The following is a 57,671-nucleotide window of genomic DNA, read 5'->3' as shown; positions in this document are numbered from 1 at the left end:
GGCCTGGTGCAGCCAGGTCACGGCATCCGCCTGTGCATAGGCCTGCTGCGCCAGAGTGGCGGCCTGCTTTTGGATGAACGAACTATTCAACAAATACAGTGCCTGCGTGGGCACGGTGGTCAGCGGGCGGTCACCTGCCGTCATCTCCGGATTCGCCGCATCAAAGATCTCCAGGTCAGGCGCGAGGTTGTTGCGCGCCACAGGCAGGTAGACACTGCGATGCATGAGCTTGTCGAGCTTCATGAGGTCATCGAGGTCCTCGCCATAGGTCAGGGCGGTGGCGGCGGCTTGCTCCGTGTTCAGTTCACCAGTGAGTTGCAGCAGGCTGTCGCGGATTTCCTCCGCCGCGAGGCGACGATACGAATGACGTGCGAAGAGCTTGTTCTCTGGATCAGCCTTCACTCGCTCAGATTTGCCTTCAGCGGCGAGTTGATAGGTGCGGCTCAGCACCATCTCGCGGATCAGCGTTTTGATGGAACCATTGCTGGCGCGGAATGTCAGCGCCAGATGATCCAGCAGCGCGGGATGCGTGGGCTTCTCTCCCTGCACGCCAAAGTTGTCCACGGTGCTCACGATGCCTCTGCCGAAAAGCTTGGCCCACAGACGGTTCACGATCACACGATCCAGCAGCGTGTTCTCGGCGCTCACCATCCATTCGGCGAGCTGCAGACGCCCGCTGGAGCCTGCGGCAATCTCCGGCGCTGAGCCGCGATGCAGCACGCTGAGGAAATTGCGTGGAACCTTGGGACCGAGCTGGTTCACCTCGCCGCGCACACGCAGGTTCACATCGCCCGCATCCGCGAAATCACGCGGCGTCATGGCCAGATCCGCATCCTTGAGCGCATCGATCTGCTTGTTCAGCTCTTTGGAGAGGGCGGCGCTGCTCATGGTGAGCAGCGGATCACCATGAGCACTGCCGTTTGCCATCGCCAGAGCCATGGACTCGCGCTCGATGTCCTTCTCCGAGATGAACTGCACGGCATCCACGATAACATAACCCTTCGTGCCGCCGGTGTTGACGATCACATTCACGCGTCCGCCTTTTTCAAAGTGGAAACGGCCGATGGGCTCGAACAAGCCGCCCACGCTGGGCTTCTTCGTCTGATCAAAGATCACCTGATGCACATCATCAAAGGCCTCGACTGTGATGGGCACCTGCGTGTCACAGTTCCCCTTCGCCGGATAGGCGATGCGCACCTCATAGATGCCAGTCTCTGGCAGGGCGCCGCGGAAGACGGCCTTCTTCACGCCTTTGTCCTTCTTGTCATCATGGATGTAGAAGTCACCGAAGCGGTTTTTGGAGAGCTTGGATTCCTTCCAGTTCCCCACCAGTTCGGCGCTGGCCTCATCATAGATCACACCGGCCAGCGGCAGCTTCGTCAGCGCCTTTGAGCCAGCGACGGTCTCCATGAAATCACGCTCCACCTTCAGCCGCATGGCGAGTTCCAGGCGCTCCACCTTCTGCTTCAGCTCGGCAAACTCGGGTCCCGACTTCGGCAGAGCCTGCTCCACCCAGCTGGCCACGTTCACGCAGCCATTGCGCGTGCCCATGACGATCTCCGTGCTGCGCAGAAAGCCTGCGAGCGCGTAGTAGTCCCGCTGGGAGATGGGATCAAACTTGTGGTCGTGACAACGCGCGCAGCCGATGGAGAGTCCGAGCATCGACTTGCCGATGGTATCCAGCTGCTCGTCCACGGTATCGAGATGCAGCTTCTCCTTGTCACGCTCCGTCAGCATTTTTGGGCCTAACGAAAGATAGGTGGCGGCAATCATGCGTTCGCGACGCTGCGCATCATCTTTCGCAGGCATGAGATCACCGGCGATCTGCTCGCGGATGAAGTCATAGTAGGACAGGTCGCGATTAAAGCTGTCGATGACGTAGTTCCGGTAGCGCCAGGCCTGATAAAAAGTGTAGTTGCGATCTCCGCCGTTCGAGTCCGCATACCTTGCGAGGTCCAGCCAGTGCCGTCCCCATTTTTCACCGAAGGCCGGGCTCTGCAAAAGCCGGTCCACATAGGCCTCATAGGTTAGGTCCGAGGCTTCAGCATCATTCGGTGGCAGTCCGGTGAGGTCATAGCTCAAACGACGCTTCAGCGTGCGCAGATCCGCATCTGCGGCAGGCTTCAGCTTGTTGGCCTCGATCTCCGCCAGAACCAGCGTGTCGATGTCATTGCGCGGCCAGGCCTTGTCCTTCACCGCAGGCAGCGGTGCTTGCTGCAAAGCTCGATAGGCCCAGGTCTGCCTTGCTGCTTCGATATCGAGCGTCTTCTTCGGCTGCGCCGCCGCGAGCGACTCCACACGCGGGTCTGGCGCACCCATGGCGATCCACTCTTCGAGCACCTTGATTTCCTCCGGGGCCATCTTGGACTTCGGCGGCATCTGCAGGTCCTCGTCCTCATAGCGCACGCTGTGGATGAGCAGGCTTTTTGCGGGCTGCCCCACGATCAGCGCAGGTCCGGCATCTCCACCTTTCTCCCAGCCCTCCTTGCGGTCCAGCAAGAGGCCGCCTTTCTGCTTCCCGGCCTCCTGCGAGTGACACTCATAGCAGTGCTTCACCAGCAGCGGCCGAACCTTCCCTTCAAAAAACGCCCATCCGTCCGCCGCTGACGAATCAGCCGCCGCAAGCGCGAGGAGGAGCGGGATGGAGGAAAAACAGCGCACGGAGACAAAAGATCAAAACCGGCTCATCTTGGACATGAAAAGAATCGCCCCACGGTGCCCGAGTCTTTCCAGCCAGAGGCAGGAAGCCATTTGCCAGGAGAGGTGGCGCGATCCCACCATCCACCAAAAGAAAACCCCGCAGTGACGGACTGCGGGGTTTTGAATGCCTAGGGCCTGGGTTTGGGAGGCAGGCCCGGGGGGCGCTTTTCGGCAAAGGATGTTACGGGGCCAGATCTCCACGCTGGAGGAACTCGACACCGAATTCGCCAGCAGGGATCCAGAGGTCCTGCGCGGGGGTGATGGCGCTGCGGTCCACCCGCAGCCAGAGATTCGTGGGAGTGTCAAAGGACGCCACGGGCTTCAGCACACCGGTGCTGGCCGTGATGGTGGCCACCTCCAGGTTACCGGCACTGCTGGCCAGCAGATGACCGGGGATGACATGCAGCGTGGTCGGTGTCTCGGCGGTGGGCCAGTTGTTGATCTGGGAAAGGCGGCCGGTGAGGGCATTGTAACCCACTCCCACGACTCCGATGATGCCGACCTCCCGGCCGAGATAGAGGCGGAGGCCGTCCGTGGCCGTGGCGCTGTGGTAAGGCGTGGAGGTGATGTAGCTGTCGAGCTGCCAGGCGCTCACACCATCATAGGCGCAGGCCTGGATCACACGTGTGGCGGCGGCGGTCTTGGAGATCTGCTGGTCACTGTTCGTCAGGACCACCGCACCCTGTGCATCCGCCTGGGCCACGCTCAGCAGCGGCCCCGGGATGGACACGGGATCACGCAGCACGGGCGCATTGCCATTCCAGTCGATCACCTGCAGCCAGGAGGCCAGCCGCACTTCCTGCGGGCGCAAGGGCACGGCGATCTTCGTCAGCACCGGTCCACGGGTGAAGCTGGCGGCGCTCGTTGTCGCGGTGGTTGCATTGGAGGAGGACTTCTCCACCGCGGTGTCATAGCTGAAGAAGATGAAGCCGCCTTGTGTGAAGGCCCGGCTGGTGTGGCGCAGGTTACCCTTCACACGCACCACCTGGGCTGTTTCCGCCGTGATGGTCCCTGCGGTATCGATGCTCACCGGGCAGAGAACGGCAGCAGGCACGCCGGGAGGCGGCCCGGGCGCGGGCTCTGCCGGCGGAGGAGGAGCCCCGGTGAGGACGGCACCATTGAGGGTGGCGTTGACGTTGGTGATCAATCTGCCCGGGCCAATGATGCCGATATCTATGACCGGCTGGCCGATCAGGATCGGCAGCGTCAACACGGGCAGACGGAAGATGGGTCCGCCAATGATGATCGGGCCAGGAATGAGCCTGAGACCCTGATTGAGCGGGACATACCAAACCAACTTTTGATCATTGATCCAGAGTGGCTGGACCTCGTCGATGGTTGGGTCGGGCACGTTCAGCGCGCCGAGATCATGGACGACGCTCCCCACCTGGGTGACCACGGGTGTCTTGCTGGAGAGGTCCAGTGCCAGCGTGCGCAGAGAGGGTGCAACATCACGGGCGAGAGTGGTGGTGGTGAACTGCATCTGCTGCGCCAGATAGAGGCGGCTGTCACGCTGTGTGATGCCCACGATGCGGCCGCAGCCGATGTTGACGACCTGCTCCAGCGCATCCGGATCGGTGGTGGAGGTGATGCGCAGCTTCGCGTATTCGCCAGGGGCGGGGGTAAAGTAGCGGTTGAAGTTCTGCCCGTCCTCAATCTGCACCAGATGCTCACCCACTGGCACCACGCGGTCTGCGCGCCAGGCCAACGGCAGAGAAACGACGGGCTCATCAGTCGCTTCAGTGTCCGTGCCATGCACCAGCAACTCATGACCGGAGATGCTGACGTAATGACCGCTGATGAAGCTGCCGCGCCGGGGATCAAAGTCATGCCCGATCGTCGGTCCGGCGGTGAGCTCGTCTGCGCCCACGTTCACCACCTGCACCGCTTTATCACCGCCTGAGGGAGTCCCGCCTTGGAAGGGCACCATGAGGATGCCTTCCTCAGGGAGATACTCGATGGCCTTCTCATCCGTGTTGGCCTCGCTATTGCTCCCGTAGGTTCCACCTAACTTCAAACGTGACAAAAGAGAGGGCGCGGTGACATCCGCGACATCAAAGAGGGACACGGTGGTGTAACCGCCCTCGATACCCACGGCGAGCAAGCGGTCTCCCAAGGGCTCCAGGTAGGTGCTCCAGCCCGGCACCTCCAGCACACCGGAAAGCACCGGCGCGGCGGGGTTTGCCAGGTCCACGATGAAGAGCGGATCGATCTGGCGGAAGGTCACGACGTAGAGCCGGTCACCGTCAAAGCGCGTGGCATGCAGGGTCTCTCCGCGAGCGCGTTCCAGCTCCAGCGCGGACTGAGCAGTCACGTCACTGCCGGCGATGGGAAAGGTCTCCACCCAGGTTTTGCGGTCGGTCCATGAGCCCTCGATCGAGACGGTGACCACGCTGCCGTTCACGATGCCGAGCTTGAACTTGTCCTGAATGAGGCCGCGTGGAGTGAAAGTCTTCACCAGACGCGGTGCCTTGGAGACATCCACAAGATGCACAGCCCGGTTGGCATAAAGATTCGTGCCCGCATAGTAGGTGGTGGCCACCAGCGCGCAGCCTTCGGATATCTGCAGGGCGGCACTTTCAGCGGGAAAGGTCAGCCTGCCCAGCTTCTTCGGTGCGTCGAGATTGCTGAGGTCGATGCTCGTCAGCACCGCCGTGCCATGCATATCGTGGGTGCTGCTGTTGGCGGTGAGCTCAGGGCTGACTTTGCTCAGCACATGCAGCGTGGTGCCGACGAGGCGGCTGTCCAGCATGACACCTTCCAGCGGCACCTCGGAGGCCATCGCTGGAATGCCATCCGCCACGCGGATCAGCCACACCGTGGTCTTGCCCACATTTTTGTGGTCAGTGGAGGTGCCCAGCAGCGCCACTTGAGTTCCGGCCTCATCCATCACGATCATTTGCTCACCGCTGGCGGGCAGCCTCACACTGCCGGTGCGCACGGGCAGCGTGGGGGCGGCCAGGTCCAGGATCTGCAGGCCGCGGTAGTGGTTGAAGAAATACATCTGGTTGCCCACGATCTGCCAGATGTCGGACTCGAGCACCGTGTCCGTCACCGGAGTCGGCGGCAGATCGGCCAGCGCACGTGAGATTGCGGTGGTGGCCCCCATCAGCGTGTTAGCGGAAGCCAGCGCGGTGCTGGTGAAGGCGATCGTTGGCATGATGCTCATGTTGGGGATGCTGACATTGCCAGACAGCGTGAGCGTGTCTGAGGTCAGGTCCTTGCGGTCAAAGCTGCGTTTGCCATACAAGAAGCGCGCGGGGAACTTGGGCGTACGGTAGCCCTGCACGCGCAGGTTCGCTGCATCCGTGGCAGCGGGCATCTTGAAGGTCACGCGTCCCGTGCGTGAAGTTGAGTAGGCCACGGCCAGCGGCTTCCAGCCGTCTCCGCTTTTCTGCTCCAGCACAGCCTGATAAACGCCACGCTCCAGAGCCGCTGTGACGACGGCCCCGTTCATCGTGAAGCGCAGGTTCACCGCTGCAGCGGCGGGAGCAGCTGGTGGCGGAAGGGCGGAGAGCGGGGAGCCGCCGAGGACTGCCATCCATGCTGTCAGGCAGATGAGAAGACGTGGGATCATAGAGAGAGGTTGGTAGGCTGATGCGAAGAAGGCCGGGAGGGCCGCCGAGAAGCGGCTCAGGGCGGGGAGGTGTTCCCTGGACTGATGACCTGGGTGGAACTCACCTTGGTGGGAAGCATGACGAGAGTGCCTGTGATGTTATTTACAGCACCGGTGGTGCCGGCGGTGAATCCAGAGGCCTGGGCATTGCTGGCCAGGGTGATGTTACGCCCTGTCAGCACCAGTCCGGCGGGAGACTCCTGCGAGGCGATGGGCATGGTCTGGGAGACTCCCGGTGCATTTGCCGCAGAGTAGGTCACCTCGTCACCATGCACGGTGGCAGCAATCAGCGGCCGCGTATTTTCCGGCGGATTCAGGTCCGGCATGATCACCGCCACTGGCTGGATGCCCTGATCGATGAGGCTCTGCCGGAGCTGCTCTGTCTGCTCCGGGGTCAACACGCCGGACTGGGGCAGCTGACCATCCGGCACCACATAAACGGCGAAGCCGGCCAGCTCCACGTCATCCTTTTGGTTACGCGAAGCCGCCATGAGGGTCAGCGCCTCCATCTGGCCGCGCGAGACCTGGGCCGTGCCGTCCTGGGCCACCGCGATGCCGAGCCGAGCCGCGTCATTCCACAGGGCGGTCAGGCTGGCCGCATCACTGGCCATCGGGGTGCCGTCTGCCAGCACAGCGCCAGCCAGCACGTCCGCGAGCACGCGCTTCTCGGCCACCTGAGGGAAGGTCCCCGGCATGAGCTGGAGCGTGATGCTGAGATCCGCCAGCTCCACCTCACAGCCAGCCAGAGCGGCCACGGCGCTCACGGCCTTCAGATACGGGATGCTGTCACTGTGAAACGTCACGCGGCGGCTCAGCGCTCCGGCGGGCACGGCCACCTGGAGTTGATCCAGCGGCAGGCTCTTGCGGTAGTCCGCCTCCACCAGAAGCTGGCGCAGCACGGACATGGCCTGACCCAGAGGCACGTTGTCCAGCGTCACTCCGCGAAGCCAGAAGCCATCCAGCCGGGTGGTCAGCGGCACCTCCACAAACTCCGGCCCTCCCGCCTGCCGAGGTTCCTGTGCAGCCATGCTGACCGGAGAAACCGGTACGGAGACGGCGTCAGGAGCCTGGCTGGTCGACGCGGGGGGGGCGGTGAGCATGTCCGCCGGCTTCACCGGCGCAGTGGCATTGGGAGCCGTCTTGGAAACCTTCGGTGTGTCCACCGCATCCGGCCAGAGCATGGCTGTGACCAGGCCGAGCAGAATGACCGCCGCCGCCATGGCAAAGGCGCGCACGGGCAGTTGCTGCTGGCCCGCCACCTGGCGTGCGGCGCTACGGGACGTCAGCGGCTGCGAGTGAGAGGTGGTGATGGGGTCGGAGCCAGGGCGCCGTGCCGGCACTGACAGCACCCGGCGGGCTTCTGCCTCCACATCCAGCGCCTTCACGGTGTCTGCCAGCAGGCCTTCAAACCTGGCCGCCGCACCAAAAGCCACCGCGCACTCCCGGCTCTCCGTGACACAGCGCCAGAAAAGCTCCGCTTCCTCGGTCGTGGCGGTGTCATTCAGCCAGCGGTCGAGGAGATCGGCAAATTCGGCACTGTCGGCCTTGAGTGGCATGCGGTGAGGTAAAAGAAAAGTTAGGATTCGAGGATCAGGCCGAGCCGGCGCTCCACGCAGTCGCGCAACTGACGGCGCAGGCGGCTCAGGGTCTGGTAGATGGCATCCGCGCTCAGACCCTGTTCAGTGGACATGCGCTCGATGCTGTGATTCTGGTGGTAGCGCTCGCGGATCAGACGTGCGCTACGCTCCGGCAACTGCTCCAGGCAGCGGTGCAGCGCCTTTTCGCGGTCTTTCCAGGGGGCCTCGGCCTCATCGGCATCAAAGCCATGGGCCAGCGCCTCCAGCGTCTCCGCCGTGCAGGACTGCGGCAGCTTTTCCCGCAGGCGGCGGTCCTCCATGATCTTGCGGATCGCGATGCCCCGTGCCCAGGCACCGAAAGGCCGGGCCGGGTCATAGAGCTCGAATTTTTTCCACAGGATCATGGCGACTTCTTGAAACACGTCCTCCCGGGTCACCACGTCTCTCACGGCAGCGCCAATAAAGGCCCGGAGATCCGCCTGCACAGCGAGAAAACGGGGCAAAAACTGGTCATGGCTCGGGTCGGACATGGAGTGGAGTCACCTCACTTTGCCAGACCTGACCTTTTTCTGACAGAAAATCTTCAACAGAACCTGCGAATCAGGATTCAGGAGCCTTCCTGACCCATAACCACTTCATCGCGATCACTCCGATCCACGGTGCCAATCCCGCGATCACCAGCCCCTGGTCATACGAGTGCGTGGTGTCTGCGATCCAGCCAAAGAGCTTGTGCAGCGGCGAGGTCACCGCCCAGACCCACATGCTCAGCAGGCCCGTCAGACGTCCCACATGATGCGCGCTCAGCTCCTGCACAAAACTGTAGTAGCACGGAAACAGCGCCAGTGCCCCTGCCCCGATGATCAGCAGCACCCCGAGCAGTGCCTGTCCTTTTTCCAAGGCCGGAATCAGCACACTGAGAGATGTCAGCAGACAAGCTCCGGCATACACCCAGCGGCGTGAATCATGCGCGCTGAAGCTCTTCTTCCTCACCAGCCAGAGGGAGACCACCCCGGCCATGAAACAGCCGACATCGGTGGAGATATAATAGGCCGACTGGAAGTCCAGCGCGGCCGCCTCCGTGTAGCCACGACCTGTCTGCAGGAACTTCATCATCCACACGCGGTAGATGTGCCACACGGTCTGTGTGCCCGTGATCAGCAGTGCGAGCGCCCAGAAGCTGCGGCTTAACAAAATATCACACAACGGAGCCTTCAGTGTGTCCTGAGCCTGCCTCGGCGCATCATCCAGCCCGCTGCCGCGCATCATGATGAGCCACACGGCCACCCAGGCCAGGCCGAAGACGCCCACGACCACAAACGCGGACCTCCAGGAGCCCAGCTCCTCCGTCATCAGCATCTTCATCACCTGCGGCGTGATGATCGCGCCAACGCTGGCGCCGCTTTGCAGCACGCTGTTCCCCATCGTGCGGTCTTTTTCATTCAGCACGGCAAAGGTGGTCTTCAGCGCGCAGGGCCAGTGACCGGCCTCGAAGAAGCCCAGCAGAGTCCGGCACACGAGCAACTGCTCGTAGTCCTTCGTCCATCCGGAGATCATCCCCATCACCGACCAGCCTGCGAGCACGCAAGGATACAGCCAGTAGATGCGCAGCCGGTCCGCCAGGAATCCAAACACCAGAGATCCCGCCGCAAAAGCCCAGCCAAACCACAGCTCAAGACTCCCGTAGTTCTGCTCGGTCAGCCCAAACTCCTTCGTCACGCGGACGGAAGCATTCGCCAGCGTCACGCGGTCCATGTAGTTGATCGTCGTCGCCAGCAGCAGCAGACCTGTGATCCACCATTTCCAGGATGAAGAGCGTGTAGAAGCCATGATGAAATGACGAAGACCTAAATACCCAATGACGAAGGAATGACGAAACACGAAATCCGAATGCCAAAGAGGAGATGAGGACTGGCGGGCTGATTGGATTTCGTCATGGGTTCTTCTTTCGTCATTCGGATTTACTCATTCGTCATTTCATCTCATCTCTTCCCAGATTTCATGGCTCGATCACAGTCGTATCAGAGCCATCCCCCGGATCATAGACCCATTCGTTCTTGGCGGAGTAGAAATACAAGCCAGGGTCCCAACCAAGTTTGATATGAATCTGATACCCATCACTGTCGCTGCCACTAAAGCTCAGTCGCGGGACATAATCTGATCCCGTTACTTCTTCCAGAAAGTGTTTCTCTTTCAGCTTCGGGGCCAGCTCATCGAAATGCTCAGGATAAACACGAGAATGCTGCCGGTGCTCTTCCATTGCCACCTGTAGCGGCTTGATGCTGTAGATGATCCTTCTCAGGTCACCGAGATCCCTGGGCTTGGATGGATCATAGCGCCTGCCGCCGATCCGCTCGAACTGCATTGAAAGAAAAAACACTGCGGCGATCACATTCGCCACAAGGCTGCCGATGAAGACGAACTGGCGAATTATCATCTCAGCGGCGCGCCTCCCTGCGTAAGCGCATTCGCCAGAATGCCATCCTCGGCCCTTGTTCTAACGAACGAGCCTGCCTCAAGAAAGTCATCCTTTGTCATGGGTGCTTCTTTCGTCATTCGGATTTACTCATTCGTCATTCCCTAGCCTTCCCAGCTAGCACCATCCCACGCGATCACTCTTTTCAGCATGGCCACGGTGCCGGAGGTAAACGCCTGAAACAACGCCTCGCCCTTCTCGGCGCTCGCAGTGGTGGGATCACCCACGTGACCTAGCTCGCTGCGATCATTCATGATCCAGCCGCGCGAGGCGGGCTCGAAAGCATTGCCAAATGGCACATTGCCGACCGTCTCGTGGCCCTTCACCAAGTGCGGGGCCAGGCGCAGCACCATGGAGGTCTCCCACTCGCAGGCGTGGCCCATCACCTGCTGCTGCAGGTCTGGATGCGCCTTCGCTGGTTCCACCACCAGATTCCAGTAGGTGGCAAAGAGCAGCAGCAGATCATTCCGCGCGCGATGCTTCTGCCTTAGCTCAAACACGGCCTGCTTTCCGGGCACGTCATTGCCGCCGTGACCATTGAGAATAATCAGCCGGCGGAAACCATGCGAGATGAAATTTTCCATCAGTCCGCACAGCAGATCAAGATACACTCTTGGTTCGGCGGACATCGTCCCCGGAAAATCCATGTGGTGGTGGGAGTTCCCCAGCCACTGCAGCGGGGCAAAGAGCACCTCCCTCTTCAATTCCAGCTCCGCCCGGCGGGCGATCTCGCCCATCAGCATCGAGTCCGTGAACACCGGCATGTGGCGCCCGTGCTGCTCCAGCGCCGCCACCGGAAACACCACCGGTGTGTCTTTACTTAAAGAGGCAATGTCAGGCCAGGTCAGTTCAGCGAGGAGCATGGGAGATGAGAGAGCATTACGCCATCAATCACCCGACCTTCACAATGAAATGATGGAGTTGATCGCAGGCGCCGAAGTCGCGGAGCGTCCTGGAGTGCGCCGGTCCTCCGGCGCTTTCGTCGGAGTGAGTGATCCACGAACCTCGGGAGAGCGAAATGCCCCGGCAGACTTGGTGAACAGCTTGTGTAAAGATTCTCATGCGGCCTTCAAGAGCGCCGGAGGACCGGCGCACTCCAGGACGCTGCCGCGCCTTCAACATCAAATCTCGACTCTCCCCCTTCAGTCCTTCGGCTTCACCGCGAAATCGCTGTCGTCCAAAGACCTCAGCACCAGCTCACGCGGCACGCAGAAGTCGTCCATCTCCACGCACCGCAGGATGCCGTCGGCGATGTGCTCGGGCTTCAGGAAGAGCTGCTTCGGGGCCTGGCGCTCGGAGGCGGCATCCCAGAAGGCGGTGTCCACACCACCGGGTAGCAGAGCGGTGACACGGATGCGATGCGCGGCGGCTTCTTCGGCAAGGCCTTGCGTGAAGCCACGAACGCCCCACTTCGCGGCGCAATACACGGTCTCGCTCGGGATGCCGCGCAGGCTGGCAGTGGAGATGACATTGATGATGTGCCCGCGCTTCTGCGGGATCATGGCCTTCAACGCAGATTGTGAACCGAGGATGGTGCCTTTCAAATTCACCGCGAGCATGAGATCAATCTCCGCCTCGCTGTAATCCTGGATCCAGCGATGCCGGGCAAGGCCGGCATTGTTCACCCAGATGGCGACAGGGCCGAGCTGCTGCGTCACCTTTGTGGTCGCAGCTTCCACCTCCGCACTGCGGGTCACATCACACTTCAAGGAAAGCACCTCGCCGAGCGGGCAGTCTTCGAGATCGAGCGAGGCCACCTTCGCGCCACGGGCGAGCAGCAGTTTCGCGGTGGCGAGGCCGATGCCCTTGGCACCGCCGGTGATGATGCAGACTTGGTCTTGGAGAGTCATGAGCCGCTCATTTGAGCCGGTGCCTCCTTCAACACAAGACCGAAGAAAGGACAAGCCCCCCGGATGCTTACTTTCGACATGACCGTGATCGAAAAAGAAAACTCCCTCCCAGGCTCAAGCGACTGGCAGCTCACCCGCATGCGCCTGGACAAGAGCGCGTATCGATCACCCTTCATTGAGGGTTACTGCTCCCGCCAGTCGGTGAAGGCTGGCGAGGTGCTGGACATCTTCGTCAGCACGAATCCCGCAGCGCGCTTCAAGATCGAGATCTTCCGCACCGGCTACTATGGCGGCAAGGGCGCGCGGCTCATGACAGAGCTCGGCCCGTTTGAGGGCACGGCGCAGCCTACTCCAGAGGTCGGTGAAAAGCGTCTGCGCGAATGCCGCTGGCAGAAGACCACCTCCATCACGATTCCGCAGGACTGGCTGAGCGGTGTCTATCTCGGCCGGCTCACTAATCTGCCTAACAACAAACAGGGAACTGAGAACCCTGAACCCTACTGGCAGAGCTACATTGTCTTCATCGTCACGGATGACCGCAAGGCAGACATCCTGCTGCAGTGCAGCGACAACACCTGGCAGGCGTATAACAAATGGCCGGACGACTACTCCCTGTACACCGACCCGAAGGGCAACCAGGGTTCCTCGGCGGACGTGAGTTTCGACCGCCCATATGCGAAGTATGCGCAGATCTACGACAATCCGCAGTCCGTGGGCAGCGGCGAGTGGCTCTGCTTTGAGTTCCCCATGGCCTACTGGCTGGAGCAGCATGGTTATGATGTCAGCTACTGCTCCAACAGCGACATGATCACGCCTGATCGTGGCTTGAAGTGCAAGGCCTTCATCAGCATCGGCCATGATGAGTACTGGGACATCCGCCAGCATGACAGCGTGGCCAAGATGCGAGATGAAGGTGTGAACCTGCTCTTCCTCTCGGGCAATTCCGTGTGCTGGGTGACGCCCTTTTCAGCGAATGCCGAGGGCGCGCCGAACCGCCGCATCTTCCGCGGCGGTCCCTATGGGGGTGACTACACTTATGCGGTGAATCGTGAGAAGAGATATGGGCCGTATCCGCATCGCGGACCGGATGAAGGCTACCTCATGGGTGTGCGCAACATCTCCCCCGTGAATGGTGGTGGCGACTGGATCTGCCAGAAGCCGGAGCACTGGGTCTTTGACGGCACCGGCATGAAAAAGGGTGACTCCGTCCCTGGTCTCATCGGCTGGGAGTATCATGGTGATGCACCGTCCGATCTGCCCGGGCTCGAGATCCTCGCCGGTGGCACCTGCTGGCAGAGCGGGGTGAACCCGCAGCAATGGCAGGCCGTGATTTTCAACGGACCGAAGGGCAATTTCGTCTTCAATGCCTCGACGATCTGGTGGGCGCAGGGCATGAGCAAACCTCCCGGTCACATGCCTGTGTGGAGCCACTACTCACGCCCGCATGGACCTGACAAACGTGTGCAGCAGATCACCGCCAATCTGCTCAAGCGCGCATTGATGTAATGCGGAAGGCTGGCACTCAGATGCCAACAACAAAACTGCCCGCGAACAGAGTCCGTGGGCAGAATTGGTTAGGCGGTCACATCGAAGGCGCCTTTGTTATGATCCAGGAAGACTTCCCAGTCGCGCACCTGGTAGGTGTTGCGGATGAGCTGGCTCACGGGGATCTCACGTGGGGCTGTGGGGCGGCGCAGGAGCTTGAGACCAGCTTCGTCGGGCAGCTTGCTGCCCTTCTTGCTGTTCACCTTCTTGTCCGCGAGCACGCAGTTGTCCCAGGTGCTTTTGCCACCGCGGGAGACAGGCACGATGTGGTCGATGTTGCCCTCGTTCGGCTTGAGCTTGCGGCCGGTGTATTGGCACACACCACCATCACGCTCCCAGATGGCCTTGGCGCAGAATTTGGGGCGGCGCTTCGGCACTCTGTCAAACCGGGCCAGCACGAGCACGGTGGGCACGCGCACAGGACCGTGGACAGTGCCGATGCTATTGTCTCCAGAAGTCACGGGCAGGGTCATCCAGTCCTCAAAGGTGACGGGTGTCATGTCGTCATCGCCAGAGATTTTCAGGGCTGTGGCATTGCCGGTGGCCATCATGCTGAAGGCTTCGGCAGGGGTTTTGACGGCGATGGCCTGCCAGTTTCGGTTCAACACCAAAACGGTCGATTTATTCAGAACGTCACTCATAAGGGCTGGCTGAGAAAGTAAACTCGAGCATCACCACACGACATGAGCCGCGCAGCGGTGTTCGTTCTGGGACAACGAGGCTATGCAGCAGAGCTGCTTTGCCAAGTGCCAAGTTTGACATAAGTGAATTAAAAAAGGTTAGAATGTAACGATGAAGCACCGCGGATCAGTCCTCAGACTGGTCGCCTGCAGGGCACATTTTGACGATACGAGGCTGAAAGGTGCCCAGCACGTCCACGAGGTCGGTCTGGGCGGCCATGACGCTGTGGATGTCCTTGTAGACGCCGGGGACCTCATCGATCCCGGCACTGAGGAGCTCCACGCCAGCGGCGGCGAGCTGCTTTTTCACACCTCCCCAGGTGAAGCTCTGCTTCGCCTGGCTGCGGCTCATGACACGGCCTGCACCGTGGGAGGCGCTGTCCAGGGAGGCGGGTGCTCCCCTGCCCCGGACCACGTAACCGGGAGTGGCCATGGACCCGGGGATGATCCCGAGCACACCCGCTCCGGCGGGTGTGGCGCCTTTGCGATGCACGATGACCTCGCGCGCCACGCCATCGATCACATGCGTTTCTTTCCAGGCGAAGTTGTGATGATTCTCGATGTCGAGAATGACATCTGCCCCGGCCTTCTTGGCGATGCGTTTGTGAATGACGGCATGGTTCGCGGCGGCGTAGCGGCCCATGAGGTTCATGGCGGTCCAGTATTCCTGGCCCGCGCCTTCCTCAAAGCTGAGCCACGCGAGGTGTTTCAGCTCCTTCGGCAGATCTTCATGCAGATCCATGGCAATGCGGCTGTAGTGCTGGCAAACCTGCGCGCCTGCCCCGCGAGAGCCGCTGTGAGACAGCAGCGCGATGTATTCGCCCGGCGGGATGTCGGTGCCGGACTCCTTCAGCGCGGTGCTGTCATCCGCCGAGACGGTGAAGGCACCGAACTCAACGAAGTGGTTTCCCGAGCCGCTGGTGCCAAGCTGGTCCCAGGCCTTGTCGCGATGACGACGGGTGACGTGCGAGACATTCCAGTCCTCATCATCCATCACGTCATGATCACGACGCTCCTTGAACGCAGCGCCGATGCCGAAACGCGTTTCATTTTCCAGGATGTTCGCCAGACGGCCCTTCTGGCCCGCAATGGTGCTGGCCTTGATATCATAAACCGTTAGGCGCATGCGGCAGGCGATGTCGACACCGACCGCATAAGGGATGACACAGCCTTCCGTGGCGAGCACGCCGCCGATGGGCAGACCGTAACCGGTGTGCGCATCCGGCATCAGCGCCCCCGCGACCGCGACAGGCAGCGAACAAGCGTTCGCCATCTGCTGCACAGCCTGCGGATCGAGTCCAGATCCCCATTGGGACCAGGTCGCGGGCACCTGGCGCACAGGCACGCCGGGTGAGGTGAGAGTTTCAGAGTTCATGAAGTGGTGGGGACTGGGAGTCCTGGAGCTTTGGAGAAAGGGAGTGATGAGACGTGGGCACGAGGGTCCTGGGCAGCGGTGTTCGTTCTTTTTGGAGAATCACTTTCTGCCACCTCAGATGGCTCTCATTTTGGCAACTAAGGAATTGCCGACGCAACGCTAGGAGCTAATGCTCTATCTGGGATTAAATCCCGCACCTACTATGCTCACACTCTCTTTTGACTTAGCTGACGCCACCCCGAATGATCGTAATTACCTGCGATCTATGTTTGAGCGCTTCGGATGGAAACGCCTTGGTGGCAGTGTTTTCCGGTATAAAGACGAGAACAACGACGATTGGCTCAACCGCGTAGTCCCTTCAATTATGTTCTTCCGATCATTCATTGTGGAAAGAGATATTCATCTCAAGTTTTTCACAATTGATGCAAACAGCACTTCTTTCCTGGATCACAGCGATGAAGCCATTCCTCTTGGGGTGCCTCCAGAAACTGGGGCGGGTGTTCAGTTGGAGGAACCTACTAACAACCAATCTTCAGTTGGCACAATTCGCGACTTCATCGACGCCGCTTCCAATGCGACTCGATGACCTGCTCACATTGCTACATTAAAGCGGAAAAAAGTCCAAGACGCGTGCGGCACGCGGTGAAGCATGCCGCACGCGAAGTGGATGAACACGCGATTGGATTTGTTTGGAATCAATCGAGGAAGGCGAGGTTCTGACGGGCGGGAGCTTGGTGCTCCTCATTCATCAGCACGCGGCACCAGTCGTGAAGCACGATGGTATCGTGGTCAGGATGACGCACGGCACCACGGGCATACACAGCCGGGTTTCGGCGGAGCTGCTGCCAGGCCATGTTTCGCGCGGCTTCGTTGTGCTTGATCAGGTGGTTATACTGCACCTGCGTGATACCGCGTGGATGCTTGCGACTGACGTAGACGACTTCGCCACCGGTGCGGTAGATCTGCTCAACGAGGTGCGGCTTGCTGCCAGCACCACGGGAGAGCGGTTCATTCCGCAGGATGAGTTTTGGGTCGACGGTCAGAGGACGCTCCACGGGCAGGAAGAACCATTCACCCTGGCGGCGGAAGGCCGCGTTATGCCGGGTGTTGGCCTTGCGGGCATTCAGGCCCTTGCGAGCCTGGGCATGACGCACAGCGGCAGGTTTCAACGCTTCCTTGGCCTGCACCACGGTGGATGCGGTGCCTGGGACAGCGGCGACAAACCATTCGCGCTCGTCATGACCGCAGAGGAAGCGATCCTTGCGGGTGCCGTCCTCGTTTTTCACGAGGATGAGCAGGTGGCGGTCGTCTGCCTGTTTGTTCAACAGCGAGATTTCCACGGCCGCGAGGGCTGCGTCATCACCCCGAAGGGCAAAGAACTGCCCCTCGCGATCATGGCCGATATCAAGCGAGTAAGCGGTGGTCACCGAGCGGATTCCGCGAGTGAGCGGAGCCGGGGTTCCCACACGAAGACGTGCCCCGATGGATTCAAAGGCGCGTTCAAGATGTTCGAGTTTCATAAAGGAACTATCGAATCATCATCCGTGCTGGTTGTCCGCGAACGGACACGCTGGACGGATGTGACAGCGATCTTCCAGACAAGGGTGACGCCAGCGGGAAGACGCGCTGGCTAAGTGGGGTGGTATTTCATGTCGTTGGTTAGGTTGAGGTGAAGAAAGGGAATGGGAGTGATGGAGAAATGGAGTGATGGGTTTGAGACCCGACGCTCCAAGACTCCACCACTCCATGAATGCCGTGCGGTCAGAGCTCCACGGCCTCGATCATGCGGATGAGGGCGCGTGGGCGCGGAATCGAGCAGCTTGAGGGTATCCAACGTTTTATCGCTGAAGCCAGCGAGACAGCAGACCTGAGACTCTGGGAACTGCAGGGAGCCGTAACCCTGGAGGTCAAAGCTGAAGACCTTTGGCTGGCAGTGAAAGCGTGTCTTCCAGCGGCGGAAGGTCTCCACGGGCGCATGGTTTCCCACCCAGCCCTGCATGTCAGAGAGGATGATGATACGGTCATACGCGCGGATGGCCGCGTGGAAGATGGTGTGGAAGTTTGTGCCAGCGGCCTGCGCCTGATTTTGCAACCATTTGGCTAGGCTGAGCGTGCTGTCGCGCTTGTTCAAGGTGACGTATTTGGCGTCATCGCTGAAGAGCATGAGGTCAGCATCGTTTGCCTTCAAAAGGGTGGCGGCAAAGAGGGAGCCGATCTGCAAAGGGCGGCCGACCATGGAACCGGAGCCATCCAGCGCGATCAAGGTGCGGCCTGGAAAGGCGGGCACATTGGCGAGCGAGATGTCCACAGCATCACTGAGGGCGGCGAGCGCATCTGCAGCGCGTGGGAGCTGGCTGGCCTGCACGGCATCCAGAGCTGTCTGGAAACGGAAAGGCAGCACGAGCGAGCGGCGGATGAGCTTTTCATCACGCAGCATGGCGAGTGCGTCTGTGACCGCGTCCGGAGCGGACTCCAGGATGTTTCGCAGGTTCCGCAGGAGGGCGAAGTAGCCGAGCTTCCGCGTGCGGATGAGATCCGCCCAGGCATCGCGTTTCAGCGTGGCCAGGTCTTCCTCATTCTGCGCGGCAGCACCGGCCTGCGTGAGCCGTGTCTCCCATGTCTGGGCAGGCGCGAGCGTGCCTTTGACCAGCTTTCCGAGAGCCTCTGTGGCCGGTGGGTGAACGAGGTTCACGACATCGACCAAAGAGAGCTCAGCATTGTCCTTGCGGTATTTGGCGAGCTGATACTCATCAAAGCGCGAGAGGGCGCGGCCGAGACCTTTCTTGAGCGAATTCGGAATCACTTTTCCATGCAGGCCACGGTAACAGGCAAGGATCTCGATGGCGTCATCAGGACGATGCACGACACGGTCGTAGAAGCCCGCTGTCCATGTCTCGCCCTTCACCTGCTTCGCAAGCTCGGCGGCCGTGAGATGGCTCACGCTGCGCAGACCTGTTTCCTTGCGGGCATAGAGGGCTGCCTTGGCCACGAAGCGTTTGTCCTGCTGCTTGGAGATGAGGGCGCGCAGATGTGCAGCCGTGGCATCCCCACTGCGGTAGAACTCGTCCTTCAGCAAGGCGGTGAGCATGAGGGAAGCCAGCTCGAGCTTGGGCGTTTCAGTGAACGCCTCGCCACCAGCGAGATTATGCGCGTCTGCGCGTGGACGTTTCTTGAGGAAGTTAAACTTCATGGTCGGGAGTGGTTGAAGTGACGGTTGTGCCCTCGGGCCATGGCCCTTGGACTGCGGCAGCCTGCTGCCGCTTTGAGGTGTGGCAGCCCTGCTGCCGGGAAGGAGATCTGGTATGATTTCCTGTGTTTGCTGACGACCAGCAGGGCTGGCCTGGGGAAAGCGGCAGCAGGGCTGCCGCAGTCCAAAGCTTGCGCGATTGGCCGAACTAGAAATGTGGCCAAAGGACGAAGAGGAATCGCGGAGAAAGGCAGACAGGCGTCTAACTGTTTCCGCCGGGAATCGAACCCGGCTCCGGCTTTTGACCGAAGCCCACCGACTGGGCAGACGCGTGTTCAGTTTTGAGTTGAGCGAAGAAATCCTGTCTTCACTGCCGCGAAAGGGATGGAAATAGAGTCTGAGGAGAAAGAGCGGACAGGGAAATGATCTCCATCCCGACAAAGGATGGTTCGATCGTGGTTTCCATACCGAAGGAACCCTGGCCTCACTGCCTCAGGATTTGCGGAGAAAGATGAACGGAGTAGTGAACCGCCAGTTTCCCGGCGGTTCGGCTGGAGTCGAACCGGCTACATCTTGTTTATGGCAAGTGCTCTACCCAATGAGCTACGAAGGAACTCCGTTCTTACTGCCGCAAAAGGGGTTGGTCGGTCCACAGGGACATGCACCCTGCTATGCCGGTTAAAAGCCGGCTGCTTCGCTCTCTAAGCTTTAGACCGTGGAATGAAACTGGTGCTCATGGCAGGATTCGCACCTGCACTCGCGACGCTCTCGACGTCGTGTCTCTGCTGTTGGACTACATGAGCATAAATGATTCGTTAGGCCGAATGAGCGGCCGAGGTGAGAAGATGATGCGCTTTCTTCTCACCTCGGCTTCCCAGTCGCCCTCGAGGGCTTTGCGGATCCGACGGTTGGCCAGGCGGGTGAGTTTTTTCTGCCGCGGGTCGGGTCCATAACGCCAGCTTTCACCCAAGAGTGTCTTGAGACGAATATTTCCACCGCTGCGAGTGAGGAAGCTTTCAATCTGTGCTTCGCGAGATTCCCGCTCTGGATCAATCAACCGTGCATGGTAGACATACTCCCGCTCAACGAAGAGTTCGAGCAGATCCATGCGACGAAACTTGTAGGAGTAGGTCTGATCATATCTGCCTTCGTTCACCAGGATCTGATGGAAGAAAATCTTCCACTGCTCAGGCCAGCCAAGTTCCTTCCAGCGATACTCCCGAATACCGTATGGAAACTGCGTGTTCTCGATCATCCTGCGCGCACGGCGCCTGCCGGATTTGAAAGTCTTCCGCCAATGATAGAGCCTGTGGTCAATGACCTGAAGGATGGTCTGCAGAACTGCGGCATCGTGACGATTGCGTGCCCTGGCCGTCAGACGCCAATGCCGCACCCAGCGAAGTGGGATGGGCGGGTTGAGCTGCACATACTGGACCGGCCTTCGCCAAAGTGCGTAGCGCTCTCGATGGATGGCCAGAAGCAGTTTGTCCCGGTGAAACTGGAGGTTTCGATGCATGCGTTGGTTGATGTTTAAAATGATGGCGACCCCGGCGGGACTTGAACCCGGCATTGCTCACTTGAAAGGCGAGTGTCCTATCCTTTGAACGACAGGGTCTGTTTGTTTGGAGATTGGCGGAACGTCGAGGGCATGCTCCTCAACCCGCACTTGGGCGGGACGATCTCATTAGCGGTGAGTCCCGGCTCGCTTGTCCGGTTGGCGTTCCTTAGTAGAACGAACTTTCCAGTTCGTTCAGCCACGAGCTGGAAAGCTCGTGCTACGTTTAAATGGCACTCCCGGAAGGAATCCCACCCTCAACCTCCGCGTTCGAAGCGCGGCGCTCTATGATTGAGCTACGGGAGCATTGTGATCTGGTGCCTGCGGTGAGAGTTGCACTCACACTGGGCCGCTTTTGAGGCGGAGGTCTCTGCTGTTGGACTACGCAGGCGTTGATGGCAGGAACTGATGTTCCGTGCCGTGGATGACTTCTGGCTCATCTCTAGTTTGCCGATCAAACCCCATTGGAATGGGGTGGTACGCCCAGAGGGTGCCTGAGACAGGACTCGAACCTGCACTGATCTCTCAACCAGATCCTAAGTCTGGCGCGTCTACCAGTTCCGCCACTCAGGCATGGTCGAATGAAGGAAGAAAGGGTGCCCATGGCAGGATTTGCACCTGCACTGGACCGCTTCTGAGGCGGGTGTCTCTGCTGTTGGACTACGTGGGCGTGAAAGTGGAAATGGCAGCCTCGGGCGGAGTCGCACCGCCAACCCTTCGCTTCAAAGGCGAATGCTCTGACTGATTGAGCTACGAGGCAGTCATTGAATTGGTAGGTCCGGCCGGGGTCGAACCGGCACGCTTCAGATTATGACTCTGATGCTCTGCCATTGAGCTACGGACCGATTTTAATTTTGAAACTGGTCGGATACCCCGGTGCCGCCCCGGGCGCTTCCTGCTCCCAAAGCAGGCGAGAACAGCTGGCTCTCTCGTATCCGATGAAACTGAAGAAACTGGACGTGCGCCCCGGATTGACTTCGTCTCCGCAAATTGGCGCTTCGCGCTTAGTGTCGCCGCTCTCGCGGCATGGCGGTCGCACCGGGTGGCGTGGTTTTGCAAACCACTGGCTCGACGACTTCACCATGCGCACGATGCTTTTTTATTTAGGCGACAAAGGAATAAATTGGTTCCCACAGCCGGTTCTGCCCCGGCACCGCCTCGTTCACAACGAGGAATGCTGCTGTTACACTATGCAGGGAATGTGAAAATAGAATGGCTCCCCCGGTGAGATTCGCGCTCACATGATCCGATTTACAAGATCGGTGCCTTCCAGGGCGGCATGGGCTGCGCCCATTTGCCCTTCGCTAAGTTGTGTCGCCCCGTTGGGGCTGAATTGGTGCTCTCGCGAGGAATTGCACCTCGAGCCTCCACTTTCGCAAAGTGGCGTGCAGATCTATTACACTTCGGGAGCTTGAAACGGAAATGGTGCGGCATGTCGGTGCTGCCCCGACACGCTCTGTTTGGAAGACAGACATGCTTGCTGTTACATCAATGCCGCGTGGAAAGTCGTGTTGGGATTAAGCCCGCATAAGGGTTGTGCCAGCGAATGGTCATGCAGTGATTTGCGTGGTGGTCACGAGCTGAAGCTCATGACTACTTTGGGTGAAAATGGCCGCCGGATTTGGTATCGCGCCAACCTTGTCCGGCCTTCAACCGGTCGCTCATCTGTCTAAGCCATCCGGCGGGATGGTCCTTCCGCGTGGTGACGCTCCACGGTCTGCCGGTTATCGACCGGCTGCTCTGCTGTTGAGCTACAGAAGGATGGACTCACTAACTAAAAATGGCGGAGCACCAGGGAATCGCACCCTGGACGCTGATGGACAGCGCAGCGGTTTTCGAGACCGTGTCCTCGTCTATGCCGGACGTGCTCCTTGTTAGGCATGCTGAAAAGCATGCGTTGTATACTTGCTGCTAAATTGGTACCCACACCAGGATTCGAACCTGGAACCTCTGCCGTTAGAAGCGGCGCGTGCAGACTCTCCGTTACACCTTGTGGGCTTTTGAAAACTGGCTCCCCGGCGTGGATTGCCTTCGGCCATGCAATTTGGCTTCGCTTGAATAGTTGCGCTATCGCGCATGGCATTCGCACCACGACGATCGGCGTAACAGGCCGACAGGCTACTTTACCTCACGAGGCATTCTGAAACTGGTGGACGAGGACGGTAACGCTCCGTCTCCTGCTGTGTGCAAGACAGCTGTGCTACTTTAACACTTCAAGCCCTTGGAAAATTGAAACTGATCTGGCGGTCGCGACGGGTGCTGCCCCCGCTGTCTCCTCCCTGACAAGGAGGCGAGTCTGCTGTTCTTCTTCACGACCGGAAAAATTGGACGCAGGGATGGGAGTTGCACCCACGAAGACCGGCTTATGAGACCGGGCAGAGCACTGGCTCTCCCTGCAATTTGGAAATGGAATGGAATGGTGCGGCGTCACGGTAACGCTCCGTGTCGGCTCGGTGGCATCGGGGTTACAGCCCGTGTCGCGTCTTTAACGAACTACCGCCGCGTTGATTTTTCTGTCTCTGTTAGGCGGTGTGGCCATGGAGCGCGTGTGTTGTGTGACACAGCCTACCCGCCTAACCCGTGTGGCGAGGTGATCCTGTGCTGTGCCGGGCATGGGGCACACGCGCTCCATGAAAGTGTGATATCTGGTTGTGGTTGAGAACGGCAACTTCTCGCGCACCTGCGGGTGCGCGGGGATGAGATATGAGATGAGACCTCGGCTGATCCGGTGGTTCTCATTCGCTACGCTCATTTCACCGGCTAATCTCTCTCGAGCCTCCGGCTCGCCGATCTGGTTTAAATGGCACGGCGGGTGGGTATCGCGCCCACATCTGCGGGTTTTGGAGGCCCGTGCATTGCTTGTCTGCCACCGCCGTTTTTAGCTTCATGGGTTGGGTTTCCTGAGATGAGCTGGCTCTGCGTTTGTGCACAGAGATCGCCTGGAAGAGTGAGGGTGTTTTGTGCGAACGAGAGCGGTGTCGACGACGCACGGTGGCCCGAGCGTCTCTGCCCTGAGCTTTACCCATAAGTTTGCACGTATTGATTGTACTCTTCGAGTGCGGGGTATCCTCGGACGGGTGCCTCCACTTCCCATTCGTCCATCTCGCCCGCGTGCTCTGCCAGTCTTCGTTCAAGCCCCTGAGTCAGAAGCAGTGGCCAGAGCCAGGGCGCAGGCCAATGCGGAGTGGGCCTTCAACGAGCTCGGCTCCATTGATCTAGGTGACGCGCGCAGCAACCGGCGCATGGTCAGCTTCCTCAGCCACATGCTCAACTCTCCCGGCATCTCCATCCCTCAATTCGCCAGTTCTGTGGCCGAGGCCAAGGCCTTCTATCGTCTGCTGGATGCCGAGACGGTCACCGACACCGTGCTGCTCGATGTCCAGCGCCAGGCCGTGCTGCGCCGTGCCATGCACAGCGGCTGCCGTGTCCTGCTCGCCATCCAGGATACCACCACCTGCAACTACGACACGCATCACTCGCTGGATGGCCTGGGTGCGATCTCCAGCAACCAGCTGCGGGCTGACTTCCAGGGCCTGCATGTGCACAGCACGCTTCTCACCGCCGCCGATGAGGACGAGGTCTTCGGCCTGCTGGGAGCCAAGATTTATGCGCGCAAGGCGCTGCGCAAAAAGCAAACACCGGGCACACGCAACCGTGAGCGCATTGAGGACAAGGAAAGCATCCGGTGGCTGGAGAGCCTGGAGCTGGCGCGGCAAGCCCGGCAGTGGCTGCAGGAGTTGAGCGCACAGCCAGCGTAGATCCTCAGCGTGGGAGACCGGGAGGCGGACATTTATGAGCTGCTGGTGCAAGCCCAGCAGCATCGTGAGCAAGGCGTCGCACTGCTGGTCAGGTCCCAGTACAACCGCACGCTGGCCAAGCCCAAGCCAGGACAGGAGGAGCAGGAGGAAGAGGAGGCGCAGATGTGGAGCCGTCTTGCGCAGAGCGAGCCTGCGGGCAGCCACACGTTGCAACTGCCGCGCAGCCAGGGCCAGAAAGCGCGTGGTGAGGTCACGCTGAGCGTGCGCTTTGAGCGCGTCACCATCGCGGTGCCCAAACACAAGGCGAAGTATCTGAAGATGGACACCGTGGTTGAGGCCAGCATCGTGGAACTGCGCGAGGAGAACGCCCCGAAAGGCAAAGGCATCTGCTGGCGGTTGCTGACCACGCTGGAGGTGGACAGCCTGGAGGGAGCCATCCAGCTGGCCGGGTGGTATGCCAAGCGCTGGCAGATCGAGGAGTTCCACCGCATCTTGAAGACAGGATGTCGGGTGGAGGAGCGGCAGATGCGTCAGCTGGAGCGGCTCAAGCCGATGATGGTGCTGGACATGCTGGTGGCGAGCCGGATCATGGGGATGAGCGCGGCGGCGCGGCAGAGGCCTGAGAGTCCAGCCACAGACTGGCTGGATGAGGACGAGGTCAACGCGCTGGAGGCGTATGTGAACCACGGAAAGAAGCGAGCAAAGAACGCGCCACCGATGACTTTGGGAGAAGCGGTGAGGAACATCGGCCGGCTCGGCGGACATCTTGGACGCAAGGGTGACGGACATCCCGGAGCGCAGACGTTGTGGATAGGCCTGAACAAACTGGACCTCATCACGGAGGTCTGGCGCAGGCTTAACCCCCAACCAACTTATGGGTAAAGCTCAGGTCTCTGCCACCGCACTCCGGGACGCTGTCGCGACTTCGGCGCGGCCGTTTGCACTCTGCACTCTATATAGGGAGATGATCTGCTCAGGAGCCGTCCAACCATGAAAGGACACAGAGACGGTCATGCCACTGCTAACGGATTCCCCCGAACCCACGCAACCTATCCAACTATACCGTGGCTCTGTGCCCTTTCATGGCTGGTCATGCTTATAGGACCGGCTCTAGAAACGCTTGTTTCGAGAGGCGATCATGATGACCAACCATAAAGAACGAACACCGCTGCCACGCACTCGGATGAAGCTAGTTCACCTCTGGCGTCGCACCCGCAGGCGTTTTCACGGCGGATGTTTCGGTGTTTATGGCACACCTCCCGGGAAGCCGTTTCGTGATGTCTTTTTCGGGGCATAAAGGCCCCTCTTTCCGAAGCCTTGGCTTAGGAAATAGATTTATCGATGAGATGGCCATGGTTGACATCGGGGAGGAAGGGTGCGACCTATGAAAAGGTCACGCTCTGGGTTTTCAATGACTCCTCCGGGAGTCGTCCAAGGCTGGATCTCGCCCCGGTATCTGCTGCAAACAGGTGCCGGGGTTTTTGTGTTAAAGGGTCAACCGTCTAGGTTGAGAGAAAGATGGGTGAGTTTGGATGGAAAGGGTTGGCTGGGCAGGATTTCAGACCAACAAAAAGCCCTGCTTGCGTCTTCGGCGAGCAGGGCTTTCTCTGGGAAAAGCTGGTATTAAACCGACAGTCAGGACTGTCTCTGCTCGTGTGCCTCCGGGCTCGGGTTGCTCCAATCACGACCCATCAAAATCTGGGTCTGGGCCGTTCTTCCGAACCGACCATGCAGAGCAACCTCGCAACGCTCGAAGAGCGCTTTCGCGGCGGTTGTTGATGGTAGATAGGATTTCATAGCTTGTGGTGAAGGTGCGATGATTCTGACACGGGCCTTTAGAACCGTCAAACACAAAATCAAAAATTTTATTAGAGCCGGGCTTTTGAAAACGACTCTCAAAAACCCGGCCCTAGGGATCATTGAAAAGCTTTCTCCAGAGCCTCCACATTGGCCTTCATGACGGTGATGAAGTCGCCGGAGTCAGGGACGTTGCCACAGGGATCGAAGACGAGTGATTTCACGCCGATGGCATCAAGTTTGGCCACGCTCTCCTTCGCGGGCTCGCCTTCCCAGATCATCCACTTGGCGGGATGTTTGGCGAGGATGGCCTTGAGATCTTCGATGGCCTTGTCATCAGGCACGGTCTCAGGTTCCCACAAAACGGACTGAAGGTTTAACGAATAATGCCGAGCGAAATAATGGTACACCGGATGTGATGCCACGAGCGGGGCGCCATTGATGCGCTTGCCGACGGCTAACAAACGTTGATCCAAGGATTCAAGGTCGCCTTTCAATGCGGTGAAGGCTGCTTTCATGGATTCCGAGGAGCCTACGGGAGCCACGGCCTGCAGTGCATCTGACACAGCGGAAGCTTGCTGGATGGCCTGCTGCAGATCAATCCAGGTGGTGAAGGCGGTGCCGGCGTGGCTGTGCTCGCCACCTGGGCCGTGACTGTGTGTGGTGTCTGATTTGATCTCGATGAACTTGTCTGCGAAGGCGGTGGAGGTGTCCGTGATCTTGGCTTCTGGAAGCGTGGCCTTCTCCGCCCACTTGGAATACGTGGCGCCATTCATGAGGATGAGGTCAGCGCTTTGATATTTGGCGATGGTGGCATCATCCGGCTGCCAGAAGGCGGGGTCTTCATCTCCCGGTGCGGGGAAGTGCACCTCCACATGATTTCCACCGATGCGCTCCGCGAAATATTTGAGCGGGTAGTTGGCCACGTAGACCTGGGGTTTGCCGGACTTGCTGACGGATGCGGAGTTGAGCCTGGCCTGGTTTTCCTTGCCGCAGGAGGCGAGGAGGACCAAGGGAAGCAGGAGGAGGGAATGGCGGCGGTTCATGCGTGTGAGTGCATTCTACGTTCCGCGCGCTTGGAGCTTCCAGATATATCTTGGCGAATGCGGGGAGCGCGCTTCATAGTCACGGCCATGTCCCCCGCTCTGATTCTCGATGCTGTCGTCCTTCTCGCCTACTTTGGGCTGATCATGTGGATCGGCCTTTCGCAGCGGAGCAAGAGCGGATCCATGGAAGGCTTTGCGCTGGGTGACCGGCAGATTGCCTGGTGGGCGGTGCTGGCATCGATCCTGGCGGCGGAGATCAGCGCGGGCACGTTTTTTGGCGCTCCGGGCGAGGGCTATGCGCTGCGCAATTTTACGTATATCCAGCTCATCGTGGGGTATCTGCTGGCGCGTGTGGTGGTGAGCGCAGTGTTCATTCCAGCCTACTACCGGCATGGTGTGGTGAGCATTTATGAGTTTCTCGGCACGCGCTTCGGGCCGGTAACGCACAGGCTTTCTTCCGGTGTGTTTTTGGTGACTCGCCTGCTGGCCAGCGGCACGCGTCTTTGGGTGCCGACGATGATCCTGGTGATCATCTGGCATCTGCAGCATCCGGGGCAGGCGATCTCCCCCTCGACCGAGTTCTGGCTCACAGCGGTGGCGCTGGTGTTGGTGACTCTGGCGACGGCGGTGTACACGACGCTGGGTGGCATTCGCGCGGTGATCTGGACGGATGTGATCCAGATCGGCGTGCTGGTTTGCGCGCTGAGCTTTTCACTGATCTATCTGCTGGGTCACATCCCCGGCGGCTGGGATGGCGCGGTGGCGATGCTCACGGGGCCGAAGGACCTGGCGGTGTGGGATCTGGGCCTGAAAGAAGGCGCGGGCTTCTGGGGGAATGTGAAGCATGTGCTGGAGCAGGAGTACACCATCTGGGCGGCCTTCCTGGGCTCCACCTTTGTGACGCTGGCCACGCATGGCACGGACCAGGACATGGTGCAGCGCATGCTGACGGCAAAGAACAAGAAGCAGAGCGCGATGGCGACGATCCTCTCCGGGGTGGCGGATGTGCCGATCACACTGGTGGTGCTGGGCATCGGCATCCTGCTGTATGTCTTCTACCAGCAGAATGTGGACGCGATGCTGCCGAAGAGCGCGACGGGTGTGGTTTCCTCCAACAAGGTCTTCCCGTATTTTGTGCTGACGGTGATGCCGGCAGGTCTGCGTGGACTGGTGATCGCCGGGGTGCTGGCGACGACGATGGGCTCTCTTAGCACGGCGCTGAACTCCCTGGCGACGAGCTATGTGCGTGACTTCCACTTCCGCTGGTTTGGCGAGCCGAAGACGGATGAGGGCAAGGTGAAGGTGCTGCGCTTTGGCACGGTGCTGTTTGCCACGCTTCTGGTTTCCGTGGCGCTGGCGACGGCTTGGGTCACGTCCCACAATCCGCAGTTGCGCATCCTGCCGATCATTTTGGGCATCTTTGGTTATACTTATGGATCACTGCTGGGCGTGTTCATGACGGGGCTCTTCACCCGCACGCGTGGGAATGATTTTGGCAATGTAATTGCGATGATCGCCGGGTTCGTCGTGGTGGCCTACATGAGCGGGCTGGACACGGATGTGATGCACCTGTTTGGAGCGAAGGGGATCAGTCGTCCGGAGTGGATGCCGGTGATTGAGTTCCCGTGGCGGATCATGTTTGGGACGATGACGACCTTTGCGGTGGCGATGATGTTCAGGACGCCGCTGGAGAAGCAGGAGCACCGGTATCTGGCGGAGCGGTGATGCGTGGAGGTGTGGACCGTTTCCAGACAGTTTTTACCACTGATGGACACTGATGAGGACTCATGACCAAGCCGTTTGAGGACGGTGGTGGCGTGTGTGCGAGGTGGCTGAGTTTGAAGATTTTTAACCGCTGATAGGACGCTGATTAGACGCTCATAAAGGCCGGTTTGAGGGATTGGATATTAGCGTCTTATTAGCGGTTAAAAGGATTCTGAATCAGTGAGCGCATGCATGGCGGAGGTGTTTTGCAGGCGTTGGAGTGAAGGCTTTAGCCGATCTGGGGTTTGGGGAATCTTATGTGGAGTCGTAGTGACGGGGAATCGCCTAAAGGCTGGACTCCAACGTGAGATGGCGTGCACGTTGGGAAGACGAGAAGGTTGGTTTTGAGCGGCCTTCGATTGAGGTGCTCGCGCGTCGGGGCGCTGCGCGAAGTTCATTAGGCAGCGCGTCGCAACATCACGCGTCATAAGCGGTGTCGACGACGCACGGTGCCCCGTGCGTCTCTGCCACCGCACTCCGGGACGCTTCGCGACTTCGATGCACAAAAAAGGCGGCTCCGGGTGGAGCCGCCTTTGTTGGATGATTGATGGTTAGGTCAGGCAGGATCAGACGATCCAGTCGCCGCGGTAGTCGCGGGTGAGCCACTTGGGGTCACCGCCTTCGGCGAAGGTGCGCTCTTTGTTGTTCCACTTGAAGCTGGTGCCGCTGTAGTAGGACATGTTCATCAAGTGGCAGGAGATGACGGTGGTGGCACCGACGGCGACGTCACAGATCGGACGCTCGCGGGTCTTGATGCTGTTGAGCCAGTCGTCGTGGTGGTTTTTGCTTTCGTAGAGCTTGACCTTGGCATCCTTGAGGAACTCGCGCTCGGTGAGCACGACTTCGCGGTCGAGGGAGGTGCCTTTGTCGACTTCCTTGTCCATGAAGCCGTGGACTTTTTTGCCGCCGAGCCAGAGCTCGAACTTGCCGCGGTTCACGTGGACCTCGCCCTCGGTGCCGTAGAAGGAGACGCCTTTGCCTTCACCGTGGGTGAGGACGACGCCGTTCGCATACACAAGCTGCGCGCCGCGCTTCTTGTCCACGCCTGCGCTGCGGACTTCGACGGGGCCGCTGTCGTCGACGCCAAGGCCCCACTGGGCGATGTCGATGTGATGCGCGCCCCAGTCGGTGATCATGCCGCCGCCGAATTCGCGGGTGTTACGCCAGGCGGGGAAGTGGTTGTGCACGCCGCGTGGGCTGAGGATGCTGTTGTAAGGCTTCAGCGGACCTGGGCCGCACCACATGTCCCAGTCGAGGCCGGGTTCAGCGGGCTCTTCCTTGAGATTGTAAACAGGGGCGGGATCGCCAAAAGAGGTGGTGATGGTCTTCAGTTCGCCGATGACGCCGTTGCGGACGAGCTCACAGGCGATGCGGAATTCCTTGCTGGAGCGCTGCTGGGAGCCGGTCTGGAAGATCTTGCCGCTGTCACGCACGGCTTTCGTCAGCGTGAGAGCTTCGTGCACGTTGTGCGTGAGAGGTTTCTCACCGTAGACGTCTTTGCCGGCCTTCACGGCGGCGATGCCGATGAAGGCATGCCAGTGGTCCGGGGTGGCGATGACGACGGCGTCGATGTCCTTGCGGGCGAGGAGCTCGCGGAAGTCTGCGTAGGCATCACAGCCTTTGTAGCTGCCGTCTTTTTTCTCGCCGTAGCGTTTTTCGACGGTGGCCTTGGCGTTGTTGCGGCGGTTGGTGTCGACATCACACACGGCGGCGACGTTGACGGTCTCGCGGCCCAGGAAGTTTCCGAGGTGGCCGGAGTTCATCTTGCCCATGCCGATGAAGCCCACGTTGATGCGGGAGTTCGGGGCGGTGTCAGCGGACCAGACGCGGGAGGGGAGGATGAACGGGGCGGCCACGGCGCCTGCGGCGGTGGTCAGAAAGGAACGACGGGAAGGGTTGGACGATGGGTTCATGGTTTCTCTTTAGCTTTTCGGATCGAAAACGGGCATAACCATACGCAACTGGGCGGGGTTTCGTGCACGGGGAGGCTATTTATGATTTACGATTTATGATTTATGATTTCGAGGGGGAGTTCGCGGTGTCCAAAGGGTCCGCTTGGGTCCGTTTTCGGAGGTGCGTAGTTGGTGGAGAGTGCGGGGCTATGAATGACTTTTTCACAGGAGGTTTGGAGAGCCTTGGGCCTAGGCTGCGGACTCTCGAGGAACCGGGGCGGCTGGGCCAGAGAGAGGGTCTACGGAACACACGGAATACGCGGAAAGGGCCAGGAGCCGGGGAAGCAGTTTACGATTGTTTACAGTGGTTTACGGTTGTTGACGGTGGTTTCAGAAGAAGGGGATCCGAGTCAATCCGACTGGATTCGACCTTGTCGGGGGAGGGGCTGGATGGGGAAGCTGGCGGAGCTCGGAAACGGCAGGCTTACGCATCTCCTTCGCCAAGGCTTCGAAGATCGCGGGCAGTCGCTACCGTGGGTGATCCAGGTCAATCCAAGTCAATCAAGGTTCAAAATCTGTGAAAGGTGATGGCGGTCTGGCTACTCCGAAAGTGGATGGTTCGGGGCTTGTTTGTGGCTGGGGTGGGGAGTAGGGAAGGCTCTCCGTATTTCTTTTATTATGAAGACAAGACTGATTCAGGTTTCTGCCCTGCTGGGCTTCTCGATGAGCGCACTTTACAGTGCTGACGCGCTGACTCCGATCACGGAGGGTGCCTCGCCGCACTTCATGAAGGTGATGTCTCACCTGGAGGTGGGCGGGTCTTCTCTGAGCTACCAGGAGCAGAGCTCCATCTGGGCGAGCCTGAGCTCCTTCTTTGACAATGCGCTGGCGAAGATGCCCGCGGAGCAGAAGAAGGATGTGCCACCGAACCTTTCCTTTGCGAAGCTCTTTGATGTGATGGGGCTGGACCAGGTGAAGGCGGTGGGATCCAGCGTGCGGGCACTGCCGAACGGGCAGAATCACCTAACGACCTTTGCTTTCATCCCCGAAGGTCGCAAAGGACTGATGACTCTCTCTGGAGGTGCGGCGGAGCCGCTGGTGCTGCACGCGGTGTCCCCCAAAGGCACGGACCTGGTGCTGGAGTTTCCGCTGCACACGAAGGACGCGGCGAAGGCGATCCTGGAACATGTGCGGCCGCTGATGCCGAAGGCGGAGCAGGCGAAGATGGATGAGTCGATGAAGACGCCGATCCCGGTGCTGGGGCTGAGCTCGGGAGAGCTCCTGGAGAAGCTGGCGGCGCGTGTGGCGCTGGTGGCGCGGCTGAACCCTGAGCAGCAGCTGCCTGCAGGCCAGTCCGGGGTGATGATGCCGGGCATCGATGCGGCGCTGGTGATCGACCGCATCGGCTGGCTGCTGGAGCCGCTCTCGCAGCAGTTCCTTCCCGTGCTGAAGAATGGTGGCGCGCCGGTGGATCTGAAGGAGGAAGGCAATGCCGTGATCATCACCTTCAAAGGTCCGATGGGGCCTGAGCCGATGGATTTCCAGCCGAGCCTGCACTGGGACAAGGCAGCGGATCGCGTGATCCTGGCGACGCGCACCAGCTTCCTGAAAGCGCTGCTGGATCCCGCGGACAAGCTGGCAAAGACGCCGGCCTTTGAGACCGAATGGCAGGGCCTGCCGGCCTCTGGCAATGGCGCGCTGTATGTGTCCACACGACTTCAGCAGGAGCTGCTGAAACTGGTGCCGCAGGCGATGAAGCAGAGCCAGAGCAGCGCCAGCGAGATGGAAATGTGGACGGCGATCCTGGACTGGTCAAAGCCCTACACGGCGCATGCACAGGCCTTCGCCCAAGTGAACCTGGCGGACGGCAGCCTGGGTGCGGCCAACACGACGCTGCCCGTTTCTCAACCCTCCGCGCTGGCGACGATCACCACGATCTCCATCATGGCGAGCCTGGCGGTGCCGACGGTGAATGTGATCCAGGACATGTCCAAGCAGACGGCGATGAGCACACGTGCACGCGAAGTGGCGGTGGCGCTGAAAGTCTACGCCAAGAAGAAAGGCAACGGGAAGCTGCCAGCAAAGCTCTCCACCCTGGTGCTCGAGGGGCTGCTGCCAGATGACACCGCGCTCTTTGCCGAGGATCCTGTCACCAAAGCGCCAGTGGCCTGGCTGTATGATCCCACGATCACCGACGACTCTCCGGGAGATGCGATCATTCTCGCGACACCCTTCACCTACCGTGGCAAGGGAGGTGGCAAGCGGGTCATTTTGCAAAATGACATCAGCGCTCTGGTCATCACGGGAGATGATTTTGATGCCCGCCGCAAGGACACGCTGGAGTGATGAGGACCGCTTTTTGAAACGGGGTGCGGATGGAGACCTCCGCACTCCATCGAGAATGCACTTTTCGCATTTTCGGGGTTGGTTCGCGGGCATTCACGGACATGAATGCGGGCTGCCGAGCCTCCCTACCCTTCCCTGATGTTCTCCTTCCTTCTGCGCCGCCTCTTCAGCAGCATTCTGGTGCTGTTCTTTGCGGTGTCGCTGACGTTCCTGCTGATCCGGCTGCTGCCGGGCGGGCCGTTTGACCGGGAGAAAGGCGGCTCGGCGAAGGTGCAGGAGAATCTGCAGGAGAAGTACAAGCTGAACGGCTCGCTGTGGCAGCAGTACACGTCCTACATGGCGGATCTGGCGCGGCTGGACATGCGGCTTTCGACGAAGTATCGCGACTGGACGGTGGCGGAGATCCTGGAGCAGAAGATGCCTTCCTCGCTGAAGCTGGGTGGCATTGCCTTCGTCATCGCGAGCACGCTGGGTGTGCTGCTGGGCGCGGTGGCGGCGATGCGCCGTGACACGCCGGTGGACGTGGGCGCAATGCTGGGTGCGCTGCTGGCCATCTCGATCCCCTCCTTCATCACGGGGCCGTTTTTGATCGCCGTCTTTGCGCTGTGGCTGCACTGGCTGCCAGTGGGCGGCTGGGGTGATGTGTCGCACCTCATTTTGCCCTCGATCTGCCTTTCCATGCCTTACATCGCGTATGTGGCGAGACTAATGAGGAATAGTTTGTTAGACGTTTTGAAGAGTGACTTCCTCCGCACGGCCCGCGCAAAGGGGCTGACAGAGGCGCAGGCGGTGTCACGCCACGCGCTGAAGGTGGCCATCCTGCCGGTGGTGACCTATCTGGGACCTCTGGCGGCGAACCTGCTCACAGGCTCCATGATCGTGGAGACGGTCTTTAACATCTCCGGCGCGGGCAGCATCTTTGTGAACTCGATCCAGAACCGCGATCCCTTTCCGCTCTGCGGCGCGGTGATCGTGTACTGCACGCTGCTGATTGTCTTCAACCTCATCGTGGACCTGCTCTACAGTGTCCTCGACAAGCGCATCCGAGTCCATGGCTGACGCACCGAAGACATCTGCCTCTCTGCATCGGCCGGATGGCTGGGAGATCGTGCGCCGCAGCAAGCCGGCGATGATCTCGCTGGTCTTCCTGGCGGTGCTGGTGGTGCTGGCATTCACGGTGCCTTTCTTTCTGCCTGATGCGTTGAAAACGACGAGCAACGGCGCCTTTCTGCCACCGCTGGCGAGTGGCGTGGACGCGCCGGTGACACATGTTTGCGGCACGGACAAAAACGGGCAGGATCTCTTTTACCGTCTGCTCACAGGCGCGCAGGTTTCCATGGGCGTGGGCATCGTGGGCGCGGCCATCTCGCTGATCATCGGCACGCTGTATGGCATGATCAGCGGCTTCATGGGTGGGCGTGTGGATGCGCTGATGATGCGGGTGGTGGACCTGCTGTACGCGGTGCCGCGCATCCTTTTCATCATGATCTTCATCGCGGCCTTTGACAGTGTGTTTAAAGACTGGCTGGACGGCATCCGCCTGTGGTCGCAAGAGGCTGGGTGGAAGAGGCTGGAAGAGGCGGCACACTACCTGATGCCCTACTCGAAGATCGTGGTCATGATCATCAGCCTGGGACTGGTGGAGTGGCTCACCATGGCACGCATCATCCGCGGCCAGGTGCTGGTGCTGCGTGAGCTGACCTTTGTCACGGCCTCGCGAGCGATGGGGCAGAGCAACTGGCAGATTTTGCGCAAGCATCTGCTGCCGAATCTGAGCACGATCATCCTCACCTACCTGACGCTGACCATCCCGGCGGTGATTCTGGACGAGTCCTTCCTGAGCTTCCTCGGGCTCGGGATCGAGGACCCGGCCGCAAGCTGGGGATCTCTGCTGAAGGACGGTGCGCAGGTGATCAATCCCGTGGAGAGCAAGTGGTGGCTGCTGGCCTTTCCGGCCGTGCTGATGTCTCTCAGTTTGTTGGCGCTGAACTTTCTGGGAGACGGATTGCGGGATGCGTTTGATCCGAAGAGCGCGGATTGAGGATCGGTGATGGGGGATGGGGAGATTCGTTCTGGGGGTGGAGGATCCCGCTTTCTGCACGATTCAGAGATGAGAAGAGAGACGTGAGGTGGGGTATTCCCCACCCTTGACGAAAATCAGAGGCGTGGCTTGTTCTGCGCCGTCATCATTCTTCCTGTCTTGTCCCATGGCAAACCACGGCCAGCACCCGCAGGACACCTCCGCGCCGAAGCGTGGCGGGGGAGGGCAGACCGTCGTGGAGATGTGCGATGTGACAGACAACGGCATCGTCTTCTGGTCACGGCATCGTTTTCAAATTGGCTCCGAACTGCAGATGCGCATGCGGCGTGACTCGCTGTCACCGAGGCTTCAGGAGAAGCTGGAAGCGCACGGCAAGTGGGTGATGATGCAGGGCTTTGTGGTGCAGTGCGCGCAGGTGCGGAGGCAGGACGGAACGCTGCTTTTCAAGGTGTCCATGCTCTTTGACTCCGCGCTGGTGTGCCCGAAGAAAAAGGTGAAGGCGACACGCTGCCTGATGACGCCGGTGTTTGAGGGCGGGAAGGCTTTCAGTTTGAACTGAAGTCGCGTCCGCATCCGTGAACTGGGTTAACCAAAAGGTCCTCAAAAGAATTGAGGACCTTTGTGAATCAAACAGATCAGACAAACGAAGCGCGTCAGACCCGCTGGCCGATGTCCTTCAGCTTCGCCAGGCCTTCTGACCATGGCACGTCATGCGGCATGCGCTTGGACAGCGCCGCGAGAGCGCCAATGACACCGGTGGCCTCACCCATGGCCACGGAGTTCCCGGTCACGCGGTAGCTGGAGTGGGAAATGAAATCTCCACTGATGCAGCGGCCGGCCATCATGAGGCCGTCCACATCTTTGGCGATCAAGGCACGCAGCGGAATGTCATAAGGGGTGACCTTGACCCCCTTGCTGGCCGCGCCGCTTTTCTGCTCCTTGTTATGCGCGGAGGTGAGGGAATGCACATCCACGCCAAAGGTCACGCGCACCACGCCATCATCATAGCGTGCGCCTTTCACCAGGTCATCTGTCTGCACGGTGTAGCGGCCCGCGATGCGGCGGCCATCGCGCACGCCGATCTGCTCCGCCGTGGCCACGATCTGGATGCCTTCCCACGGGCCGCCAAGGCTGCGCAGGCCGTTGACCATCTTGTGCATGTCAGCACGGGCACGCACGGTGGCGGCGGTGATCTCAGCCGCGTCCCAGGGCTTCACACCATACTCATGGTTAAACATGGCAAAGCACAGGTTGCCGCTCACATGCCAGAGCGTGGAACTGGCGTAGGACGGGATCTCACCCGTAGCCTTGGTGATGGCATCGCGGATGCGGAGCTTCTTCTCGTTCTTGGAGTTCTCGCCAGGGTTCGGCGTGCCAAAGCGAATGTATTCGCGCAGCGCTTCCGCGTCCTTCACCACCAGCAGCGCATTGAGAGACAGCGGCTGGCAGGGACAGGTGACCTCGGAGTCGATGTCGTTCGTGTCACCGACCTTGAATCCACAACCCGCGAGCGCGCCGAGATCGCCATCGCCTGTGGTATCAATGAACACAGGTGCGCGCCATGCCTGGCGACCGGACTTGGATTCAGTCACGATTGTTGTTAGGCGATTGCCTTCTTTGAAAGCGGCGCTGACTTTCGTGTGATACTGAAACTTCACACCAGCCTCCACGCAGAGTTCCTCCAGCAGCAGCTTCAGAGCCTCCGGATCATAGCAGAAGGCGCTGTTGCTTTTGGTGTTCGCACGCGCGTTGCGCGCATCCAGCTTCAGACGAAGCTCTTTGGCGAAGCCTGGCTTGTCGAAGTCCAGGAAATAACCCAGCAGGCCGGCTGTCCAGATGCCGCCCAGGCAGCCGCGCCATTCAAAGAGGCGCACCTTGGCGCCGGCACGTGCCGCGGTGATAGCTGCGGTGACTCCGGCAGGCCCCGCACCGCAGACGATGACGTCCGCATCTTCCACATAGGGAATGTCTCGCGCAGGTTCGGCAAACTGGCCCGGCTTGGCGGCAGGTGTCTCCGCAGCAGCCGTGGCCTGGGTGGCGGCGCTGCCAGCGAGGGCGGCGGAGAGGAAATGGCGGCGGGAAACGGCGGCAGGTTTCATGGGGTAGGAAACACGATCACTCCCCTTCCCTGCTTTCAAGAAGTTCGGGTTGTGGCTGCGATCTTTACATCGAAACAACAAAAACCCGGCGATGGGTGCTCCATGGCCGGGTGTTTGTCTGAGCAAACGTGCTCTTATTTCAGCGCGCTCAGATCCGCACCGAAGTTGATGTGGAAGGGCAGGCCGTCGATGACCAGCGCAGGGACGGATTTCACTCCGGCGCTCTCGGCTTCGGCCACGCGGGCCTTGTCATTGCCCAGATGGACGATCTCGACCTCGAAACGTTGTGGGTCCAGGGCAGCGGCGACGTTTTGCTCTGCCTCCACGCAAACGGGACAACCAGCATGGTAGAAGGTGGCTTTGGCTTTCATGATGTGTGTGTTTCTATGTTGGAGTTTTTGTGCAACTCGTTTGAGTTGTGAGCCACTCTCCGGCACATCGAAAATCTGAAAAGAGGGCACCTTTTGAGGGGGTGGTTACCAAAAGGTTCCCACTCGACAGGCCCGCTCATCTTGGCTTCATGCATGCTCACACGATGCCCGCGAAAAAAGCCCGCTTCATTCCGCTGTCTGACCGCAAGGCGTATCATCGCTTTGAAGATGTCATTGGCTGCAAATGGAGCACGCTGGTGGTCGCCGCGGTGTCTCAAGGCGTGACACGTCCTGGCGAGCTGGAGCGCTACATTCCCGGCATCTCCACCAAGGTGCTGAACGAGCGTCTGCGCAAGCTGGTGGACTTCCAGGTGCTCTCACGCACGGAGCAAAGCGGCCTGCCCGCGCGCGTGGACTATGCGCTCACGGACAACGGCACGAAACTCGCCGCGCTGCTGGAGCAGGTGCGGCTGCTGAATGCGCAACATCCCGATCCCGCCTCATGAACATCAGCGCCTTTGTCGATGCCCTGCATGCGGGCAAAGCCAGTGAGATTCAGCCCACCGGCACGGGTGAGTGGTGGGACAAGCCCTGGCAGACCGGCTTTTACAAGCAACCGCATTTGGACAACCTTTGGTTAGGCTATGAGGGCTTCCGCGGTGATGAGCAGGCGGACCGCCGGCATCATGGCGGCTCCGAAAAAGCCGTGTGCGTCTATGCCACGGAGCACTACCCCTACTGGCGTGAGCAGCTCGCGCTGCCTGATCTGGCCTACGGCGCCTTTGGTGAGAACCTCAGCCTCACGGGCCTGATCGAGACCGATGTCTGCATCGGTGATGTGTTTTCACTCGGCGAGGCACGCGTGCAGGTCTCGCAACCTCGACAGCCTTGCTGGAAGCTCGCACGCCGCTGGCGCGTGAAGGATCTCGCCGCGCAGGTGGAGCAGACCGGGCGCACCGGCTACTATTTCCGAGTGCTGCAGCATGGTCATGTGAGTGCAGGAGACACATTAACGCTGCTCGAGCGTCTTTTTCCGCAGTGGAGCATCGACCTGTGCAATGAGATCATGCATCATCGCAAAAACGATGCCGAGGCTGCGAAGGAACTGGCGCAGTGTCCTCTGCTCTCCGCGAGCTGGAAGGACGGCCTCTGGGCGAGAGCCAACCGGCCCGTGGAAAGTGGCGCAGTTAAGAATGCGCGAACAGATCAGCCGGGCTGAAATGGCACGGCATGAAGGAGTCGCGGAGCGTCCTGGAGTGCGGTGGCAGAGATGCACGGGCCACCGTGCATCGCAGACACCGCTCTCATGCGCACATGACGTTAACCTATTTCGAAGACTTTCTCTGCGCGCCTAGCGGTGTCGCGCCTTAGCGCTTGCCACCGCACTCCGGGACGCTTCGCGACTTCCACACCAAGTACAAAAGGCTGCCGGGTCACCCCGGCAGTCTCAATGCTCATTAATCGACTAGCAAACTAACTTTTCGTTAGCCCACACCGCCACTCACACGAATGACCTCACCCGTGACCCAGCCAGCATCGGGCGATGCGATGAAGGTCACCACCTTCGCGACATCATCCGGCTGGCCGATGCGGCCCAGCGGTGTGTCGGCAATGGCCTTGTTCGCGAAGTCGGTGCCGATGATGCCGCCGCTGTGCGTGCCTTCGGTTTCCACGATGCCGGGATTGATGGAGTTCACGCGGATCTGACGCGGTGCGAGTTCCTTGGCGAGAACAGAAGTGATGGCATCCACGGCTGCCTTCGTGCCGGTATAGGCGGCAGTGGCGGGCAGCTTCAGGGCGGTGATGGTGGAGCTGATGTTCACCACACTGCCACCACTGGCGGGGAAGTGCTTCACCGCTTCCTGGGTTGTGAGAAGGAGGCCGAGGACGTTGATGTTAAACTGGCGGTGGAAATGATCCGGAGTGATGACTTCGAGAGGCGCGAATTCATACACACCGGCGTTGTTCACCAGGATGTCGATCTTGCCAAAGGCAGCCACAGTCTCCGCGACGAGACGGGTGACGTCCTCAGGCTTGGCCACATCGCCCTGCACAGCGATAGCCTTGCCTCCGGCCTGGGTGATTTCAGCGACGATCTTGTCCGCGCCAGCCTTGCTGGAGGCATAGTTCACTGCGACGGCAGCGCCTGCTTTGGCGAGGTCCTTGGCGATGGCGGCTCCGATGCCTTTGCTGGCTCCGGTGACGAGGGCGACTTGATTCGAGAGTTTGGATGCAGTGCTCATGACGTTCTGTTGATTAGGTTGATGTAGGTTCTGTTTGGGTTTGTTTTTGGGGATTCTCCACAAGGTGGAAGAAAAGGGGTAAGTGCCGGGCTGGATCAGCGCAGCTTCAGCAGCGTCGCGATGGCATTCAGGACGATTAGAAGGAGGGCGAAGTTTGAGGCAGTCATGGCATTGGGAAGTTAATGATTAGACCGGTCGTCTACAATGAGGGTAAAAAAAATCAACGGTTGGCGGGGAGATAGCTCTTCACGAACTGAAGAGCTTCACGGAGCGGCTGCACCTGCTTTCCGGCAGTGCCGCGCAGGTAAGCGCCGAGCCAGACGTCATGGATGATGCTGGCGGTGTGGCCTGCATCCAGTGACTGCCGGATGCTGCCCTGGGCCTGACCCTCCTCAATCACGCGCCGCAGGAGAGAGATGGCAGCGTCATAGTTAGCGGACACCTCGGCGCGCATGGCATCGCTCCAGGAGGACACCTCGGCGGTGAGCTTGCTGACCAGACAGCCCTGCTGGCAGTCCTGCTCCAGAGTCATCGAAAGCCGCGCCTCATAGAAGGCCACCAAGCGCTCATAGGCGTTCGGGATCGTGTCCGTCTTTGTCAGCCACTTGCGGGTGTAAGCCTGCGCCTTGCCACCGAAATACTTCAGTAACTCCACGCCAAACTGCTCCTTGGACGTGAACCAATGATAAAAGGAACCTTTCGGCACATTCACCGCCTTCAGGATCTCATTGATGCCCACCCCACTGAAGCCCTTCTCCAACACGATGCCCACGGCCGCATCCAGGATGCGTTCCTTGGTGTCATTGTTGGCAGTGGCGTTCATGGGGTGTGGTTTGTCGTTCGTGTGAAAGAGGTTTAGACCAATCGGTCTAAACGTGCAAGCGCGATTTTGAGTTTTTTCAAAATCACACCGGCACACCCCCTCACTTCGCCACCTTCACCCGCAGCGTCGGAGGTGCGTTGCGAGAGCTCTCCTTGCTGGCAAAGGCATGGGCCAGCCCGTTGCGGGTCATCTCATTCGTCTCACGGCAGATGATCAGCGTCACCAGCCCGTTCGTGTCCGCACGCAGCACCTCCAGTAGTTCCGGACTCTTCACGGAGTAAGCCCCGCGCGTCGTCCCCTGCGGCACGATGAACTGCCCCACACGCTTCGCCTGGCCGGCCACAGCGGTGATGCGATGCTCCTCCGCATCATCATGCGCCGGCGCCGAGTTCCATCTCAGCGTCTCTTCATTCCACGCATCCTGAGACTCATCTGTCAGCGCATACACGGCAAAGGTCGCATCCGGCACCAGCGAGGCAAAGCCTAGTTCGCTCGGCTCCAGCTGGATCTCAAACTCCGCGTCCTCGATCGGTTTCCCACGGAAGCGGGACAGGTCAAAGGCCATGTAAGCCTTGCGGTCCAGCTTCAGATCATAGGTCGTGTGCTTCACACGCAGAAAGGACTCATGCCCGGTGACCTTGATCGAGTTGTTAGACTGGATCCATGAGTCACGACCCTCGCCATACGCCGTCGTCACCGCCTGCCAGCCATCACCGAGATCGCGGATGGTATCCGGCAGCCAGCGGCCCGACTCCGGTTGGTCATCACGATCCGCATCCGGATTTACCGCTGTGGCCAGGAAGTTTCCATAATCCACACGTTGGCCGGCACGCAGCTCCTTGCTGCCCTTCTCACCATCGCGCTGCACTTCCACCAAACCTTCGATGACGTGCACCATGCACTTGCCATCCTCACTGGCGCTCACGCCAAAGCGCGTGCCCCAGTCCACCACCTTCGTCTCCGGCGTGTGAATGGTGAAGCCTTTTGCCTGCGGCGGCACATCCGCCACCACCGTGCCCTTCTTCACACGGCACTCCATGTTGGAGACCACCTCCATGCTCACCGGAGCCTCGAGCGTTACCTCAGCACCGCTGGCAAACTTCAGCGTCGCCATCCCTTCCAGCAACTCCAGCGTTCCGGGAGTGAGCTGCGCACCTTCCAGAGTCGGCAGCGCGCTGTTACCCCACTTGCAGGCACGGGCCTTGGCAAGTGTCGCCACCGGTTTCGGCGCATCATCCATCATCCACACACCACCCAGCGCCACCACGGCAGCAGCCGCAGCCGTCACCGCGTGCCAATACCACGGCCGCATCGTTGGTTGGGCCGCAGCATTCTTCGACTGTTCCGCTGGCTCGGCAAAGAAGCTCTCATCCGCATGACGCATCTCCGCATCCATCAGCGCGGCTTTCGCCAGCAGCGCGCGTGCTTCCGCATCATCGCGGATCAGCGCATTCAGGTGCGCCTGCTCCGCCTCGCTGATCTCGCCGCTCCGGGCACGTTCCCAGAGTTCCAGGAGTTGAAATTGTTCGTTCGGTTTCATCTCTCGTATTCCTTCAAAGATAGTTAGGCCGCGCCCTCCGCCATCTCACGCCGCTCCACGCATTCCAGCAGCGTCATGCGCACCCGGCTCAGCGCGCGATACACCGCGCCCACGGTCCGCTTCACGCGGTCCGCCACCTGCTCGATCTCCAGGTCCTCGTAATAGCGCAGTTGCACCAGCTGCTTGTGCTCCTTCGGCAGCTTCGCCACGCAGAAACGCAGCGCTTCTTGTTTGGCGGATACATCCCCCGCCAGCTCGCTCACCGCCGCGCCCAGGGCTTCCAGGGACACCTCGTCCAGCGGCAGATGCTCCCGCTTTTTGTGCCGCCGGTGCGTCAGGATCTGGTGAAAGGCCGTTTTCCGCGCCCAGGCCAGGAAGTTCGTGCCGAGCTGGAAATCATCAAAATGCTTCCAGAGAAGCATCTTCGTCTGCTGCAAAATGTCCTCCGCCGCCGCATCTCTCGGCACCAGGCTGTGCACATAGAGCGACAGCGACCGGTCATGGGCGGTCAGCAGTTCCAGAAAGGCAGTTGTGCGGTCAGAGTCAGACATGCGGAAAGAGCGTCGCCAAGGAGAGGCACGTCAACCCCGTCTTTGGACACCCTTTTTGCTTCCCATCCCGCCCGCCGCTGGCTAGACCGTGCCGCAACATGAATGCCCGCATTGTCCTGGTCATCGCTTCCTGCCTCCTCAGCCTCGCCACCGGCCTCGTTTTGTCCCGGGGAAAAGGCACCTCGGACGGCAGCGGCGGCAGCCGATCAGCCTCCGGCAAACCCGTGATCGGACTGAGCATGGACACCCTCAAGGAGGAGCGCTGGATCGCCGACCGCGACCTCTTCATCGCCCAGGCCCAGGCGCTCGGCGCCCAGGTGGAGGTCCGCTCCGCGAACAGTGACGACACCCGCCAGCTTCGCGATGTCGAAAGCCTCATCACCGCCGGGGTCGATGCCCTCGTCATCATCCCGCACAACGGCGCCGCCATGGCCCGCGCCGTCGAAATGGCCCACGCAGAGGGCATTCCCGTGCTCTCCTACGACCGCCTCATCACCGATGCCGAGCCCGACCTCTATATCACCTTCGACAACATCAAGGTCGGCGAGTTCCAGGCCAAGTTCCTCGCCGATAAAATCCCCGCCGGTGGCAAGCTGCGCGTCCTGCGCATCTACGGCGCGAAGACGGATAACAACGCCAAGCTCTTCAAGCAGGGCCAGGACAACATCCTCCAGCCGCTCATCGATGCCGGCAAGGTCGAGGTCGTCTTTGAAGACTGGGCGGAGGACTGGAAGCCCGAGAATGCCAAGAAGATCACCAACGCCGCCATCACCAAGGCCGGCCAGAACATCGATGCCATCCTCGCCAGCAACGACGGCACCGCTGGCGGAGCCATCCAGGCTTTGATCGAGGAAGGCCTCTCCGGCAAAGTCATCGTCACCGGCCAAGATGCGGATCTCGCCGCCTGCCAGCGCATCGTCGCGGGCACGCAGACCATGACCGTTTACAAGCCGCTCACGCAGCTCGCCAAACGCGCCGCCGACCTCGCTGTGAAGCTCGCCAAACGCCAGCCCCTCATCGCCAAAGCCGAGACTGACAACGGCAAGACCCAAGTCCCCAGCGTCCTCCTCGACATCGTCTCGGTGACGAAGGAAAACATCCGCGAGACCATCGTTAAGGATGGCTTCCGCAAAGAGGCTGATGTGTTTGGGAAGTGAGTGCCTCGACCAGATCGTATGACGACTGAAGAGTCTTCACATCAAGCAGCGCCACAGAGGCTCGGCCTTGGAAAACTGCTGCTGATCTCCTTCGCTCTGTGTTCAGGTAGCATCATCGTTGATCAAACCATTCGATGGAGCAATCCACTGGAGGGCTTCCTAGCGGGATCTATCTTCGCTACTATCGTCACTCTTTCTTACGGGAGCATTCTCATCCTGCCATGGAGCTTCGTGATCTGGGGCCTTTATGAGGTGTTTGAGTGGAAGCGTTTTCGATCCCAATGGATACTGGCACCTGCGATAGCTGTGGTTCTGCTCATTCTCGCCGGATTCTTCACCTCTCCCCCTACGGCACGCGGCAGCTTTAAACAGTTCGCAAATGCAAAGATCCCAGCAGATGCAACGAGTCTAAAATACCATCTTTGGGGAGGCGGCTATGCCGACTATGCCATCAACTACTACTTTGAATGCAGTTCTGAGAGCGTGGAAAAGCTGATTGCCGACATGCAGATGGAGCATGCGGGAAGAATAACTGCTGAGGAGATGCCGTATCTGCGGCCAATCAAGAAACTACCCGAAGGTCCCGATTATCGTCAATGGGTCGGAGGTTATCACTACTCCCTCGAAAGGAGAGGCTGGTTCTTTGACATCCTCACTGATCCGACCAAGACCAAAGTCTATGTTTGGATCTCATGCATCTAAATCCGGCTACGCCCCGCTCACTCCCCCCGCATCGCGGAACCCCGTCGGTGTCATGCCGGTGTGACGTTTGAACCACGCGGTGAAATGCGGCGGATGCTTGAAGCCCAGTGCAAAGGCGATCTCCTTCAGCGCTGTGTCTTCTCCTGCGAGACGTTGACGAGCCACTTCGAGCCTGCGCCGCTCCATCCAAACCTGCGCTGTCATACCTAACCGTGAACGCAACAAATCATGCACCCGTCGCTCGCTCAGTTTCATGCCAGCGGTTAACTGGCCGAGCTTCAGCGGCTCATCCAGAGGCCATTCGCTCAATGCCTTCAGCATCGAATCCAGCCGCCGGTCTTCCGCCGAGCTGTTCTCAGGAGTCACACCCATCTTTTCCAGGGTCTGCACATACACACTGAACCACTCACGAAAGGCCGCCTCATGCCGGCACCAGTCGGCCACACCGCGTGGAACCGCCGCAGTGCCTTCACGATAAGTCACCACGCTCTTTCGACCATGCACCTCCCTGAAAAGAGTTTGTGTGGCAGCGAGCAATGCCGCGCTTTTGGTTGGGCTCAGCACAGCATTCAGCCCCGTCTTGAAAACCGGCGCCCCACCCGGCCATTCACAGCGAAAGCCGACCGAGGTCAGCTTCGTCCCTTTTGCGAACCACTGCCGCCGCGTGCCCGGTGCCGTGAAAAAGCTCTGCCCCGGCTTCACCACCATCTCACGTCCGTCCGCCTGGATCTTCACCAGGCCCTCCTCCACATAAAACCACCCCGCAGGCACCGTGATCTCCTGCGCCGACCACGTCTCCACCACCGGTGGACACCCGCGATACACCCACAGCCAGTCAAAGCGCAGGCTCTGCCAGACAGCGGGTGGAAGGAGTGAGAGGCTCATGTAAGCGATTTCCGCCAAGCATAAGCGGCCCGGCTTGCCAGGCGCATCCTTTTTGTGTGAACTGGTCAGATGCGCCGAGTCACCACCAGCCTGCTCCTTGCCACCGCTCTTCTTCATGCGGAGGAACCCCGCCAGATCAGCGGCATCTACCCATCGCTCGCCATGTTCAATGACGAGGGCGAATGCGGCACAGGCGCCGTGGTGCCCTGGGCGGACCGCCTCTGGGTCATCACCTATGGCCCACATCTTCCTTTCGGCTCAAGTGACAAGCTCTACGAGGTCACTCCCGAGCTCACCCAGGTCGTGCGCCCGGAAAGCGTCGGCGGCACACCGGCGAACCGCATGATCCATCCGGAATCGAAGCAGCTCTTCATCGGGCCCTACATCATCGATGCCGAGCGCAAGGTTCGCGTGATCCCTCCGGCACGCATGCCCGGCCGTCTCACCGGCAATGCACGCCATCTCACGGATCCTTCCGGCAAAATTTATTACGCCACCATGGAGGAAGGTCTCTATGAAGTGGACGTGAAGACCCTCGCGGTGAAAAACTTCATCCGCGATGGCAACCCCATCAAGAAAGGCTTCAAGATCGAGACACAGCTTTCGAGCCTTGAATCCCAGCTCCCCGGTTATCACGGCAAAGGACTCTACACCTCCCAGGGCCGCGTCATCTACGCGAACAATGGCGACCGCGACAAGCGCGTGCTGACCGATCCCACCACGCCTAGTGGCGCGCTCGGCGAATGGTCCGGCGAGGGTGACTGGAAGCTTGTGCGGCGTAACCAATTTACCGAAGTCACCGGCCCCGGCGGCATCGAAGGCAGTGATCCGAACGCCCCGGCGTGGAGCATCGGCTGGGATGCGAAATCACTCATCCTCATGCTGCTGGATCGTAGCCCGGGTTTTCAACCCGGGGCCCAGGAGAACGAGTTGAAAACTCGTTCTACGTGGCAGTCCTTCCGCCTGCCGAAAGTCAGCCACAGCTATGACGGCGCTCACGGCTGGAACACCGAGTGGCCGCGCATCCGTGACATCGGTGAAAAAGACCTGCTCATGACCATGCATGGCGCTTTCTGGAGCTTCCCGAAAACCTTCTCCACCGCAAACACCAGCGGCATCCGTGCCCGCAGCGCCTACATGAAGGTCATTGGTGATTTCGCCCGCTGGAATGACCGCCTCGTCTTCGGTTGTGATGACTCCGCGAAGTCCGAGTTCCTCAACAAGCGCAAGGTCAAAGGCCACATCGACAGCGTCGGCCAGTCGCAGAGCAATCTTTGGTTCGTCAATCCTGACACTCCCAGCAAGCTCGGTCCTGCCCATGCCAGCGGCGCTGTGTGGCTGCATGACAGCGTGAAAGCAGGCGATGAGTCAGATCCCTTCCTCATCGCGGGTTGGAAGCATCGCAGCGCCTGGCACATCGACCACACCACCGGCGAGTCCAAGCGCATCGAGATCACCAGCGATGACGAATGGCTGCGCGTGAAGGCCGAGAAGGACTGCAAGGACTTCAGTGTCATCATCACCCTCAGCAATGGCGATGATCGCGGCACTGAGGCTGATGCCATCTTTGACGGCATCGCCCGCATCGGTGATGCCAAATCACACACCGGCGTCTTCCGTCCACGCGGTGAAAACAAGCGCACGCTCAGCTTCGCCGCTGATGCTGGTTACTATGAGATGGGCGCTGATCTGAAGCTTGCAAAGGTGGACGACACCAAGGCGGAGACCTTTGTGAAAACCAAGGTCGCCATCCCGCAGAAGGTCATCACGCTGGATGAAGCCAGTGTGCTCATCGTCGATGATCGCGGCCGCCGCTGGCGCCTGCCACGGGCCAGCAAGGACTACGATGCTCCGACGAATGCCGGTGACCTGCGCATCTGCCGCGAGGTCGCCACAGAACGCGACATGCTCAGCGCCTGCGGCACCTTCTTCGAGCTGCCTGCGGAGAATGCGGACGGCTTTGCCAAGATCCGTCCCATCAGCTCGCACAATCTCCGCGTCACCGACTTCGGCGGCTATCGCGGCCTCTTCCTCATCAGCGGTGTGAATCCGGACGCGAAAGCGGGCGAGCACATCATCCGCAGTGACGATGGTAAAGCCGCCCTCTGGGCCGGTGCCATCGACGACCTCTGGAAACTCGGCAAGCCACGCGGCGAAGGCGGCCCCTGGAAGAACACCAAGGTCAAAGCCGGCACGAAGAGCGACTCTTACCTCATGTGGGGTTATGACCAGCGCACCCTCACCCTGAGCCATGATCAAAACGCGCCCGTAAACTTCCACGTCGAGCTCGATCTCACTGGCACTGGAGTCTGGGTCACCTACCAGAACCGCGAGGTCTCCCCTGGCGAGCCCACCAGCCTCACCTTTGAGCCCAGCGTGCAGGCCCGCTGGCTGCGCGTGACGGCCAGCGATGATTGCGAGGCTACGGCACAATTGAAGTATGAGTAACGGGAGAGATGCGCAGGCGTATACCCTGTGCCACTTTCCTCGATCTCATGCGCCGCCTTCTGCTTCTCGCCCTTCTCTGCCCCTTGCTGTCCAGCGCCCAGGTCTTTGACCTGAAGCTTCCGACCGCGAATGATGCCCTGCTGAAGGGTGACGGCCCCGACTACTTTCAGTTCGTCGATCGCAACTTCGAAGGCCAGGTCAGTTACCCGTGGGAAGGTGGCCAGTTCGGCTTCTGGCGTGACCCGCGCCGCACGAGTGGCGGCATCGCCTATGCACGCTTTCATGAGGGCATGGATGTGAAGCCGCTGAAGCGCGATGGCCGCGGTGATCCGCTCGATGACGTGCTCGCCATCCTCCCCGGTGAAGTCGTGCACGTCGCCCCTGTGGGAAAGAGCAACTACGGCAGCTACATCGTCATTCAGCACAACTGGGGTGAAGGTCCCTTCTACTCGCTCTACGCGCATTTGAAGGAATACAAAGTCACCGTCGGCACGAAGGTCGCCGCAGGCCAGCCCATCGCACGCATGGGCTACACCGGTGCCGGCATTGATCAGCGGCGCGCGCATGTGCATGTGGAGCTGAACATCATGCTCTCCAGCCAGTTTGACCTCTGGCACAGCACCGGCTTCAACACACCGAATGTGCAGGGCATCTACAACGGCATGAACCTCCTCGGTCTCGACCTGCAGGCCCTGTATCTCAGCCACGCCAAAACACCTGTCACTTCCATTGCAGCCTGGTTGAAGCAAAGCGTCCCGCAGTTTGAGGTCACCGTCCCCGGCAGCGCCCGGCTTGAGATCGTGAAGAAGTATCCTTGGCTAGCCAGCGGCATCACCGCCACCAGTTCCTGGAAGATCAAATGCAACCGCTGGGGTCTCCCACTCTCCGTCACCCCGTCAGCGCAAACCGTCAGCGCTCCCGTGGTGTCCTGGTATCAGGAAAGCAAATTTCCCCTTTACTACCAGACCCGCGGGTTGGTGAGCAACACTGGCAAACTCACCGTTGAAGGCCTGCGCTTTGTGCAGCTCATGGCGGGACTGTGAGGCGAAAGTTTGCGATTGTTTGCAGTGGTTTGCCATGGTTTGCAGTTGTTTCCCAAGCCTCGGGATCCCCAAACGATTGCAAACAACCGTAAACCACTGCAAACAATCGCAAACGGCTCCCGGCCTTCGGCCACCCCGCCCATGCTCCTCGCCCTCGAATCTTCCTGTGATGAAACCGCCGCAGCCATCTGCACGGCGGAGGGAGACATTCTGGCCTCGTCCGTGGCTTCGCAGATTGAGATCCACCGCAAGTTCGGCGGCGTTGTGCCCGAGGTGGCATCACGAAACCACATCCTGCATGTACGCCCGCTTGTGGAGCAGGTGCTCGCAGAAGCCCAGGTAAAGCTCGGAGACATCCAGGCCTTCGCCGCGACCAGCGGCCCGGGCCTCGTCAGCAGCCTGCTCATCGGCACCAGCATGGCCAAAGCCCTGGCAGTCGCTGAATCCAAACCCTTCCTCGCGGTGAACCACATGGAGGGGCATCTACTTTCCCCCTTCATGGCCGGCAATGGACCTCCCCGTCGCAGTGTCGCCCTCATCGTCAGCGGCGGTCACACGATGCTCATTCACATGACCGGCGTGGGTGAGTATCGCTTGTTAGGTCGCACGCGCGATGACGCCGCTGGTGAGGCCTTTGACAAGATCGCCAAGATGATCGGCCTGCCGTATCCCGGCGGACCGGAGATCGACAAGATGGCTGCCAAGGGCCGCGCCGATGCCCACAGTTTTCCACGCAGCTTCATGGACGGCGAAAGCCTCGAGTTCAGTTTCAGCGGCCTCAAAACTGCCGTTCTCTATGAGTTGCCCAAGCTTGATCTGAAGAGTGAGTCATCGCTCGCCGATGTCTGCGCAAGCGTGCAGGAAGCCATCTGCGAGGTGCTCGTGGAAAAGCTCGTGCTCGCCGCCAAGCGCTGCCGTGAAAAGCTCGTCACCGTCAGCGGTGGTGTCAGTTGCAATCGCGGTCTGCGCGCCAAGCTCACCGCCCGCTGCGCCAAGGAAGGCCTCACGCTTTTGCTCGCCCGTCCTGACCTCAGTACCGACAACGCCGCCATGATCGCCTACGCCGCCGCGCAGCGTTTCCAGCTAGGCCACACCTCCCCCCTCGAAGCAGACGTTGATCCGAATCTGCCGTTGGTGGCGTGAGGCCCCCGGGTCGTGTCCTGGCACCACAGATTGCTTGGGGACCTTCGAAGGTTCACGCAAAAAGACTCCAGTCCCGCTGAGGAGACTGGAGCCTAATGAAATTTAAGATCTGAGAACTCTTCGTTTAGAGCTTCGTGAAATTCAGAGCGAACGGCTCCTTCACCTCGAAGATCGTGGTCTGAGAACGAGCGCTGAGCGACACTGAGATAAACTCGGTCAATCCAGCCAAAGAGGTGATCTGCCCAGTCACTGGATTCACACCAATGGTGACAGCGAACTGTCCGCCGAGGGCGCCCACGCTCCGTGGCACGTACGTTTTTTGATACACACGTCCATTCAGTGCAGGCCCGATATAAGTTAACTCCACGCCATTGAAGATGATCTTGCTCAGATCTTCTGAGATGACCACTTTGACGACCTGATTGTCAGCCGGAGAGCCGGCTGGTCTGGCGGGCTTGGCAGCCGGGACATAGACCCCATTAACAATACTGCCATCCTCAAGAAGCGTTTCATCCATACGCGCGGAGTAGGTGCCTGCCGTGGCGACCAGCGGGTTTTCAGTGATCGGGCCTGTGAAGGTCACAAGGCCTGAGACGGCTTTAGACCCCACCGCGATGGGAGTGACGAGATACTGACCGTAGGCGAACGGGGCGCTGGTGATGCTGTCTGGCATGCTGAAGACACCTTCGACAGGGATCTTTCGGGTGATCACCTTGGTGCCCACCGTGTGCCGGAGGATCTGGGTGCCGGTGTAGACGCCCGTGAGCACATTGAGCTTCACACTCCAAAGAGCGTTCCAGGCATTGACGTTGTTTTCGGCAGGCGCGTTCGGAGCACCCGACACGGCGATGATCCCGCCCAGCAGGGTGACACGTGCCGTGTCTGGAAGAGTGGCGCTGTAGTTGCCATCGGCCAGCCCTTCGCCGGAAAAGGCGACATTGAAATTTTTGCTCGTGCCAAAGCCCAGCAGATTGCCCAGCGGGAACGTACCCTTGGCTGCGACCAGCCAGGGACGCACGATCACCGAAGGCAGTGCGGAGAATCCGCCTGGATAGGCCTTGTCAGCGGCCTTCGGGGCCTTTTTCCAATCTGCCGAGTCCGCTTGAAGCCCAAGGCTGGTCATGTTCAGCTCCATCGAAAAATACCCGCCGACGGCATAGCCCGCAGGCACCAGGTAGATGCTATAGTCGCCGTTGATGCTGGGCTTGGCGCTGCCGGTGAAGGCCGTTCCATCTCCGAGCTTGCCTTTGTAAGTCAGCACGCCGGTCGGAGAGACAGTGAGAGAAGCGTAACCTGCGCCAGCTGGGACAGTAGGGACGGATGGGGTCGGTGCCACCAGGGCCAGCGTGTAAAAACCTGCCCAGGAAGGAGTGGAGCCAGCCTTGCCTGTGAAGGTGGCAAATTTCAGCGAGGATTCCGACGCAAACACAGCCATACTGTCCGCAGGATTGATGTTCTCCCCGATGATGATCAGGCTGCCATCAGGATTGATGGTGAGAGTGAAGTTGATGAGTCCGATCTTCTGCGCATTGCGGAAAACGACCACATTCGCCTGATTGGCCGTGGTTGAGCCCACCGCCTGTGTGACTGTCGTGGAAAAGCTGTAACTCTTGCCAGCACGGGTCAGCATCTTGCCAGTCACCGCACCCTTGGTGGTGACGGTCAGCTCCACCCGGCCGTAATAAACAGCCGATGCAGGATCTCCTTCCACGGTGGAGAGGTTGGAGGCATATCCGCCGGCAAAGTCTGCAATGGCCGCCTCACTTGAGAGTGCGCCGAAAGCGCCGATAAGGATCAATACCCATTGAGATAGAGTGGTAAGTAGGCGGTTCTGCATGCGTGAATGCCCATAACCTCCCCGAAAGTTTCCGCAAACATTCTTCTGTCAATCCACTCTCAGGGTTCTTCAGGAGTACTTCACCAGGCTATTGCCTGAGCCTGCTCCACATTCATGTCCATGCTTGCTCTGGGCCTGAGTGACTGTCACATTCATATAGATCCATCCCCGTGCCTTGATCATGCTATGCCACCCACCTGCTTCCGCGCTGCTCTCGGCGAAGTCATGGCTCTTAACACTAACGGCCCATGCCTGGCAGTTGATCTCCACGAACACGAAGTGTCTGGGCTTTTTCTTTTTAGCTCTCAGCTTGGACATTGGTGCCGCTCCCATCCCCGGCCTCATCCTGCCACTGCAGGACGTGCAGATCGGCACTCCCACCACCGGCATCGTCGCGGAGATCCTAGTCAAGGAAGGTGACACGGTGGAGAAAGGCCAGGCGCTTGTCCGCTTGAGTGACGAGGTCGAGAAGCTCGATGTCGAGCGCACCGCCAAGGTCCTGGAAAAGGCCAAGTTCGATCACGAAGCCGCGGAGAAGCTGCTCGCGGACAAGATCGGCACGCGCGAGGACGCGCTCAAGAAGCGCATCGAATACGATCTCGCCACCATCCAGCAAAAAGCCGCGCAGGTGAGGCTGAACGAGCGCACCATCCGCGCGCCGATCCAGGGCATCGTGGTGAAGCGTGACAAGGAACCGGGTGAGGCCTTGCTGCTCGATGAAACCGTGGCGCAGATCGTGCACATCCGTCAGGTGTATGCGCAGTTCTATCTCGAGCCTGCGCAGGCGCAGTCACTGAAGACCGGTGAGTCCATGTCCATCAAGGTTCCTTCCCTGCCCGGCTCCAGGCCCATCACCGGCAGGCTCGACTTCATCGACCCGCGCATGGATGCCGAGAGCGGCCTCTACCGCATCAAGCTCCTGGTGGACAATGCCGACCTCCACCTGAAGGCAGGCATGCGCGTGGAGCTGGACGTCTCCTCACCTAACCCAAAGTAGTCTAGCGAGGTGAAGCCGCGGCGGCAGCCCGGCTGCGCACCGTGCCGAGCACGCTCTGCACGTCACCACGATAGGGCACGCCTTCCTGTGCGCCTGCCTTCAGCGTCGAAAGCGCCGCCGCCGTGTTGGCCCAGCGGATGCATTCCACGATGTCCGTGCCTTCCGCATAGTGCGCGGTGAAGGCACCGGCAAACACATCTCCCGCGCCCACCGTGTCCACCGGCGTCACGGACTGCACAGGCACCTCATCCACACCAGACTTGCCGATGGAGAGAGTGGCCGTGGGACCGCGTGTGATGATGAGATGACGGATCTTCCGCTCCGCCATGCGCTCCTTCCAGACTTCGTGATTCGCCGAACTGGAGGAAATGGTGGTTTCAAAGAGCTGGCGTGCCTCGTGCTGGTTCACGATGAGCACATCGATCTTCACCTCGCCCCACGGAAAATCAGGGGTGATCGGCGAGGCATTCAGCACCACCGGCACTTTGGCTTCATTGGCGATGCGGATGGCATCCAGCGCGGGTTCCAGCGGGATCTCAAGCTGGATCAAAAGCGCGCCCGCCACCGCGATGCGCGGCCGCTGCATCTTGATGGAGGGGCCTGTGAGCTGGCCGTTCGCCCCCGGGATGATCACCGTCTGGTTTCGCCCCTTCGGGTCCACGGTCACATAGGCGCTGCCGGTGGTTCCGCGTACCGTGTTCAGGCTGCTGCAGTTCACCGCCTCACGGCGCAGATGGTTGCGGTAGTCACGACCGTCCGGATCATCCCCGAGATTGCCGACGAGCATCACCTGCGCGCCCTGGCGCACAGCGGAGAGAGCCTGGTTGCCCCCTTTGCCGCCGAAGCGCTTTTCGAGCTGCGCGGCGACCACCGCATCTCCCGCTCCGGGCAGATGCGGCACCAGGGAAATAAAGTCCACATTCAACGAACCGACGACAACAATATTGGCAGCAGATGCACGAGCCATGATATAAAAATAGGTTAGGTTTTGAGCCAGGCTTTACTTCAGCTTGGCGAGGCGTTCCTTGGTGTACGTCTGGCCTTGCTGGATGGCCTCGTCACCCGGCATGATGGCCGCCAGTTTATCCCAGATCTGGGCGCTGCGCTGGAAGGCGGCCTTGGCATCCGCCTTCTTGCCAGCAGACTGGCTGGTATGTCCCAGCACGCCGCACATCTGGGCGAGCTGCATCTCCCACTGACGGCGCTCAGGACTCATCGCGGCCTGCGGGTCCTTGCCCAGCAGCGCCTCCATGGCCTCCACCGCCTGTTTCACGATCGGCAGAGCAGCGCTCTCCTTGCCCATGTCAGACATGAGCTCCGCATACTCGCCACGCGAACGAGCGAGCAGGATGCCGTATCGCACATTGTCCTGCTCATCAGCCAGGATCTCGTTCAGCAGCTCGATGGCGTCCTGCTTGCGCTTCACCGCATCTCCCGGACGTCCTTCATCGCGGTCGAGCAAGGCGGTACCAGCGTAGTTGCGCGCCAGCCAGTATTTCACATCCGCCCATTCCGGCAGCAGACGGTTCAGCTCGAGCAGGATCGGGATGGCCTGGGAATAGGCCTCGCGAGCTTCCTTGATGCCCACAGCCTTCACCAGCAGCTCCGCGAGCTCGGTGTAGGCTTCCGCCAGCATCAGCGCCTGATCCTGATTGCGAGGCGAGGAGTTCATCACCAGCTGCCCCATCTCCGTCACGGCATCGATAAGCGTGGCCAGAGCATCCTGCGCGCGGCCCGCATCACGCTGGGCCTGGCCTTGCGCGAACTTGGCGCGGGCGAGCAGGAATTTTTCATCCGGGATCAGGTCCGCGCCGATCACTTTCGGATCGAGAATCTCGGAAACCTTCGCCAGGGCCTTCTCCGCCTCCACCATGTCACCCTGCTGCAGCGTGCGGCGGCCATACTCCATGCTGGCGCGGGCGCTCTCATTGCGGGCGAGACGGTTCTTCGGATCCGCGGCCAGACCCGCAGCAAGAGCGGGAGTCGCATCCTTCAGCAGCTTCAGCGACATCTCATGCTCACCGCGATGCTCGTGAATGTCCGAGAGCAGCAGGCTGTAGCGGCCGAACCATTGTTGATACAAGGAAGCATCCGGTGAGGACGGGTTCTCCTGAATCAGCTTCGCCGCCTGATCGCGCGCCTTGGCCAGATAGATGAGCGCGGAGGCGTGGTCACGCAGACGCAGATGGATCTGGCCGATGTTTCCATACACGCGCAGGCGCTCGACACCGAGCTGCGGATTTTTCTCCAGCGCCGGCAGCCCTGCCATGCAAAAGCTCAGCGCGTCATTGAGCTGGCCTTTGGAGAACTCGACATCCAATTGGTTGCTCGTCGGCGTCTGCAGCAGCTGCGTGAGGAACTGGTCCACCGCATTCTGCGCGTGCTTCAGGTTGTCATCCGCCGTCTTCTTTTGGCCGATCACGGAGTCACGCTGCTGCGTCAGGTCCGTGATCTTGTCATCCCGCGTTTTCTTCTCGTGCTGCAGCACTGTGTCCTGCTTGGCAATCACCACCTCATCATTCTGTGCGCGCCTCAGCTGCAGGAAGGCATAGATGCAGCTCGCCGCCAGCGCTGCCGCGAGGCCTGTGCCCAGCGTCTGCAAAGTGCGCACCTTCACCGTCTGCTTTTTCCGCTCCTGCACCGTCTGATCGCGGGACTCCTCCAGGAGATAGTCCGACTCCAAAATCTCAAACTCACGCACCACCTCACGCGCATCTGACCAGCGCGCGGACACATTCAGGTCCAGCGCCCGCTCGATGATGCCGCGCCGGCGCTCATCCCACTTGGATTGCGCCGCAGCGGGCCACATGACTTTCGGCTGCGCGCGCACCGCGTTCAGCAGCGCCATGCTGTCAATGCCATACGCCAGACCGGCGGCGGCCTTCTGCTGCACCAGCGCCATCTGCTCTGCCCACACGCGACCTCCGCGCGGGAACTGGCCGGTGAGCAAACGATAGGCGATGACGCCAAAAGCATACACGTCCCAGGACGGACCATAACCGGCAAACACACCGTCCGGATTCTCCGCCTGCTCCGGGCAGAGATGCATGAAGTGATCTGTCAGCTCCAGGTGGTGGATGCCGCCCACCCAGCCCTGCGCGATGTCTGTGAGCCGGATGCTGGACTCCACATCATCCTCCAGCAGGACATTGCAAGGGCGCAGGTTGCCATGCGGCACGCCATACTTATGCAGCCAGGCCAGCGCATCTGCGAGCTGGTAGATGTGGCTCCAGGCCTTGTCCGCCGGCAGGCTGCCCTGGCACATGGACTCCAGCGTGGGGGTCTGCCACTGCCGGCGGCCTTGCGCATCCTTGGTGAGCACGCCCACCAGCGGCGTGGCCATGTAGTAGGGGCTCTTTTCAAAGTTCAGCTCCTCCACCGGCAGCACTCCACGATGATGCGGCATCTGCTGGAGGGCGCGCACCGCCGTGGCCAGGGCCTTGCGGTTGATCGCCATCGACGAAAACACCTTCACCGCGCAAGCCTTGCCATGCGCGCTCGCACGATAGACCGCACCACAGCGCCCGCTGCCGATGAGGTCCAGCAACTCATGTCCAGCGATCTCAGGCAGACTCATTCAGCACACGCGGGGGTTGGGGTCATGGTCGAGGGGTGGATCACGCGATGGTCGGGAGAAAGCGCTGCTAAAACATGGAGTTGGGCTCGCATTGAATCAAGCCGGGCATGTTTTGACAACACAGTTCATTCAATGATCTACGACTCCCGCTCAGCCTACGGCCCTCCCCCTGAGCAACTTCTTACAATCCCGATGAATCCAGAAAAACTTGTTCACAATGAACCCGGCAAGCCGTGCTCAGAATAGCCATTTTTTCGAGAATGAGTGCAGCCGGGGCGATGCACGCTTCTGGAAACCTGCGGACTATTCCCGCAGGCTGCTGCGCATCCGCTCCGCTTGCAGGATGGCCCGGAACCTAGCCTCATCACTCTCGCGGGTATCGCTGACCAGACAGTAGCGGTAGTCCCGCCAGTGCTTCATCTCAGCTTCAGCATTCTTCAGACGCAGTTCCACCACCTCCGCACTGTCGGTGCCACGACCGGAAAGCCGCGCGCGCAGTTCCTCCAGACTCGGCGGCATGACAAAGATGTCCGTCAGGCACTTCGTCACCAGCTCGTCTTCACAGCCACGCACCTGGGCCGCACCCTGGACATCGATGTCCATCAGCACGTCGATCCCCTTGCGCAGATTCTCCGCCACGTAGCTTTTCAGCGTACCATACCAGCGATTGTGCACCCGGGCGTATTCAAAGAGCTCTCCACGGTCCACTCGCGCGAGGAAGTCTTCCTCGGTCAAAAAGAAGTAGTCCTTTCCGTCCACCTCACCCGGCCGCGGCGGGCGGGTGGTGCAGGACACGGAAAACACTGCCTGACCGCTTTCACAGGCCTTCCGGCAGAGCGTGGTCTTCCCCGTGCCGGAGGGACCGGAGACGACGATGAGCAAACCAAGGCGGGAGTCAGAGCTGGGCATGATTTGGGATTACGCACACAAGCCACCACCGCAAATCTTTTGGCAGATTCTGAGAGTTCGCTGTTCTCAGTTCTCGGTTTCCAGTTGGCCAAATCCAACACTCCACGACTCCACCACTCCAAACCCCGCAGTCTCATCCCGCAT

The 57,671-nt window shown here is 60.1% G+C and carries 43 protein-coding genes and 11 tRNA genes (1 of these 54 running past the window's edge); 17 read left to right on the top strand and 37 right to left on the bottom strand.

Features of this window, described 5'->3' with window-relative positions; all coding sequences use genetic code 11:
• The 8 genes from BGE01nite_RS04325 to BGE01nite_RS04290 form a co-directional block, all read right to left on the bottom strand.
• Positions 1-2,661 carry the 5' portion of a DUF1553 domain-containing protein gene (locus tag BGE01nite_RS04325; protein WP_146849038.1) on the bottom strand. The gene continues 141 nt to the left of window position 1, outside the view, so the window shows 2,661 of its 2,802 coding nt (coding positions 1-2,661); its start codon is at positions 2,659-2,661; its stop codon lies off the left edge, out of view.
• Between the two features lie 220 nt (positions 2,662-2,881).
• The gene (locus tag BGE01nite_RS04320) at positions 2,882-6,277 is read right to left on the bottom strand and encodes a beta-propeller domain-containing protein (protein WP_146849037.1); all 3,396 of its coding nucleotides are present in this window, start codon (positions 6,275-6,277) and stop codon (positions 2,882-2,884) included.
• Between the two features lie 56 nt (positions 6,278-6,333).
• Positions 6,334-7,872, bottom strand: a complete 1,539-nt coding sequence (locus BGE01nite_RS04315; protein WP_146849036.1) for a hypothetical protein — start codon at positions 7,870-7,872, stop codon at positions 6,334-6,336.
• Positions 7,873-7,892: 20 nt separating this feature from the next.
• A complete protein-coding gene (locus BGE01nite_RS04310) occupies positions 7,893-8,423 on the bottom strand; it encodes a sigma-70 family RNA polymerase sigma factor (RefSeq protein ID WP_146849035.1) in 531 nt (176 codons plus the stop codon).
• Positions 8,424-8,493: 70 nt separating this feature from the next.
• On the bottom strand, positions 8,494-9,720 hold the full coding sequence (locus BGE01nite_RS04305; protein ID WP_146849034.1) for an MFS transporter: 1,227 nt from the start codon (positions 9,718-9,720) through the stop codon (positions 8,494-8,496).
• 169 nt (positions 9,721-9,889) lie between these two features.
• Positions 9,890-10,327, bottom strand: a complete 438-nt coding sequence (locus tag BGE01nite_RS04300) for a hypothetical protein (protein WP_146849033.1) — start codon at positions 10,325-10,327, stop codon at positions 9,890-9,892.
• Positions 10,328-10,470: 143 nt separating this feature from the next.
• The gene (locus BGE01nite_RS04295) at positions 10,471-11,229 is read right to left on the bottom strand and encodes a creatininase family protein (protein ID WP_146849032.1); all 759 of its coding nucleotides are present in this window, start codon (positions 11,227-11,229) and stop codon (positions 10,471-10,473) included.
• Between the two features lie 279 nt (positions 11,230-11,508).
• Positions 11,509-12,216 (bottom strand): SDR family oxidoreductase, encoded by a 708-nt coding sequence (locus BGE01nite_RS04290; RefSeq protein ID WP_146849031.1) that lies wholly within the window; start codon positions 12,214-12,216, stop codon positions 11,509-11,511.
• A gap of 78 nt (positions 12,217-12,294) precedes the next feature.
• On the opposite strand from BGE01nite_RS04290, the gene BGE01nite_RS04285 reads away from it, so the two are divergent.
• Positions 12,295-13,722 (top strand): N,N-dimethylformamidase beta subunit family domain-containing protein, encoded by a 1,428-nt coding sequence (locus tag BGE01nite_RS04285; protein ID WP_218032891.1) that lies wholly within the window; start codon positions 12,295-12,297, stop codon positions 13,720-13,722.
• Between the two features lie 68 nt (positions 13,723-13,790).
• Here BGE01nite_RS04285 and BGE01nite_RS04280 read toward each other — a convergent pair whose 3' ends face one another.
• Positions 13,791-14,402: an HNH endonuclease gene (locus BGE01nite_RS04280; protein ID WP_146849030.1), complete on the bottom strand. Its 612-nt coding sequence runs from the start codon at positions 14,400-14,402 to the stop codon at positions 13,791-13,793.
• Between the two features lie 166 nt (positions 14,403-14,568).
• Positions 14,569-15,816 carry an RtcB family protein gene (locus BGE01nite_RS04275; protein ID WP_146849029.1) on the bottom strand — a complete coding sequence of 416 codons (1,248 nt, stop codon included), beginning with the start codon at positions 15,814-15,816 and terminating at the stop codon, positions 14,569-14,571.
• A gap of 202 nt (positions 15,817-16,018) precedes the next feature.
• On the opposite strand from BGE01nite_RS04275, the gene BGE01nite_RS04270 reads away from it, so the two are divergent.
• Entirely contained in the window at positions 16,019-16,402 is a 384-nt protein-coding gene (locus BGE01nite_RS04270; RefSeq protein WP_146849028.1) for a hypothetical protein, read from the top strand.
• Positions 16,403-16,511: 109 nt separating this feature from the next.
• Here BGE01nite_RS04270 and BGE01nite_RS04265 read toward each other — a convergent pair whose 3' ends face one another.
• From BGE01nite_RS04265 to BGE01nite_RS28880, 14 genes are all read right to left on the bottom strand, one after another.
• On the bottom strand, positions 16,512-17,336 hold the full coding sequence (locus BGE01nite_RS04265; protein WP_146849027.1) for a hypothetical protein: 825 nt from the start codon (positions 17,334-17,336) through the stop codon (positions 16,512-16,514).
• A 110-nt stretch (positions 17,337-17,446) separates the two neighbouring features.
• A complete protein-coding gene (locus BGE01nite_RS04260) occupies positions 17,447-19,006 on the bottom strand; it encodes a TROVE domain-containing protein (RefSeq protein ID WP_146849026.1) in 1,560 nt (519 codons plus the stop codon).
• A gap of 724 nt (positions 19,007-19,730) precedes the next feature.
• Positions 19,731-19,806 (bottom strand) — tRNA-Leu (locus tag BGE01nite_RS04255).
• Positions 19,797-20,519, bottom strand: coding sequence for a hypothetical protein (locus tag BGE01nite_RS04250; protein WP_146849025.1), 723 nt, complete (start codon positions 20,517-20,519; stop codon positions 19,797-19,799). Before BGE01nite_RS04250 ends, BGE01nite_RS04255 begins: the two co-directional genes overlap by 10 nt.
• Positions 20,520-20,542: 23 nt before the next feature.
• Positions 20,543-20,618: transfer RNA gene (locus BGE01nite_RS04245), tRNA-Glu, on the bottom strand.
• 171 nt (positions 20,619-20,789) lie between these two features.
• A tRNA-Arg gene (locus BGE01nite_RS04240) sits at positions 20,790-20,864 on the bottom strand.
• A 9-nt stretch (positions 20,865-20,873) separates the two neighbouring features.
• A tRNA-Leu gene (locus tag BGE01nite_RS04235) sits at positions 20,874-20,949 on the bottom strand.
• A 100-nt stretch (positions 20,950-21,049) separates the two neighbouring features.
• A tRNA-Leu gene (locus BGE01nite_RS04230) sits at positions 21,050-21,131 on the bottom strand.
• Between the two features lie 24 nt (positions 21,132-21,155).
• A tRNA-Leu gene (locus BGE01nite_RS04225) sits at positions 21,156-21,228 on the bottom strand.
• A gap of 100 nt (positions 21,229-21,328) precedes the next feature.
• Positions 21,329-21,403 (bottom strand) — tRNA-Met (locus BGE01nite_RS04215).
• Positions 21,404-21,892: 489 nt separating this feature from the next.
• Positions 21,893-21,969: transfer RNA gene (locus BGE01nite_RS28890), tRNA-Arg, on the bottom strand.
• 506 nt (positions 21,970-22,475) lie between these two features.
• A tRNA-Arg gene (locus BGE01nite_RS04210) sits at positions 22,476-22,556 on the bottom strand.
• 327 nt (positions 22,557-22,883) lie between these two features.
• Positions 22,884-22,956: transfer RNA gene (locus BGE01nite_RS28885), tRNA-OTHER, on the bottom strand.
• Between the two features lie 403 nt (positions 22,957-23,359).
• Positions 23,360-23,434: transfer RNA gene (locus BGE01nite_RS28880), tRNA-Trp, on the bottom strand.
• 276 nt (positions 23,435-23,710) lie between these two features.
• On the opposite strand from BGE01nite_RS28880, the gene BGE01nite_RS04205 reads away from it, so the two are divergent.
• Positions 23,711-24,316, top strand: coding sequence for an IS4/Tn5 family transposase DNA-binding protein (locus tag BGE01nite_RS04205; protein ID WP_170266580.1), 606 nt, complete (start codon positions 23,711-23,713; stop codon positions 24,314-24,316).
• Between the two features lie 9 nt (positions 24,317-24,325).
• Entirely contained in the window at positions 24,326-25,198 is an 873-nt protein-coding gene (locus tag BGE01nite_RS04200; RefSeq protein WP_170266579.1) for an IS4 family transposase, read from the top strand.
• Between the two features lie 1,034 nt (positions 25,199-26,232).
• Here BGE01nite_RS04200 and BGE01nite_RS04195 read toward each other — a convergent pair.
• Entirely contained in the window at positions 26,233-27,159 is a 927-nt protein-coding gene (locus BGE01nite_RS04195; protein ID WP_146849022.1) for a metal ABC transporter substrate-binding protein, read from the bottom strand.
• A gap of 87 nt (positions 27,160-27,246) precedes the next feature.
• On the opposite strand from BGE01nite_RS04195, the gene BGE01nite_RS04190 reads away from it, so the two are divergent.
• Positions 27,247-28,884 (top strand): sodium:solute symporter, encoded by a 1,638-nt coding sequence (locus tag BGE01nite_RS04190; protein ID WP_170266578.1) that lies wholly within the window; start codon positions 27,247-27,249, stop codon positions 28,882-28,884.
• Positions 28,885-29,489: 605 nt separating this feature from the next.
• Here BGE01nite_RS04190 and BGE01nite_RS04185 read toward each other — a convergent pair.
• Positions 29,490-30,836 carry a Gfo/Idh/MocA family protein gene (locus tag BGE01nite_RS04185; RefSeq protein WP_146849020.1) on the bottom strand — a complete coding sequence of 449 codons (1,347 nt, stop codon included), beginning with the start codon at positions 30,834-30,836 and terminating at the stop codon, positions 29,490-29,492.
• 702 nt (positions 30,837-31,538) lie between these two features.
• Here BGE01nite_RS04185 and BGE01nite_RS04180 point away from each other — a divergent pair.
• The 4 genes from BGE01nite_RS04180 to BGE01nite_RS04165 all read left to right on the top strand — a co-directional run bounded on the left by BGE01nite_RS04180 (position 31,539) and on the right by BGE01nite_RS04165 (position 35,761).
• Positions 31,539-33,161, top strand: a complete 1,623-nt coding sequence (locus BGE01nite_RS04180; RefSeq protein ID WP_218032890.1) for a hypothetical protein — start codon at positions 31,539-31,541, stop codon at positions 33,159-33,161.
• A 138-nt stretch (positions 33,162-33,299) separates the two neighbouring features.
• Positions 33,300-34,220 (top strand): ABC transporter permease, encoded by a 921-nt coding sequence (locus BGE01nite_RS04175; RefSeq protein ID WP_146849018.1) that lies wholly within the window; start codon positions 33,300-33,302, stop codon positions 34,218-34,220.
• Positions 34,213-35,202 (top strand): ABC transporter permease, encoded by a 990-nt coding sequence (locus BGE01nite_RS04170; protein WP_146849017.1) that lies wholly within the window; start codon positions 34,213-34,215, stop codon positions 35,200-35,202. Before BGE01nite_RS04175 ends, BGE01nite_RS04170 begins: the two co-directional genes overlap by 8 nt.
• Before the next feature lie 166 nt (positions 35,203-35,368).
• Entirely contained in the window at positions 35,369-35,761 is a 393-nt protein-coding gene (locus BGE01nite_RS04165; RefSeq protein ID WP_146849016.1) for a hypothetical protein, read from the top strand.
• Between the two features lie 94 nt (positions 35,762-35,855).
• On the opposite strand, the gene BGE01nite_RS04160 is transcribed toward BGE01nite_RS04165, so the two are convergent.
• On the bottom strand, positions 35,856-37,301 hold the full coding sequence (locus BGE01nite_RS04160) for an FAD-dependent oxidoreductase (RefSeq protein ID WP_146849015.1): 1,446 nt from the start codon (positions 37,299-37,301) through the stop codon (positions 35,856-35,858).
• 134 nt (positions 37,302-37,435) lie between these two features.
• Complete coding sequence (locus BGE01nite_RS04155; protein WP_146849014.1) at positions 37,436-37,672, bottom strand: thioredoxin family protein; 237 nt, start codon at positions 37,670-37,672, stop codon at positions 37,436-37,438.
• 149 nt (positions 37,673-37,821) lie between these two features.
• Between BGE01nite_RS04155 and BGE01nite_RS04150 the strand changes: the two genes are divergently transcribed.
• Complete coding sequence (locus BGE01nite_RS04150) at positions 37,822-38,178, top strand: winged helix-turn-helix transcriptional regulator (RefSeq protein ID WP_246145662.1); 357 nt, start codon at positions 37,822-37,824, stop codon at positions 38,176-38,178.
• A complete protein-coding gene (locus BGE01nite_RS04145; protein ID WP_146849013.1) occupies positions 38,175-38,891 on the top strand; it encodes an MOSC domain-containing protein in 717 nt (238 codons plus the stop codon). Before BGE01nite_RS04150 ends, BGE01nite_RS04145 begins: the two co-directional genes overlap by 4 nt.
• Before the next feature lie 265 nt (positions 38,892-39,156).
• Here BGE01nite_RS04145 and BGE01nite_RS04140 read toward each other — a convergent pair whose 3' ends face one another.
• From BGE01nite_RS04140 to BGE01nite_RS04125, 4 genes are all read right to left on the bottom strand, one after another.
• Complete coding sequence (locus tag BGE01nite_RS04140; protein WP_146849012.1) at positions 39,157-39,915, bottom strand: glucose 1-dehydrogenase; 759 nt, start codon at positions 39,913-39,915, stop codon at positions 39,157-39,159.
• Positions 39,916-40,135: 220 nt separating this feature from the next.
• Positions 40,136-40,738: a TetR/AcrR family transcriptional regulator gene (locus tag BGE01nite_RS04135; protein WP_146849011.1), complete on the bottom strand. Its 603-nt coding sequence runs from the start codon at positions 40,736-40,738 to the stop codon at positions 40,136-40,138.
• Between the two features lie 100 nt (positions 40,739-40,838).
• Positions 40,839-42,278, bottom strand: a complete 1,440-nt coding sequence (locus tag BGE01nite_RS04130; protein WP_146849010.1) for a DNRLRE domain-containing protein — start codon at positions 42,276-42,278, stop codon at positions 40,839-40,841.
• Between the two features lie 23 nt (positions 42,279-42,301).
• Positions 42,302-42,829, bottom strand: a complete 528-nt coding sequence (locus BGE01nite_RS04125; RefSeq protein ID WP_146849009.1) for a sigma-70 family RNA polymerase sigma factor — start codon at positions 42,827-42,829, stop codon at positions 42,302-42,304.
• Between the two features lie 98 nt (positions 42,830-42,927).
• On the opposite strand from BGE01nite_RS04125, the gene BGE01nite_RS04120 reads away from it, so the two are divergent.
• Positions 42,928-43,986, top strand: coding sequence for a sugar ABC transporter substrate-binding protein (locus BGE01nite_RS04120; RefSeq protein ID WP_146849008.1), 1,059 nt, complete (start codon positions 42,928-42,930; stop codon positions 43,984-43,986).
• 18 nt (positions 43,987-44,004) lie between these two features.
• Positions 44,005-44,688 carry a hypothetical protein gene (locus BGE01nite_RS04115; protein WP_146849007.1) on the top strand — a complete coding sequence of 228 codons (684 nt, stop codon included), beginning with the start codon at positions 44,005-44,007 and terminating at the stop codon, positions 44,686-44,688.
• 6 nt (positions 44,689-44,694) lie between these two features.
• On the opposite strand, the gene BGE01nite_RS04110 is transcribed toward BGE01nite_RS04115, so the two are convergent.
• Positions 44,695-45,573, bottom strand: coding sequence for an AraC family transcriptional regulator (locus BGE01nite_RS04110; protein WP_146849006.1), 879 nt, complete (start codon positions 45,571-45,573; stop codon positions 44,695-44,697).
• Positions 45,574-45,642: 69 nt separating this feature from the next.
• Here BGE01nite_RS04110 and BGE01nite_RS04105 point away from each other — a divergent pair, with 69 nt between their 5' ends.
• The 3 genes from BGE01nite_RS04105 (at position 45,643) to tsaD (ending at position 50,207) form a co-directional block, all read left to right on the top strand.
• Positions 45,643-48,021 carry a hypothetical protein gene (locus BGE01nite_RS04105; protein WP_174770034.1) on the top strand — a complete coding sequence of 793 codons (2,379 nt, stop codon included), beginning with the start codon at positions 45,643-45,645 and terminating at the stop codon, positions 48,019-48,021.
• A 47-nt stretch (positions 48,022-48,068) separates the two neighbouring features.
• Entirely contained in the window at positions 48,069-49,064 is a 996-nt protein-coding gene (locus BGE01nite_RS04100; protein WP_170266577.1) for a M23 family metallopeptidase, read from the top strand.
• Positions 49,065-49,205: 141 nt separating this feature from the next.
• Entirely contained in the window at positions 49,206-50,207 is a 1,002-nt protein-coding gene (tsaD, locus tag BGE01nite_RS04095) for a tRNA (adenosine(37)-N6)-threonylcarbamoyltransferase complex transferase subunit TsaD (protein WP_146849004.1), read from the top strand.
• Positions 50,208-50,331: 124 nt separating this feature from the next.
• Here tsaD and BGE01nite_RS04090 read toward each other — a convergent pair whose 3' ends face one another.
• Positions 50,332-52,044, bottom strand: coding sequence for a hypothetical protein (locus BGE01nite_RS04090; protein ID WP_146849003.1), 1,713 nt, complete (start codon positions 52,042-52,044; stop codon positions 50,332-50,334).
• Positions 52,045-52,225: 181 nt separating this feature from the next.
• Between BGE01nite_RS04090 and BGE01nite_RS04085 the strand changes: the two genes are divergently transcribed.
• Positions 52,226-53,041 carry an efflux RND transporter periplasmic adaptor subunit gene (locus BGE01nite_RS04085; RefSeq protein ID WP_146849002.1) on the top strand — a complete coding sequence of 272 codons (816 nt, stop codon included), beginning with the start codon at positions 52,226-52,228 and terminating at the stop codon, positions 53,039-53,041.
• 1 nt (position 53,042) lies between these two features.
• Here the strand turns inward: BGE01nite_RS04085 and BGE01nite_RS04080 are convergent, their stop codons facing one another.
• The 3 genes from BGE01nite_RS04080 to gmk form a co-directional block, all read right to left on the bottom strand.
• Complete coding sequence (locus BGE01nite_RS04080) at positions 53,043-54,008, bottom strand: ribokinase (protein ID WP_146849001.1); 966 nt, start codon at positions 54,006-54,008, stop codon at positions 53,043-53,045.
• A 33-nt stretch (positions 54,009-54,041) separates the two neighbouring features.
• Positions 54,042-56,618, bottom strand: coding sequence for a protein kinase domain-containing protein (locus BGE01nite_RS04075; RefSeq protein WP_146849000.1), 2,577 nt, complete (start codon positions 56,616-56,618; stop codon positions 54,042-54,044).
• Positions 56,619-56,921: 303 nt separating this feature from the next.
• Complete coding sequence (gene gmk / locus BGE01nite_RS04070) at positions 56,922-57,527, bottom strand: guanylate kinase (protein ID WP_146848999.1); 606 nt, start codon at positions 57,525-57,527, stop codon at positions 56,922-56,924.
• Positions 57,528-57,671 lie beyond the last annotated feature (144 nt).

The sequence above is a fragment of the Prosthecobacter gellanilyticus genome (assembly GCF_007992435.1).
In the GTDB taxonomy this organism is placed as follows: domain Bacteria; phylum Verrucomicrobiota; class Verrucomicrobiia; order Verrucomicrobiales; family Verrucomicrobiaceae; genus Prosthecobacter; species Prosthecobacter gellanilyticus.
This window is presented reverse-complemented; position numbering and strand designations above follow the sequence as displayed.

Bases quoted from the DNA above. Each gene is read 5' to 3' on its own strand.
- BGE01nite_RS04320 (WP_146849037.1), bottom strand. From the start codon at position 6,277: ATGATCCCACGTCTTCTCATCTGCCTGACAGCATGGATGGCAGTCCTC.
- BGE01nite_RS04315 (WP_146849036.1), bottom strand. From the start codon at position 7,872: ATGCCACTCAAGGCCGACAGTGCCGAATTTGCCGATCTCCTCGACCGC.
- BGE01nite_RS04310 (WP_146849035.1), bottom strand. From the start codon at position 8,423: ATGTCCGACCCGAGCCATGACCAGTTTTTGCCCCGTTTTCTCGCTGTG.
- BGE01nite_RS04305 (WP_146849034.1), bottom strand. From the start codon at position 9,720: ATGGCTTCTACACGCTCTTCATCCTGGAAATGGTGGATCACAGGTCTG.
- BGE01nite_RS04300 (WP_146849033.1), bottom strand. From the start codon at position 10,327: ATGATAATTCGCCAGTTCGTCTTCATCGGCAGCCTTGTGGCGAATGTG.
- BGE01nite_RS04295 (WP_146849032.1), bottom strand. From the start codon at position 11,229: ATGCTCCTCGCTGAACTGACCTGGCCTGACATTGCCTCTTTAAGTAAA.
- BGE01nite_RS04290 (WP_146849031.1), bottom strand. From the start codon at position 12,216: ATGACTCTCCAAGACCAAGTCTGCATCATCACCGGCGGTGCCAAGGGC.
- BGE01nite_RS04285 (WP_218032891.1), top strand. From the start codon at position 12,295: ATGACCGTGATCGAAAAAGAAAACTCCCTCCCAGGCTCAAGCGACTGG.
- BGE01nite_RS04280 (WP_146849030.1), bottom strand. From the start codon at position 14,402: ATGAGTGACGTTCTGAATAAATCGACCGTTTTGGTGTTGAACCGAAAC.
- BGE01nite_RS04275 (WP_146849029.1), bottom strand. From the start codon at position 15,816: ATGAACTCTGAAACTCTCACCTCACCCGGCGTGCCTGTGCGCCAGGTG.
- BGE01nite_RS04270 (WP_146849028.1), top strand. From the start codon at position 16,019: ATGCTCACACTCTCTTTTGACTTAGCTGACGCCACCCCGAATGATCGT.
- BGE01nite_RS04265 (WP_146849027.1), bottom strand. From the start codon at position 17,336: ATGAAACTCGAACATCTTGAACGCGCCTTTGAATCCATCGGGGCACGT.
- BGE01nite_RS04260 (WP_146849026.1), bottom strand. From the start codon at position 19,006: ATGAAGTTTAACTTCCTCAAGAAACGTCCACGCGCAGACGCGCATAAT.
- BGE01nite_RS04250 (WP_146849025.1), bottom strand. From the start codon at position 20,519: ATGCATCGAAACCTCCAGTTTCACCGGGACAAACTGCTTCTGGCCATC.
- BGE01nite_RS04195 (WP_146849022.1), bottom strand. From the start codon at position 27,159: ATGAACCGCCGCCATTCCCTCCTCCTGCTTCCCTTGGTCCTCCTCGCC.
- BGE01nite_RS04190 (WP_170266578.1), top strand. From the start codon at position 27,247: ATGTCCCCCGCTCTGATTCTCGATGCTGTCGTCCTTCTCGCCTACTTT.
- BGE01nite_RS04185 (WP_146849020.1), bottom strand. From the start codon at position 30,836: ATGAACCCATCGTCCAACCCTTCCCGTCGTTCCTTTCTGACCACCGCC.
- BGE01nite_RS04180 (WP_218032890.1), top strand. From the start codon at position 31,539: ATGAGCGCACTTTACAGTGCTGACGCGCTGACTCCGATCACGGAGGGT.
- BGE01nite_RS04175 (WP_146849018.1), top strand. From the start codon at position 33,300: ATGTTCTCCTTCCTTCTGCGCCGCCTCTTCAGCAGCATTCTGGTGCTG.
- BGE01nite_RS04170 (WP_146849017.1), top strand. From the start codon at position 34,213: ATGGCTGACGCACCGAAGACATCTGCCTCTCTGCATCGGCCGGATGGC.
- BGE01nite_RS04165 (WP_146849016.1), top strand. From the start codon at position 35,369: ATGGCAAACCACGGCCAGCACCCGCAGGACACCTCCGCGCCGAAGCGT.
- BGE01nite_RS04160 (WP_146849015.1), bottom strand. From the start codon at position 37,301: ATGAAACCTGCCGCCGTTTCCCGCCGCCATTTCCTCTCCGCCGCCCTC.
- BGE01nite_RS04155 (WP_146849014.1), bottom strand. From the start codon at position 37,672: ATGAAAGCCAAAGCCACCTTCTACCATGCTGGTTGTCCCGTTTGCGTG.
- BGE01nite_RS04150 (WP_246145662.1), top strand. From the start codon at position 37,822: ATGCATGCTCACACGATGCCCGCGAAAAAAGCCCGCTTCATTCCGCTG.
- BGE01nite_RS04145 (WP_146849013.1), top strand. From the start codon at position 38,175: ATGAACATCAGCGCCTTTGTCGATGCCCTGCATGCGGGCAAAGCCAGT.
- BGE01nite_RS04140 (WP_146849012.1), bottom strand. From the start codon at position 39,915: ATGAGCACTGCATCCAAACTCTCGAATCAAGTCGCCCTCGTCACCGGA.
- BGE01nite_RS04135 (WP_146849011.1), bottom strand. From the start codon at position 40,738: ATGAACGCCACTGCCAACAATGACACCAAGGAACGCATCCTGGATGCG.
- BGE01nite_RS04130 (WP_146849010.1), bottom strand. From the start codon at position 42,278: ATGAAACCGAACGAACAATTTCAACTCCTGGAACTCTGGGAACGTGCC.
- BGE01nite_RS04125 (WP_146849009.1), bottom strand. From the start codon at position 42,829: ATGTCTGACTCTGACCGCACAACTGCCTTTCTGGAACTGCTGACCGCC.
- BGE01nite_RS04120 (WP_146849008.1), top strand. From the start codon at position 42,928: ATGAATGCCCGCATTGTCCTGGTCATCGCTTCCTGCCTCCTCAGCCTC.
- BGE01nite_RS04115 (WP_146849007.1), top strand. From the start codon at position 44,005: ATGACGACTGAAGAGTCTTCACATCAAGCAGCGCCACAGAGGCTCGGC.
- BGE01nite_RS04110 (WP_146849006.1), bottom strand. From the start codon at position 45,573: ATGAGCCTCTCACTCCTTCCACCCGCTGTCTGGCAGAGCCTGCGCTTT.
- BGE01nite_RS04105 (WP_174770034.1), top strand. From the start codon at position 45,643: ATGCGCCGAGTCACCACCAGCCTGCTCCTTGCCACCGCTCTTCTTCAT.
- BGE01nite_RS04100 (WP_170266577.1), top strand. From the start codon at position 48,069: ATGCGCCGCCTTCTGCTTCTCGCCCTTCTCTGCCCCTTGCTGTCCAGC.
- tsaD (WP_146849004.1), top strand. From the start codon at position 49,206: ATGCTCCTCGCCCTCGAATCTTCCTGTGATGAAACCGCCGCAGCCATC.
- BGE01nite_RS04090 (WP_146849003.1), bottom strand. From the start codon at position 52,044: ATGCAGAACCGCCTACTTACCACTCTATCTCAATGGGTATTGATCCTT.
- BGE01nite_RS04085 (WP_146849002.1), top strand. From the start codon at position 52,226: ATGCTATGCCACCCACCTGCTTCCGCGCTGCTCTCGGCGAAGTCATGG.
- BGE01nite_RS04080 (WP_146849001.1), bottom strand. From the start codon at position 54,008: ATGGCTCGTGCATCTGCTGCCAATATTGTTGTCGTCGGTTCGTTGAAT.
- BGE01nite_RS04075 (WP_146849000.1), bottom strand. From the start codon at position 56,618: ATGAGTCTGCCTGAGATCGCTGGACATGAGTTGCTGGACCTCATCGGC.
- gmk (WP_146848999.1), bottom strand. From the start codon at position 57,527: ATGCCCAGCTCTGACTCCCGCCTTGGTTTGCTCATCGTCGTCTCCGGT.